This window comes from Halalkalibaculum sp. DA3122 (assembly GCF_043951865.1).
Lineage (GTDB): Bacteria > Bacteroidota > Rhodothermia > Balneolales > Balneolaceae > JAMQKA01.
The window spans coordinates 115,343-173,013 of record NZ_JBINJF010000006.1 but is presented as its reverse complement, the minus strand read 5'-3'; the positions used below and the strand labels follow the sequence as shown (position 1 = coordinate 173,013).

48 protein-coding genes (1 of these 48 cut by a window edge) are annotated in these 57,671 nt (G+C 50.3%); 15 read left to right on the top strand and 33 right to left on the bottom strand.

All coding sequences use genetic code 11. From position 1 onward, the window contains the following. From ACG2F4_RS06310 to ACG2F4_RS06265, 10 genes are all read right to left on the bottom strand, one after another. On the bottom strand, positions 1-1,284 hold the start of the coding sequence (locus ACG2F4_RS06310; protein WP_395259370.1) for a carboxypeptidase-like regulatory domain-containing protein. 1,359 nt of this gene lie to the left of the window's left edge; 1,284 of the gene's 2,643 nt are visible here — the first part of the coding sequence; it begins with the start codon at positions 1,282-1,284; its stop codon lies off the left edge, out of view. Positions 1,285-1,300: 16 nt separating this feature from the next. Next, positions 1,301-2,266, bottom strand: a complete 966-nt coding sequence (locus ACG2F4_RS06305; RefSeq protein WP_395259369.1) for a FecR family protein — start codon at positions 2,264-2,266, stop codon at positions 1,301-1,303. Positions 2,267-2,294: 28 nt separating this feature from the next. Further along, complete coding sequence (locus tag ACG2F4_RS06300; RefSeq protein ID WP_395259368.1) at positions 2,295-3,767, bottom strand: DUF5666 domain-containing protein; 1,473 nt, start codon at positions 3,765-3,767, stop codon at positions 2,295-2,297. Between the two features lie 95 nt (positions 3,768-3,862). Further along, entirely contained in the window at positions 3,863-4,453 is a 591-nt protein-coding gene (locus ACG2F4_RS06295; protein WP_395259367.1) for a sigma-70 family RNA polymerase sigma factor, read from the bottom strand. Positions 4,454-5,024: 571 nt separating this feature from the next. Next, a complete protein-coding gene (locus ACG2F4_RS06290; RefSeq protein ID WP_395259366.1) occupies positions 5,025-5,786 on the bottom strand; it encodes a hypothetical protein in 762 nt (253 codons plus the stop codon). Positions 5,787-6,928: 1,142 nt separating this feature from the next. After that, on the bottom strand, positions 6,929-7,381 hold the full coding sequence (locus ACG2F4_RS06285) for a DUF4168 domain-containing protein (RefSeq protein ID WP_395259365.1): 453 nt from the start codon (positions 7,379-7,381) through the stop codon (positions 6,929-6,931). Between the two features lie 605 nt (positions 7,382-7,986). Next, positions 7,987-8,355, bottom strand: a complete 369-nt coding sequence (locus ACG2F4_RS06280) for a DUF3127 domain-containing protein (RefSeq protein WP_395259364.1) — start codon at positions 8,353-8,355, stop codon at positions 7,987-7,989. A 100-nt stretch (positions 8,356-8,455) separates the two neighbouring features. Beyond that, positions 8,456-9,397 (bottom strand): SPFH domain-containing protein, encoded by a 942-nt coding sequence (locus tag ACG2F4_RS06275; protein ID WP_395259363.1) that lies wholly within the window; start codon positions 9,395-9,397, stop codon positions 8,456-8,458. After that, positions 9,394-10,332 (bottom strand): SPFH domain-containing protein, encoded by a 939-nt coding sequence (locus ACG2F4_RS06270; protein WP_395259362.1) that lies wholly within the window; start codon positions 10,330-10,332, stop codon positions 9,394-9,396. The genes ACG2F4_RS06275 and ACG2F4_RS06270 overlap by 4 nt, the downstream gene beginning before the upstream one ends. 160 nt (positions 10,333-10,492) lie before the next feature. Beyond that, a complete protein-coding gene (locus ACG2F4_RS06265) occupies positions 10,493-10,969 on the bottom strand; it encodes an NfeD family protein (RefSeq protein ID WP_395259361.1) in 477 nt (158 codons plus the stop codon). A gap of 209 nt (positions 10,970-11,178) precedes the next feature. Between ACG2F4_RS06265 and ACG2F4_RS06260 the strand changes: the two genes are divergently transcribed. From ACG2F4_RS06260 to ACG2F4_RS06250, 3 genes are all read left to right on the top strand, one after another. Beyond that, positions 11,179-11,538, top strand: a complete 360-nt coding sequence (locus ACG2F4_RS06260) for a response regulator (protein ID WP_395259360.1) — start codon at positions 11,179-11,181, stop codon at positions 11,536-11,538. A gap of 126 nt (positions 11,539-11,664) precedes the next feature. Then, the gene (locus tag ACG2F4_RS06255) at positions 11,665-12,255 is read left to right on the top strand and encodes an outer membrane protein (RefSeq protein ID WP_395259359.1); all 591 of its coding nucleotides are present in this window, start codon (positions 11,665-11,667) and stop codon (positions 12,253-12,255) included. Between the two features lie 381 nt (positions 12,256-12,636). Then, positions 12,637-13,587, top strand: a complete 951-nt coding sequence (locus ACG2F4_RS06250) for a hypothetical protein (protein WP_395259358.1) — start codon at positions 12,637-12,639, stop codon at positions 13,585-13,587. A 313-nt stretch (positions 13,588-13,900) separates the two neighbouring features. Here ACG2F4_RS06250 and ACG2F4_RS06245 read toward each other — a convergent pair whose 3' ends face one another. Beyond that, positions 13,901-14,536: a sugar transferase gene (locus ACG2F4_RS06245; RefSeq protein ID WP_395259357.1), complete on the bottom strand. Its 636-nt coding sequence runs from the start codon at positions 14,534-14,536 to the stop codon at positions 13,901-13,903. Between the two features lie 275 nt (positions 14,537-14,811). Then, complete coding sequence (locus tag ACG2F4_RS06240; protein ID WP_395259356.1) at positions 14,812-15,381, bottom strand: DUF502 domain-containing protein; 570 nt, start codon at positions 15,379-15,381, stop codon at positions 14,812-14,814. A 649-nt stretch (positions 15,382-16,030) separates the two neighbouring features. Here ACG2F4_RS06240 and alaS point away from each other — a divergent pair. The 5 genes from alaS to ACG2F4_RS06215 all read left to right on the top strand — a co-directional run bounded on the left by alaS (position 16,031) and on the right by ACG2F4_RS06215 (position 23,487). Then, on the top strand, positions 16,031-18,700 hold the full coding sequence (gene alaS, locus ACG2F4_RS06235) for an alanine--tRNA ligase (RefSeq protein ID WP_395259355.1): 2,670 nt from the start codon (positions 16,031-16,033) through the stop codon (positions 18,698-18,700). Positions 18,701-18,787: 87 nt separating this feature from the next. Beyond that, complete coding sequence (gene pdhA / locus ACG2F4_RS06230; RefSeq protein ID WP_395259354.1) at positions 18,788-19,888, top strand: pyruvate dehydrogenase (acetyl-transferring) E1 component subunit alpha; 1,101 nt, start codon at positions 18,788-18,790, stop codon at positions 19,886-19,888. 110 nt (positions 19,889-19,998) lie between these two features. Further along, entirely contained in the window at positions 19,999-20,982 is a 984-nt protein-coding gene (locus tag ACG2F4_RS06225) for a pyruvate dehydrogenase complex E1 component subunit beta (protein ID WP_395259353.1), read from the top strand. A gap of 111 nt (positions 20,983-21,093) precedes the next feature. Further along, positions 21,094-22,359, top strand: coding sequence for a pyruvate dehydrogenase complex dihydrolipoamide acetyltransferase (locus ACG2F4_RS06220; protein WP_395259352.1), 1,266 nt, complete (start codon positions 21,094-21,096; stop codon positions 22,357-22,359). A 711-nt stretch (positions 22,360-23,070) separates the two neighbouring features. Beyond that, a complete protein-coding gene (locus tag ACG2F4_RS06215) occupies positions 23,071-23,487 on the top strand; it encodes a hypothetical protein (protein ID WP_395259351.1) in 417 nt (138 codons plus the stop codon). 197 nt (positions 23,488-23,684) lie between these two features. Here the strand turns inward: ACG2F4_RS06215 and ACG2F4_RS06210 are convergent, their stop codons facing one another. The 12 genes from ACG2F4_RS06210 to ACG2F4_RS06155 form a co-directional block, all read right to left on the bottom strand. After that, positions 23,685-27,062, bottom strand: a complete 3,378-nt coding sequence (locus ACG2F4_RS06210; protein ID WP_395259350.1) for an SPOR domain-containing protein — start codon at positions 27,060-27,062, stop codon at positions 23,685-23,687. A gap of 47 nt (positions 27,063-27,109) precedes the next feature. Further along, complete coding sequence (locus tag ACG2F4_RS06205) at positions 27,110-27,970, bottom strand: hypothetical protein (protein WP_395259349.1); 861 nt, start codon at positions 27,968-27,970, stop codon at positions 27,110-27,112. Positions 27,971-28,084: 114 nt separating this feature from the next. Next, positions 28,085-28,666: a hypothetical protein gene (locus tag ACG2F4_RS06200; protein WP_395259348.1), complete on the bottom strand. Its 582-nt coding sequence runs from the start codon at positions 28,664-28,666 to the stop codon at positions 28,085-28,087. Positions 28,667-29,510: 844 nt separating this feature from the next. Then, positions 29,511-30,038: a hypothetical protein gene (locus ACG2F4_RS06195; protein WP_395259347.1), complete on the bottom strand. Its 528-nt coding sequence runs from the start codon at positions 30,036-30,038 to the stop codon at positions 29,511-29,513. An 8-nt stretch (positions 30,039-30,046) separates the two neighbouring features. Then, entirely contained in the window at positions 30,047-30,631 is a 585-nt protein-coding gene (locus ACG2F4_RS06190; protein ID WP_395259346.1) for a hypothetical protein, read from the bottom strand. Further along, positions 30,628-31,152 carry a hypothetical protein gene (locus tag ACG2F4_RS06185; protein ID WP_395259345.1) on the bottom strand — a complete coding sequence of 175 codons (525 nt, stop codon included), beginning with the start codon at positions 31,150-31,152 and terminating at the stop codon, positions 30,628-30,630. Before ACG2F4_RS06185 ends, ACG2F4_RS06190 begins: the two co-directional genes overlap by 4 nt. 761 nt (positions 31,153-31,913) lie before the next feature. Further along, positions 31,914-33,005: a hypothetical protein gene (locus ACG2F4_RS06180; protein ID WP_395259344.1), complete on the bottom strand. Its 1,092-nt coding sequence runs from the start codon at positions 33,003-33,005 to the stop codon at positions 31,914-31,916. Between the two features lie 24 nt (positions 33,006-33,029). Continuing rightward, complete coding sequence (locus ACG2F4_RS06175; protein WP_395259343.1) at positions 33,030-33,638, bottom strand: hypothetical protein; 609 nt, start codon at positions 33,636-33,638, stop codon at positions 33,030-33,032. Positions 33,639-33,656: 18 nt separating this feature from the next. After that, on the bottom strand, positions 33,657-34,190 hold the full coding sequence (locus tag ACG2F4_RS06170; protein WP_395259342.1) for a hypothetical protein: 534 nt from the start codon (positions 34,188-34,190) through the stop codon (positions 33,657-33,659). Between the two features lie 401 nt (positions 34,191-34,591). Continuing rightward, complete coding sequence (locus ACG2F4_RS06165; RefSeq protein WP_395259341.1) at positions 34,592-39,685, bottom strand: invasin domain 3-containing protein; 5,094 nt, start codon at positions 39,683-39,685, stop codon at positions 34,592-34,594. A gap of 30 nt (positions 39,686-39,715) precedes the next feature. Then, positions 39,716-40,282 (bottom strand): hypothetical protein, encoded by a 567-nt coding sequence (locus ACG2F4_RS06160; protein WP_395259340.1) that lies wholly within the window; start codon positions 40,280-40,282, stop codon positions 39,716-39,718. A 14-nt stretch (positions 40,283-40,296) separates the two neighbouring features. Continuing rightward, positions 40,297-41,193 carry a T9SS type A sorting domain-containing protein gene (locus ACG2F4_RS06155; protein WP_395259339.1) on the bottom strand — a complete coding sequence of 299 codons (897 nt, stop codon included), beginning with the start codon at positions 41,191-41,193 and terminating at the stop codon, positions 40,297-40,299. Positions 41,194-41,670: 477 nt separating this feature from the next. Between ACG2F4_RS06155 and rfbD the strand changes: the two genes are divergently transcribed. The 3 genes from rfbD to rfbB are packed head-to-tail and all read left to right on the top strand — an operon-like array spanning position 41,671 to position 44,110. After that, positions 41,671-42,549 (top strand): dTDP-4-dehydrorhamnose reductase, encoded by an 879-nt coding sequence (gene rfbD, locus ACG2F4_RS06150; RefSeq protein ID WP_395259338.1) that lies wholly within the window; start codon positions 41,671-41,673, stop codon positions 42,547-42,549. Positions 42,550-42,557: 8 nt separating this feature from the next. Next, positions 42,558-43,115 carry a dTDP-4-dehydrorhamnose 3,5-epimerase gene (gene rfbC, locus ACG2F4_RS06145; RefSeq protein ID WP_395259337.1) on the top strand — a complete coding sequence of 186 codons (558 nt, stop codon included), beginning with the start codon at positions 42,558-42,560 and terminating at the stop codon, positions 43,113-43,115. Further along, positions 43,112-44,110 carry a dTDP-glucose 4,6-dehydratase gene (rfbB, locus tag ACG2F4_RS06140; RefSeq protein ID WP_395259336.1) on the top strand — a complete coding sequence of 333 codons (999 nt, stop codon included), beginning with the start codon at positions 43,112-43,114 and terminating at the stop codon, positions 44,108-44,110. Before rfbC ends, rfbB begins: the two co-directional genes overlap by 4 nt. A gap of 151 nt (positions 44,111-44,261) precedes the next feature. Here rfbB and ACG2F4_RS06135 read toward each other — a convergent pair whose 3' ends face one another. Beyond that, a complete protein-coding gene (locus ACG2F4_RS06135; protein ID WP_395259335.1) occupies positions 44,262-44,591 on the bottom strand; it encodes a hypothetical protein in 330 nt (109 codons plus the stop codon). Between the two features lie 149 nt (positions 44,592-44,740). Then, entirely contained in the window at positions 44,741-45,334 is a 594-nt protein-coding gene (locus ACG2F4_RS06130; RefSeq protein WP_395259334.1) for a hypothetical protein, read from the bottom strand. Between the two features lie 204 nt (positions 45,335-45,538). Between ACG2F4_RS06130 and ACG2F4_RS06125 the strand changes: the two genes are divergently transcribed. The 4 genes from ACG2F4_RS06125 to ACG2F4_RS06110 all read left to right on the top strand — a co-directional run bounded on the left by ACG2F4_RS06125 (position 45,539) and on the right by ACG2F4_RS06110 (position 48,280). Next, positions 45,539-46,012, top strand: a complete 474-nt coding sequence (locus tag ACG2F4_RS06125; protein ID WP_395259333.1) for an EVE domain-containing protein — start codon at positions 45,539-45,541, stop codon at positions 46,010-46,012. Positions 46,013-46,126: 114 nt separating this feature from the next. Then, positions 46,127-47,344, top strand: a complete 1,218-nt coding sequence (locus tag ACG2F4_RS06120; protein WP_395259332.1) for a 2'-deoxycytidine 5'-triphosphate deaminase — start codon at positions 46,127-46,129, stop codon at positions 47,342-47,344. Beyond that, on the top strand, positions 47,337-47,552 hold the full coding sequence (locus ACG2F4_RS06115) for a hypothetical protein (protein WP_395259331.1): 216 nt from the start codon (positions 47,337-47,339) through the stop codon (positions 47,550-47,552). The genes ACG2F4_RS06120 and ACG2F4_RS06115 overlap by 8 nt, the downstream gene beginning before the upstream one ends. A 26-nt stretch (positions 47,553-47,578) precedes the next feature. Beyond that, entirely contained in the window at positions 47,579-48,280 is a 702-nt protein-coding gene (locus ACG2F4_RS06110; protein ID WP_395259330.1) for an RsmE family RNA methyltransferase, read from the top strand. Between the two features lie 754 nt (positions 48,281-49,034). Here the strand turns inward: ACG2F4_RS06110 and ACG2F4_RS06105 are convergent. From ACG2F4_RS06105 to ACG2F4_RS06075, 7 genes are all read right to left on the bottom strand, one after another. After that, entirely contained in the window at positions 49,035-50,927 is a 1,893-nt protein-coding gene (locus ACG2F4_RS06105) for a S41 family peptidase (RefSeq protein ID WP_395259329.1), read from the bottom strand. Positions 50,928-51,284: 357 nt separating this feature from the next. Next, positions 51,285-52,697, bottom strand: a complete 1,413-nt coding sequence (gene hslU / locus ACG2F4_RS06100; RefSeq protein WP_395259328.1) for an ATP-dependent protease ATPase subunit HslU — start codon at positions 52,695-52,697, stop codon at positions 51,285-51,287. A 10-nt stretch (positions 52,698-52,707) separates the two neighbouring features. Beyond that, entirely contained in the window at positions 52,708-53,256 is a 549-nt protein-coding gene (gene hslV / locus ACG2F4_RS06095; RefSeq protein WP_395259327.1) for an ATP-dependent protease subunit HslV, read from the bottom strand. 51 nt (positions 53,257-53,307) lie between these two features. Beyond that, entirely contained in the window at positions 53,308-55,092 is a 1,785-nt protein-coding gene (locus tag ACG2F4_RS06090) for an Rne/Rng family ribonuclease (protein WP_395259326.1), read from the bottom strand. Positions 55,093-55,571: 479 nt separating this feature from the next. Beyond that, positions 55,572-56,843 carry a UDP-N-acetylglucosamine 1-carboxyvinyltransferase gene (gene murA, locus ACG2F4_RS06085; protein WP_395259325.1) on the bottom strand — a complete coding sequence of 424 codons (1,272 nt, stop codon included), beginning with the start codon at positions 56,841-56,843 and terminating at the stop codon, positions 55,572-55,574. Next, on the bottom strand, positions 56,836-57,342 hold the full coding sequence (locus tag ACG2F4_RS06080; RefSeq protein WP_395259324.1) for an acetyl-CoA carboxylase biotin carboxyl carrier protein subunit: 507 nt from the start codon (positions 57,340-57,342) through the stop codon (positions 56,836-56,838). Before ACG2F4_RS06080 ends, murA begins: the two co-directional genes overlap by 8 nt. Beyond that, positions 57,339-57,614, bottom strand: a complete 276-nt coding sequence (locus tag ACG2F4_RS06075) for a hypothetical protein (RefSeq protein ID WP_395259323.1) — start codon at positions 57,612-57,614, stop codon at positions 57,339-57,341. Before ACG2F4_RS06075 ends, ACG2F4_RS06080 begins: the two co-directional genes overlap by 4 nt. Between the last annotated feature and the right edge of the window lie 57 nt (positions 57,615-57,671).

Genomic DNA, 57,671 nt, shown 5'->3' with positions numbered 1-57,671 from the left:
ATATCCGCTGAATATCAGACGGCTGCCGTCCTGATTTTCGACATACAGTTTGCCGTGCAGATCAAAGAAATGGGCGTCTGTCTTTCCGGGCTGAACAAGCCGGGTCTCGATGTTGACCAGGTTCTCATCCAATATCTCGCGGGATCGATTCACATTGAGTCCCCACTGTACCAGTTTCGAATTGTTGAGCCAGTCTACCGCATTCAGGTACGAACTGCGTCCCGAAACCATCCAGCTGCTGTTTCCCTTGCGCAGGGGGCCCTCCATTGTAAGCCTGTACGAGGTGTTGCTGGCCCCGACAGATGCTGAAAAGTTGTTGAGTGAGCCTGTCTGTGTAACCATTGAAAGGGTGCCGCCGGGTGGAGCCGGGTACTGGGCCGGGGCGATATCATAGTAAAATGCGCTGCGTTGCAGCACATCGGCGTTAAAGCTGTCCAACAGCCCGAAAAGGTGACTCTGATTAAACACTGTAAGACCGTCGATAAGCAGGTGGAAACCGTCGGCAGGGCTACCCCGTATGTGCATATCTCCGCTGAGGGCGGGGGAAAGGGAGGTGGAGGGGAGCACCTGGAGCGCCCGGATGGAGTTGGAGCTGCCCAGCGGACTGAAGGTACCGATATCAACCAGGCCGGATTCATTTTGATCCAGCTGCCCGTAATAGCTCGTACCGGTAACGACCAGCTCGTTACCGTCTATACGCTGGGGGTCCAGGCGAAAAGTGACCTCCTCAAGGGACCGGGCGGAGAGATCCAGCCGGACTGTTTCGGGGAGATATCCGACGTAGGAAGAAGTTAACTCCAGTTTGGATCCACCGGAGGGATAATTCAGCTGAAAACGCCCGCTGCTGTTGGCGCTTTTCCGCCGGGTTTGGCCCTCCTGCTGCCAGGTGATTGTGGCAAACGGCAGGCGCTCACCCGTCGCGGCATCCACTACCTGTCCGCTTATTGTGATGGACATGGACTCCTGTCCGGGCGCTGATGGTTCCTGCTTTATAATTATGACCTGGTTGTAGGCACTGTCTACCCTGATTTCCAGGTTGTGAGGCTGAAGTACCTGGCGGAGCTCTTCGAATGAAGGGGACGGCTTTGTGGAAAAATCAAGGTGAATGCCCGAAACCAGGGCTTCACGATACAGAAATCGAAATCCGGTCTCTTCCTGGATTTGCCGGAGAATTTCCGGAAGGGGACGTTGCCCGGAGGCAGACTGGGCGACTCCCTCCGCAAGGGTAAGAGAAAAATGAGTTGCCGTCAACAGGCAAAGAAACAGAACCCGCAATTGGATCATGTGATTGGTTCGATATCTACTCTCGGTTAGTTATAAAGGCGTAGGACCGTTCACCCGTCTGCCGGAATCGGCCGTCCAGTGTTTGTCCCAGGTACGCAAGGGTTTTTTCTCGATCTTCAAGGGAAAGCGACCCGCTGAGATACATCTCCGTCACATTTTGCGGGGCGGAGATGGTGATCCCGAAATGTTGTTCAATCTCGTCAAATATACGCTTGGCAGACCTGTTCTCAAAGACCAGCTCGTTGCGCAGCCAGTCAGTAAACTCTGATGCGGAGCCCTCAGTGAGCACGGGATTTGCCTGATACTGGTTCAATACGGCGGCTTGTCCTGGTTCAAGAACCAGGGCATCCGTTTTTGAGGACCCCTCAAAACGAACGGTTCCCTCTTCCAGGAATACCTGGGTACGGTTTCCCCAGCTGCTTACAGTAAACCTGGTGCCGAGCACATCTACGCGTCCTCTTCCAGCTGCAACGGCAAACGTGCGCGAGGGATCTGTGATGACTTCAAAATATCCTTCGCCCGAAAGTTGGTAAAGAAGCTGGTCGTCGGTCTCGGAGACAGAAAAGAGCCTGGAATGCGGACGAAGCGTAACTTCGGAACCGTCAGGAAGTTGCACGGTTTCAACTGCGGAGGCCGACTCCGCAACCAGTTGAGGTTCCTGTAAGAACTGTAAATACAGGATTCCTGACAGGGCAGCCACCAGGATCGCCGCGGCCGCGGCCCAGCGCACCGCCGGCATGGAGAATATGCGGGCAGCGGGAGCCGGACCGCTGCGGGTTGTTGCCTGGTGGATTCGATTCCAAAGAGTCTCGCTGTCAATCGGTTCCCGGGCCAGCGATCGATGTTGCCGCTTGCGGTAGGCCGCCAGTTCGCGAATGAGCGGATCATCCACTGATTCCAGCGACTGCCCGTGCTCCAGCAGATCTCCTATTTGACGGGCCAGCTCGAGATCCGGATCGTTATGTGATAGCTGATCGTCCATGATCTTTTATTGGGAGTTCAATTGGATGTTAATCGTCATTGTCGTCATCATCACTGTTCTCGTCCTCGGTTTCGAAAGAGATCTCGAGAGCACGAAGGTTGGCCTCACTCGTATCGGCGGGTACGACAGCTTCTCCTTCCGCTACCACTGCAACGCCCCGGGCCAGGGCGTCACTGACCTCCTGGAGTGAGCGGTAATCGCTGTCATCGTCAACAACGGTCTGGCTGTTAACCCTGACGATGACCTCTCCCGCGAGGGTTACGGTATTCAAGCCAAGGTTGACGGAGGTAACGCGGGCTTCAAATTCGTGACTGCCATCTTCACCGATGTCATCGCCATCATCTTCTCGTTCAAATTCGACTTCAGTGGCAAGAAAGCGGTTTCCTTCGCGGTATCCCTCTCCTTCGGCCCATACTTCAGTACCATTTTGCAGCGCATTCCGAACCTGGCGGAGGGAACGGTAGTCATCATCAAATTCAGTCTGGTCGTTGACAAAAACTTCACGTCCGCTGCGCAGGGTAAACGACCGGCGCTCCTCGTTCACCGAAGTTACACGTCCTTCAAATTCACGATCCACGTCCTTTACGTCGCCGTCATCCAGGTTTACATGGAATATCTTCAGGAAATTCTGGAAACGCAGCAGGGCCGTTCCATCCCCGTTCATCTCGATGGTGCCGGTGAGGGTCTGCGTATCTCCATTTCCATCGGTATTCTTTTCGATACTCATCTCCCAGGTCAGGGTCCCCGTCACTCCTTGCCGGAGTTCCCGGCCGGCCACCGCTTTGTCGATCTCGATATTCAGGAAGTTGATTTCAAGCTGGTATCCCCGTTCGGTAACGGGTCTACCAGCCCGTTCCGTTCTGAATGTTCCACTCCCGTTGTGGACCCCGTCGATCCGCAGGGTGGACGACGCCGAAGAGACGCCGCTGATGATCAATGTGTCGGTACGGAGAAAAGACGAGGTTTTGGAGGGGGTTTCTGTTGACCCCTGCCGGTAGCTGTTGAAGTCGATCGACTCAATGCGCTCTCGCTCCTGCCGGGGTAGCTCTACAAAATTTCCGTTGTTGTCTCTGAAAATATATTTGAGCGTATCGGTAACCGTCTTGCTGAACAGCGGCCGGTCAACCGATCGGGTGAATGATATTGTATGTATTCCGGTGGCAGCATCGTATGAATAGCTGTAATTCGACTCATTGCCCCGTCCGCTGTCGTCATTTTGGAGGGATGAGCCATTGGCTTTCGGTCTCGTTCCATCCGTCACAAATCCATCAGCAGACATGGTTGTCAGGGCATCGTTCAGGCTTAGCATCAAGCCGCTGTTGTCAGAGGAGAGTGATTCTCCCAAAATCTGGCTGGCCGCTTGCAGGTCTTCCTGGGTGACAGAGTCGTTAATTTCATCATCCAGTCCGTCGAGCGTGCAGCTTGCTGCGAACACCAGAAGAAGCACGAGCAGAACAGGGATGGTGTGATGAAGGCAGAAGTTTGATTTTGAAGTATTCATAATTGCATTGGTTAATCAGTCAGTAATTGATTCCGGATAAATATGGGTTTCTACCCGTAATACACGCGGTGGCGGGGGATACCCCCAACCCGGATTCATATATATTGTTGAAGCGCTTTCCTCATATCCCTGAGGGCCAATCCCATGTGATTTTCGATCGTTTTTACGCTCAGATCCAGTGCGTCAGCCACCTCTTTATAGGTCAGCTGTTGCATGAAGCAGAGTTCGAAGACCTGGCTGCGCCGTTCCGGCATGGCAGCGATTGCGGCGGAGATCGCTACATTCAGCTCCTTGGCTCGGGCCTCGTCTTCGGGGGTATGTTTGGTCTGTTTCGTGGGAATCGGTTGTGAGCCGTCAAATTTTTTGTGATCCCGCACATGGTTCAGCATCCGGGTGTATGAAATTTTAAACAGGTAGGCGCGCAGGGATTTTGCAGGATCGATGGTATCGCGATGTTCCCAGATATAGACAAACGCCTGCTGGATGAGATCCTTTGTGGTTGCTGAATCGATGTTTTTACTGCGCAGAAACCGGAACAGCGACTGGTGATGCGCCTCGTAAAACGATCTGAATGCATCGTGGTCGCCCTGCCTGATCCGGGCGGCCAGCCCAGCCTGGTCCAGCTCTTCTACCGGAGACGTGGCCAATGCAACCAGGATAAGCTGAATAAGAGCGGGATCTGCCATCTGCTATCGACTGATATTTTTGGTTTTAAAAGTTCTCCTTTACTGTCCGCAAGTTAAGTAAAAGAGGGCTTTGCAAAACCGTTATTTTGGCCAATATCGTCATTTTCGCGGATTCGAAACCCTCATTTTTGGGATATAAACTGCGGTTCCGCATCCGATTAGGGGTTGATCTTGACCAACACTCCTGGTTTTTCAAAGCCCTCTAACATGGTGTAGCCAGGCTTTGGATATAGCGGATTTTGTAAAACCATTATGTTTCGTAAACCCGGTTGGTTGCGCATTAAACGCTCCATTTATAGCCTGTAATTTTGTTTCGAATTTGTCCCGATGCCCGGCATTAAACCTGGAGGAGATCTCCTGCGAGAAGCCGGGTTGTACAAAATAAACAGGAGCCCTGACGAAGCGGGACTCCTGTCCGGGTTGGTATGCCGGAGTTGTCGATGATATTTCCTGGTGAAGTTACTGTGATGAGATTAATTCGTGCAGTAGTTAGGTGTGCATATTTTGCCTTCATGCCGAATTTAAAATACTTAGACGCAACTTGTACTTTGCGAACCTAATAACAACGACACTAGTCATCATCGTCATCGTCTTCATCCTGATCCTCATCATTGTCGTCGTCATCATCGATATCATCGTCGTCCTCTTCTTCACTTTCCGCTTCAAAGGATCGTTCAATATTGGCATCAATTTTCTCTCGGTTTGACGGATCCGTCGGATCCAGCGAGTTGCCGCTCTGTGAGTCTGCAAACCAGATGGCGGGATCAATACTGATGTTGACTGCAAAGGAGGCGCTGTTTTCGGTGATCTCCAGCGGGGGATTCAGTTCAAGTTCGATTTCAAAATCCTCTTCTGAGCGGTAGGTAAAAGCTTCACCGTTGTATACCCCTTTAATTACGATAGAGTACGTTCTGTCATTGTCATAAAAGTCGGGATCGTTTACTTCCTGTACGTCATCATCGTTTTCAATCTCCAGTTCAAACTCTTCGTACACTCCCTCGGGCACGGTTTTGGAAGTCAGCTGGAATTCACTGCCATCCAGCGGCAGGTTGACCACAAGGTCTTCGGCTTCAAAATCAAGCGTGTCACCAGCAATCGCACTTTCCAGTTCCAGCTCCTCTACCAAAAATTTTATTTCAGTGAGGGTGTCGACAGAAAGTGTTGTGGGTGATGTTGCGGATGTTACCTTCGCCTTGGGGGTCGGCTGAAGCTTCATGTTGACGGCCACTTCTTTTGGACCGTCGGCACTGGTGCCGCCAACGTCACAGCCGGTAACTATAAGTAATAAGCCGGCGGTTACTGTTAACAGGGCCAATAGTTTTGGAACGTTCATGGGTAAGTACCTCAACATTGGGTTTTGTGAAAGATTGCTCGGGATGAGTCCCATTTTCACTTGCAATACACACTAACCGGAGGGGTACCCCTAATGAAGTCTGATTTTTTTTCAGCCAGGCGGGAATGGGTCAAGCGGTGGGCTCTTTTTCATCTTCGCGGTTGGCGTCAATAGCCTCTAAGATCTTTTTATAAAGATCGCGAAACTGCTCTTTTTCCTCTTCGGATATCGTTTCTAATTCTTCTTCCATGATCGACTCTCTTTATGTTTAGATGTTATTGACAAATCGGTGCAGGATCTCCGACTGCGTTCCAAAAGTCTCCTGCAGGAAAACATGATGGAATTGTGGACCTGCTTGCCGGGGGTTTTGCCTGCCTGCTGTAGATAATATTCAATTTGCAGAAGTTGAAAGGTACGAAATCACAGGAGCTTTTATTGTTAAATAATTTTTAAATCCTTCTCGTTGTGAGTGAGCGCTTTTGTCTCACTGGGTTTGAGATTCTGCATAAGGATATTGTTAGCGAAAATGGAGTACTAATGTTCCCCTAAAGCTCAAAATTCCCGGGCTGCTTTTAACGGTCGTTCCATGTAAGAACGGAGTATATCCGTCTCCTCTTGTGGGGAGACGCTCAACTTCAGCCGTTCCTGAAGTTGAGCCAGGGGGCTGCAAATCGCTGAGCGGACTCTTCCAGCTTAGTTGAACACCTTCTCCCAGATTCCGCAAAAACACGGATTTTGGCACTATCCTTAAGGAGGGAGATTATCTTGATGTTTTTTGGTTATCCTGAATTACGCAATTTCTATAGATCGAGAAAGGGCCTGTTAATTTATGTGTTTATATGCACAGTTGTCCGGTGAAAAAATTGGGAAAAAGGCTGATAAAAACAGGTTAGAGCGCATAGCGATGCAACTGATTCGGCCCTGCCTTGAAAATATGTTTGCAGGAGTGATAAATTGACAGCGAGAACAACCATGAAGTCGATAAAAGGAACAAACACGCGGGATCGAGATCTGAAGGCAAATCACAAGTTAGAGATTGGATCAAGCAGGGGCAGTGTCTCCCTTGCGGGAGAAGGCGAAAAAAAAATAGCCTGCCCTAAAGGCAGGCTATTTAAATAATCGGCCTGAAAAGCGTTCTGTCCTTAGTTGCCTTGCGGCATTCCCGGTACGCCCTGGCCTTGACCTTGCATCCGCTCCTGCAGTTTTGATCGTATCTGCTTTTGCAGTTCGGGATCCTGCTGGACGGCCCTGTTGATTTCCTGGAATCGCTGCATCTCCATACCGGTCTCTTCTACGGCCGAGGCTATTTGATTTTGAATCTCTTTTTGGGCTTCCTGCATAGCTTCAGAAGCACTCTCGAACTTCTCTATATCTTCTTGGCTGGCTCCACTCTCTTCGGGCGACTCTCCCATCTGTGTCGATTTTGCGATCTGCTGATAGGTTTCAACGTCAAGCCCTTCTTCCTTGATAATTCCCACCATCTGCTGCTGCGCTTTCATCTGAATCTGCTGGGCATTCATGATGGCGTCCGCAAATGTACCCACTTCCTCATCAGAAAGATCAACCTCCGGAGCCTGCTGCTGCATTGCACCCATTGGGCCGGGTTGCTGCGATTGTTGCCCGGATTGCGGCTGCGATGATTCGGGCGGTGTCTGCTCGGGAGTATCATTTTGACATCCCAGGAGAGATATTGCCAGTACAATTGATGCTAAATATTTCGGAAAAATAGTCATTATTACCTTTATGAAGATTAAATTTAACGTATATCGTTATACATAATGAATCGACCAACGAGAGGTTGTGCGTATTATTCCCCACGGTATCGGGATATTTACTTTTTAATACCTCGTTGTAAAATCAAGCAAATATTTTCGGTTAAACTGAATTGGGTGGCCGGTCAACATTCTGATTATTCAACAGTGGCTTAAGATCGGGAGTCTGACTGTTGGTGTGCTCGTTTCTCCGCAATCCCAAACAGGTCCCGGATAATGGCGATATTTTCAGGGATCTTTGCAGAACCCACTATTTTGTTGAGAGGTGGTTGCACCACCGACTTTATTGACCTTGCAAACGGAAGTACAACTTCCTCAAAACGAGGAAATGAGGGTTTTGCAAAGTCATCTTTCAGTAAAAAGCTGCGGCAGTACCCCGGTTGAGTGCTGTTTTACAACAGGTTTACCACTCTCAGAAAGGATGTTTCCTAAAACGGGACATCGTCATCCAGGTTGTCCATGTCAATGGTGGGCTCCTGGTCATTAAAAGGTACATCATCCTCCGGAGGACCTCCTGGATTTCCACCTTGTCCCCGTTCAATTTTCCACGCTTTAACATCGGTATACCAGCGGCCGTTGTACTCGCGACTCTGGATATCGATATGTGCGGTGATCGTTTCGCCTTCCTGCACGTTAAACTGGTCGATATTGTCGCCCCACTGGGTGATACAAACTTTTTTGGGATACTGGTCCTGCGTTTCCAGGATGAACTCCTGCTTGCGCCAGGGACCATTTTTACTGGTTCCCGACTCCTCTTCCAACACTTGTACTACCTTGCCTTCAATCTGCAAATCCATAATAAATGATAATCTGAATATTCAATGTTCCATATTTGGTTCAGGATATGGATGCCTGGGATTTATATCAATAAAAAGTTGGAGTGTTGACCGGGAAAATTTACGCCTGCTCCCGGTCCGGTACGATCGAGATCTTATCCAGGGAAAGTCCCTTCATGACGGCATCATAATTGGTGATATCGGTCGGGATGATAACTTCATTTTCCTCATCCGAAAGCTTGGCCAGCTGGTCAATATATTTTTCGGCCAGCCGCATCTGCATTGCCTCCTTGCCTTTTTGCGTATTCAGGGCTTTGGCGATCGCTTCGATCGAAGTGGCCGTTGCCTCCGCCAGTTCTTCAATCTCCCGGGCCACCCCTTCCGCCTCGTTGATTCGCCGCTGCATTTCGCCCTCGGAGACGTTGATGACCTCCCGCTTCACGCCTTCGGCATCGTTGATGGATGATTCCATGACGCCTTCAGAATGGGCTATCGTGGCGCGTCGTTCTCTTTCGGCGGTCATCTGCCGCTCCATCGCCCGCTGGATCGTGCGGGGCGTTACAATATTTTTTATTTCGTAGCGGTGCACGCGGATGCCCCATGACTTTTCCATCTCGCTAAGCACTTCCACCACCTCTTTGTTGATCAGGGCGCGCTCTTCGAACGTGTCGTCGAGGTCCATCGTGCCGATGACCGAGCGGGTCGTGGTTTGCGCCAGTTGAACCGAGGCGAAACGGTAGTCGGTGACCCCGTAGCTGGCGTTGACCGGGTCGATGACGCTCAGGTAGATCACCCCGTCCACTTCCACCTTAACATTGTCTTTGGTGAAGCACTCCTGGGGTTCCACCTCGATCGTTTCCTCCCGCAGATCCTGCCGGTATTTCACCTGGTCCAGGAACGGAATGAGGGCGTGAAAACCGGGTCCCAGTGTCTTCTGGTACCGGCCGAGCCGTTCCACAATGTAGGCTTTTTGCGTGGGAACCAGTTGAATCGACTGGATAAATTTGTAGAGGATGTAAATTGCGAGTATTCCGAGTACTACTTTGCTGATCGTCTCTATCATTGCAGGTCTCCTGTTGATCTGGAATTGGGCTGGGTGTGGTCGCTCACTTTTTCTACGCCTTCAAAAAAGGTTTTAAGGTTGGCGGTTTCGGTGGGGAGCACCGAGATGTTGGCTCCTTCCATGACCTTGCCAAGCTGATCAATAAACTGTTCGGTCAGCCGCGTTTTAACGGCCAGCGGTCCGCCGGGCTGTTCAATCGCCTCGGCAATGCGGCCCAGGCCCTTGGCGGTGGCGTTGGCAATCAGTTCCATCTCCCGGGCTTTTCCCCTGGCCTCGTTGATCCGTTTCTGGCGGTTCGCCTCGGAGAGCAGGATCGCCGACTGCCGCTCGCCCTGCGACTCGTTGATGCGGGCATCACGGGTTCCGGTTGATTCCGTGATTTCGGCGCGCTTGTCGCGTTCGGCCTCCATCTGCTTTTCCAGGGTGTTGATGACGTCGCTGGAGGGACGAATATTTTTAATTTCGTACCGCATCACCTTGATGCCCCACGGATCGGAGGCCTTGTCGATCTCGCGGACAATATTTTCGTTCATCTGCTCGCGCTCCGAGAACGTCTCGTCCAGCGTAATCTTCCCGATTTCGCTCCGCATGGTGGTCTGTGCCAGGTTTACGGCCGCCGGGCGGTAATCGCTGATCCCGTAACTGGCTTTGTAGGAATCCATCACCTTGATGTACACCAGCCCGTCCACTTCCACCTCGATGTTGTCTTTGGTGATACAGGTTTGGCTGGGAACGTCGATCACCTGCTCGCGCATCTCCTGCCGGTAGGCGGGGCGATCCACAAAGGGGATCAGGAAGTGAAAGCCCGGCTTGAGCGTCTCATGGTATTTGCCGAGGCGTTCTTTGATGACCTCTTCCCGCATTTCCACCACCATAAAAACCTTGGTGACGATAAACACGCCGATGAGGATCAGAATCAATAAAAAAGTCCACATGGTATTTCCTCAATGATTTGTGATTTTAGTCAAAATGTAATTTGAACGGCTTAAAACCCTCTCGATGATGGTAAAAGCCGTAAAGTTACAGGTGAAAAAGGATATTTTTGTGTAAAATATTCGACGTACCTCCACAGGCTGGGCAAGTCCCGAAATGAGCCTACGACATATTCCCATCCTGGATCTCGTCAAGTGGTTCCACAATCCAGGTGACGTTGTCCCTGAACTTGATTCGCGCTTTCTGGCCTTTGTGTAGCTTTCCCTCCAGTGTTCGCGCCTGCCAGGAGATGCCCTGGTAGCGGATTCGCCCGGAGTTGTCATCGGGATTGACCGGCTCGACGACCTCCACCACTTCGTCGATCGCTTCAAAATCCTCGTCGGCCAGCTTGAATGAACTTTCTCCACCCCAGTATTTCTTCATTACCGGCCGCATCAGTAAAATTAACCCGATAGAGGACAGGAGCCATGCCAGTACTGCCGTGGTTGGTTCCGTTAAAAAGCCCAGCAGGCGAAGCCCGCCGACCAGTATCCCGCTCAATCCGAGAAAGAAAGAGACCCCGCCGGGAACCACCATCTCGATAACCATCAGGAGCACTCCCCCGATCATAAAAATCCAGGTCAGCAGTTCTCCATCCATATTGCGTTGGTTTTAAGGTTTAGTAAACTCTTAGAAAATGTTATAAAAAATAAATCAATAATCGACCCGAATTTTATTTTTCTATGGGGATCAGAAAGTGATTTCCTCCTACATTAAAAAATATTAATGCCTGGTGAGTGTAACAGGTGGTTTCGCCGGGACTCTTGTCCTGTTGAGTCAGCAAAATTGAAAAATCTGCAAAGAGAATCATGAAGAGGAATATACTTATTGTTGAGGACGAGATGATCATCGCCCTGATGCTTGAGAAGATGGTCCTGAAAAATGGCCACAATGTCGTAGCCAAAGTGACCACGGGGGAAGCGGCGGTAGAGGCCACCAAGCGGCACAAGCCCGATCTGATATTAATGGATATCCGGCTGGACGGGCAGATCGATGGGATAGATGCTATGCAGGCGATCAACAGTGAAAATCCAACGCCCGTTATTTTTGTGACCGGAAATTCGGATGAAATCTATAAAAACCGGATTAAACGGGTGAAATACCTGGATTTTCTTACAAAACCGGTCTCCTATCAGGAGTTGAGCAGGTCGCTTGATATGGCCTCATAGCAGGATTGTTTGCAGTAAATAGATCAACAAGCGATAGCAACAGTAGTTTTTATCGAGAGGAACATAAGGCGTTATATACCATTAAAGGTAGGTGTAAACGCCAATGTTCAAAAAAATATCGGAATAATGAAGAGACTGCTGTTGCCACTCTTTGTATTGTCATTTTTAACGGTGCCGTTATTAACCCAGGCTCAATCCACAAGTTCAGACAGGGCCGCTATTAAAAATACAATCGGCTTTGGGCCGCGCTTGGGATATTACAAGGCGGCTGACGCTGATCAAGGTAATTTGTACGGTGGAGTTCAAACACGCCTTCGCCTGGGACCCGTACTGGGCATTGAGGGGTCCGTAGAGTACCGGGCGGGTCAAACCTATGAGTTTGCGGGGCAACAACTCCAAACCAAGTTTGTTCCCGTAACCGGGTCATTGATGTTTTTCGCCCCGGTAAGCAAAAATTTTGCTCCCTATGGACTGGCGGGAATAGGAGCCTACTACACGATTTACGATGCCGAAGGCCCTTTAACGGATGAGAACGACAACGAGTTTAATTTCGGCTATCACCTGGGCTTGGGTCTCGAGTTGCCAATCAATTCCAATGCCGCCCTGAACGCCGATTACAGGCATATGTTTTTGAATCCGGATAAAAACGAACAGAACTTCGATGATGCCGATTTTAGTGGTAACGTATTTACTGTCGGACTGATGTTTTATCTCTGAGAGACCTTTGCAAAGCCTGATGCCTGGTGATCCTTATTTGGGATATAAAGCGGGAGTACAACTCTCCCCGAACGGTATTCATTGTTCATAAAAGCCCTCTTTTGAGCTAAAACCATTGAACTCGATCCGCTGGAAAACGCGGATCTCACCCGGCTTTGGTTTCTTAACGCACTGGCTGCGGTCACTGTACCGACAAAAATTTCTAAGGCCGGTAGACAACATCTTCTCGTACTTGTTTTACTACATTCCATAACCCGAGTTTACGTTAAAATTGATTTCCTGTCTCTTTTAAGCCCCGCTCTGCGGGGCTTTTTGTTTGTAAATAATTTTGTTTATTTATCGGGCATCAGCTTCTGAAAAGTTGAAGTTATCCAACTGATAGTGCCACATTTAAATGGAGAAATGATGCCCGAGATTAAACTTCCCGAAGTAGAACTAAATATTTACAGCCCACGCGATCCTGTAGAAGTTCCGGTGGTGGAAAACTGGATCTGCACCAAGGAGGCCAGTCCCAATTATGTACGCCACCTCACGTTTGACATCTCAGGAACCGAACTGGAGGGAAGGATACGCGTGGGCCAGTCGATCGGAATTTTACCTCCGGGAGAGGATGAAAACGGGCGCCCCCACAAGTTGAGGCTCTATTCGGTTTCTTCACCAACGGAGGGGGAGCGCGGGGAAGCACGGTTCGTATCAACCACGGTAAAACGAACAATCGAGGAGTGGGATGACAACAGCCTGTATCTGGGCATCTGCTCCAATTACCTGGCAGACCTTTCGCCCGGAGATACTGTTAAAATGACCGGCCCGAGTGGCCGCCGGTTTTTACTCCCTGAAAATGCCACCGATTTTAATTATATCTTTTTTGCGACCGGCACCGGTATCGCGCCTTTTCGTGGCATGGTGATGGAACTGCTGGATTCGGGCCTTGAGAATGATATTGTGCTGATATTCGGCTGCCCGTATCGTACGGACCTGCTGTATGCGGATTATTTTGAACCCCTCGACAACAAATACCCGAATTTTACCTATCTGCCCTACGTATCACGCGAAGATCGCCGGGCGGATGGCACCAAACGCTATGTGCAAACCTGCCTTTGGGATGATGCGGAGCTGCTGGATCCCATTCTTGAAGCAGAAAATACACTGCTGTATATCTGTGGACTCAAGGGAATGGAAGGGGGAATATACCGGGCGCTGGCCAAAAAAGAGCTGCACAGTTATCTGGATCTGAGAGAGGAGGTCATTGGAAAATCTCCGGACGAATGGGATGAAAATAACCTTAAGCGGCATGTCAAGCCGGGGCCGCGTACTTTTGTGGAAGTTTATTAGCCTGATTATTCTCCAACACTCGCATAGGTAGATATCTTATTTGACGTTGACTCAGGAGAAAAATTGCCCCCCAAGGCATCTCAATTGATGAATGTGAGGATTTCCCGGTACTACTTGGAACTCGCTTGCAAAGTTACGGAAGCTTTTTCCCTTTTGGATCAAGCCAAAATAAACACCCCATTCTGTTGGTCATAAATTGTCATTTTGGGCAGGGCCCAGGGTAGATGTATATAACCGTATAAAGTGCAACGTATTTAGAGGGATTAGCGGCAAACCGTGCAACTAATTGCCTTTTTAGTCTTGCTATATACGGTTACAGGGCCGGTTGGCTGTTGTGGGATTTTTGTCGTGGGCAGACTCGATCTTCGAAGCTGCCAAGCATTACGTAAAAATCTTTTTTCAAGGTGGGATACACCAGGTAGCGGAGCTCACACTGCAAGCTGTGGCTCAATACAGAGGGGTCTTGATCCAGATCCCAGGAACGCCCGTTTCTGACTGCTATAACACCCGGTTTTGTGGCAAATCGCTTGTAGAAATCGGTAAATTTTTTATTGAGCTTTTCACTCTTCTCCACCGGCAGGGGATTGGGACCTACCAAGGCCATGTCCCCATTCAAAATATTGATGTAATTCGGCAACTTGTATAAACCGGTGGCCTTCAAAAATTTTCCGATCGGTGTTTTTTGTGAGCTGCCCGGAGACCGCCGCACACGATAAAAAAAGCGTTTCAATTTGGATCCCCGGTACCCGATAAAATGATCTGTCACAAAAATGGGTCTCCCGGAAGTGAGTATAATCAATAACGAAAATATCGGCAGGGTCGCAGCAAAAAGAAGAAATCCCAAAAGCCCGGCCACGGTTTCAAAATATCGCTTGGGGCGCGATTCATTACCCGTCAATTCATGAAAAAAAAGGTCAATCGTCGGCCCTTTTTGATCTTTTTCCGACACAAAATCCAAACTTTTTTCCAAAAGAATTTTTTCTTCAATGGGCAGTTCGGAGTTTAGACGATGCCCGTTCGTCATAAGATTGTTAGGCAATAGTCCGTTTGCAGGCATGGTTCAACTTGGTTTATGAAGTAATAGCGATCGATAATATTAGTGAATATCGTAGATGATATAAGCGTAATTATTTTAGTATACAAGATCATGAAGTTTGTTCACTGTTACAATTAAATAAATATAAGTGAATTTTGAAAAGTATAAATTTTTTAAAAAACAGTAATTTATCTATTAATATCAGTCACTCCTGCTGAGATTATATACTTCATTATTTCGGTGGAATTCTTTTTTACCGGAGTTACCTTGCTTTGTTCCACAAAAAAGAAATTGCCTGAAAAGTTGTAGGAGTGTGGACAGTAGACGGCGACAGCATCGCTGAGTCCAAATTCAGTCAGATCCTCGCTGGTGATAAATCCCAACCGCTTAAGCCCGGTGTCATTGAGCTCAATAAGTACCGGCCGGTTGAATTTTTTCTTCTCCCCGACGAACGCCTCCGTCAGCTCTTTGATCGAGGTATAGATAATTTTGACAAGCGGCAGGCTGGCCAGGAACCGTTCAAAATAGTTGACCAGGGGACGCACAAAGGCGCGGGTGCAGACATAACCCAGCAGGGAAACCCCGAAAAATACGGTAAAAATGCCAAGTCCGGGGATGTCGACGTTGAAAGGCTCGAATATAAGCGTGTTGAGTGAGGCATTGGCCCACCGAACGAGCCCGTAGATAATATATATGGTGGCACCCACCGGGAAAACAAGTAACAAACCGCGAAAAAAGTTGTTGAATAGATTTTTCATGAGTAAAGAATGTTAATTTTAATGTTGGTTCTAATGCGTTTACCAGTTAACAGCTTGTTTTAGCCCGGCTTATTCACGAAATAGTAAAATACGAGGTTAACCCTATGATATTATATGATATATTGAAAGTCACCTGTCGCTCAAATTTGGCTGCAGCTAGTGCTACTTCGTTGCCCCGACAATGGCTTCTCAACGCAGCTCTGCAGGCCTGCTGGTGGCCAGGTGTCGTGCACAACCACTTTTTGGTGAGTAATCCGGTTAATCCACTTGGGTTGAATCCTCCTGCCCTCCATCTCCGGGGAAAACTCATCAAAAGAGGGTTTTGCACCCCCCTCAAGTTCTCGTTCTAAGGGAGTTGAACTCCCGTTAAAAGGGCACTAAGGTCGGTAGTACAACTACCTCCCAACAAAATGGCAGGTTCTGCAAAGGCCCCTAAAAATGGTTCTCTACTGCTTTGTGGGTGGCAATTCATCCAGGATTAAAAAGGCGTTAACTGTGCTGTACCTAAGATATGGTACGGCTCTGAGTTTTATGCCGGCTTTAAAAAATCGCTTGTTTTAAAAACAGTTGAATTGCCGGATGAGTAAAAGGTCATTTTTTACTATTTTCAGTCGCTCCGTAAAATCGCAAATAGTTGGAATATATTTACATGCCCGTTAAAAGTGCATCACAAATCAGAAATGAATTCTTCAAATTTTTCGAGGAGAAAGAGCATATTATTGTAGACAGTGCTCCGGTTGTTCCTCAGGATGATCCCACGCTGCTCTTCACCAATGCCGGGATGAACCAGTTTAAACCTATTTTCATGGGGGAGGAAGAGGGCTACAAAACGGGTGGAAAGGTGTGGAAACGGGCAGCGGATACCCAGCGCTGCATCCGGGTGAGTGGCAAGCACAACGACTTGGAAGAGGTGGGGCACGACACCTACCATCATACGCTGTTTGAGATGTTGGGCAACTGGTCGTTTGGCGACTATTTTAAGCGTGAGGCAATACGCTGGGCGTGGGAGCTGCTGGTGGATGAATGGGGGCTGGAGCCCGACCGCCTGTATGCAACCGTTTTTGAGGGCGATGATAAAGACGGTCTGCCAGTGGACCAGGAGTCTATTGAACTGTGGGAAGAGGAAACCTCAATTGATCCGGACCATATTCTCAAATTCGATAAGAAAGATAACTTCTGGGAGATGGGCGAAACGGGGCCTTGTGGACCCTGTTCCGAGGTGCACGTGGATATTCGTCCCGATGAGGAGCGACAAAAGAAAGATGGGACAGAGCTCGTAAACAGGGATGATCCCCGGGTTATGGAGATCTGGAACCTGGTTTTTATCCAGTTTAACCGGCAGCCGGACGGCTCGCTGGATAAACTGCCCGCCCGGCATGTGGATACGGGTATGGGCTTTGAACGGATAGTAGCTGTGCTGCAGGACAAGCGCTCCAACTACGATACCGACCTTTTTGGCCCGTTACTGGATAAGATCGGGAAACTGGCGGGGGTGACCTACGGCCGTGACCCGGAGATCGATATTGCCATGCGGGTTATCGCCGACCACATCCGGGCGGTATCGTTTGCCATCGCAGACGGGGCTTCTCCCGGCAACGACGGGCGTGGATATGTGGTACGCCGGATCCTGCGGCGCGCCATCCGCTACGGCTGGGATAAGCTGGACCTGAAGGAGCCGTTTTTTCACAAGCTGGTCCCTGTACTGGCGAACCAGTTCGAAGAGGTGTTCCCGGTGTTGATTAAACAGCAGGATTATGTTACCAATGTAATACGCGCGGAAGAAAACAGTTTTCTCAACACGCTGGGGCAGGGGATTGAGCTTTTTAATGAGATGATCGAAAACCGGGAGGTTTTGTCCGGGGAAGACGCCTTCAAGCTGCACGATACCTATGGTTTCCCCATCGACCTGACCGAACTTATGGCCCGCGAACGGGGCGTGGAAGTGGATAAGGAGGGCTTCAACAAACGAATGCAGGAACAGCAAAATCGCGCCCGTGCGGCCGGATCATTTAGTGCAGAGCAAGCCGAAAAAGGTGACTGGCAGCAGGTCATGGATACCGACGAATTTGAATTTGTGGGCTACGACCAGCTTTCAGCGGAGACCGGCATCGTGGCCTACCGGAAAGAGGGCGACCGCTGTGCACTTATTCTAAACAGAACGCCTTTTTATGCGGAAAGTGGCGGCCAGGTGGCCGATACCGGGATCATCAGCAGCGGAGAGGAGCACCTGCGCGTGCTGGATGTGCAGAAAGTACAGGATCGTTTCGTACATTACGTTGACTCGCTGCCCGAGAATCCGGAAGGAACCTGGGAGGCGCTGGTTGATCGCGAACGGCGCCGCGAAATTCGGAAACATCATACCGCCACGCACCTGGTGCACGCTGCGCTCCGCAAAGTGCTGGGTGCGCATGTGGCCCAAAAGGGCTCGCTGGTAGACCCGCAGCACCTGCGTTTCGACTTTTCGCACTATGAGCAGGTGACCCCTGATGAGCTTGAGGAGATCGAGAAACTGGTCAACGACAAGATACAGGAGAATATTCCACGCCAGGAGGAGCGGTCCGTACCCATCGAGGAGGCTAAAGAGCGGGGCGCAATGATGTTGTTTGGCGAAAAATATGGAGAACGGGTCCGTGTAATTACGTTTGATGAGGAATATTCGGTAGAACTCTGCGGGGGCACCCATGCCGAAGCTACCGGCGAACTCGGCTACCTCCGGTTCCTGGGTGAATCGTCTGCCGCGGCCGGCATACGCCGTATTGAGGCGGTGGTGGGACGCCGGGCCGACGACCTGCTCCGGGAGGAGAAAAAGCTTGTCCGCTCCATCCGAAACGAAATCGGGCAAAGCGAGCATCTCGTCAGGGATATCAGGTCGCTGATCGAAGAACGAAAAGCACTCGAAAAAGAGTTGGAACGGTTGAAGAAGCAGCAGAGCTCCGACAAGCTGGACCGGTTGATCCGTGATGCGGAGATTCTCCCCGGGGGTATCAAGCTGGTGACCGGGGAGATCGAGGGTGCGGATATGGATCTGCTCAAGCAGCTTGGATATGAGTCGCTCGAAAAAAGCAAACAATCGACGGTGACCGTTCTGGGGTCCAGAATTGAGGAAGAGGGCAAAGTCTACATCGCGGCGGCGGTGACCGAAGACCTGATCAGGGAAAAGAATTTGAAAGCGGGCGCCCTCGTCGGCGAGCTCGGCAAAATGCTGGGCGGCGGAGGCGGAGGCCAGCCAGGTATAGCCACTGCCGGGGGGCGGGACACCGAGAAATTGCCTCACGTTTTGCAAAATATTGAAAAAGTTATCAGCAGAAATATGGAATAGATTTTTATAGCGCTTTACGTCTGTAATCTTTCATTTTTTTAGGTATATTTTGGCTTCTAAGCACTAGTTAAAACCCCTGTTTATTTTATGGCAAAAGAAAAAAACAAAGAAATTACCTTCACACCATCGGGTACCGGTATTCGTACCAATGGACAAATTGTGCGAAGTACTGAACTCCCGTCTCCAACCCGAAAAAAACATAAGTCACTAGGCCTGTCTGAGCAGGATGTCGTCGATATGTTTGAGCAGATGTATCTGCAGCGCCGGTTTGAAGAGCGTGCCATGCAGATGTATCAAAAGGGGAAATTTGGAGGATTTTTGCATCTCTATATGGGGCAGGAGGCGGTTTCTACCGGAACGGTGTACGCCCTGAATGATGACGACGATATCATAACCGCTTACCGAGATCACGGCTGGGGATTGTGCCGGGGCGTCACCCCCAAAGAGGGCATGGCCGAACTTTATGGCAAGGTGACCGGCTGCTCCAAAGGCAAGGGCGGTTCAATGCATTTTGCCAACGTGGAGAATAATTTCTGGGGCGGCTACGGCATTGTCGGCGGCCACATCCCGATTGGCGGGGGCATCGCTTTTGCCAACAAGTATCGCGATACGGGGCGGGTTACCGCCTGCTTCCTGGGAGACGGCGCTGTTGACCAGGGCGTTCTACACGAAACGCTGAACATGAGCAAGCTTTGGGGACTGCCCTGCATCTATGCGGTGGAAAACAACGGCTATGCCATGGGAACCGCCGTACATCGCCACACCGTGGGCGAAATCCACGAGCGTTCCGAGGCTTATGGCATGAAAAGTGCGGTGATCAACGGAATGGATGTCTTTACGGTCTATGAAAAAATGAAAGAGATCGCTGCAGATATCCGCAAAAATTCCGAACCGTGGTTTGTGGAGATCCGCACCTACCGCTACCGGGGGCACTCAATGTCTGACCCGATGAAATACCGTACAAAGGAGGAGCTGAAAGAGTATGAGGAGCTGGATCCGATTGAACGGATCAAATCCTATTTACTGGACAATGAGCTTGCTGATCAGGACAAGATTGACGAAATCCAGGAGGATATTGAGCAGCGCGTTCTGGATGCGATCGATTTTGCCGAGGAAAGTGAGTTCCCTGACGAAGAGCATCTGTATAAAGATGTTTTTGTAGAAGATGACCATCCGTTCCACAAGTAATCGATTGCGGACATCGTTGGGTGGTGCGCGGCTCGCGAGCTTTTGCGCCGGGAGAAGCCGATCCCCCCAGACCTAACTAAGATATAACACTAAGAATCTAACGTTGAACAATGGCTGAATTACAATTCAGAGAAGCACTACGAGCTGCCATCGATGAAGAGATGGAGCAGGATGAAGATATTTTTGTAATGGGTGAAGAGGTCGCTGAATATGACGGCGCCTACAAGGTGACGGAAGGGCTGCTGGAGAAATACGGTTCCAAGCGGATGATTGACACGCCCATATCTGAGCTCGGTTTTGCGGGTATTGGTGTGGGGGCGGCGATGAATGGCCTTCGCCCCATTGTTGAGTTTATGACCTTCAACTTTGCGGTGCTGGCAGCTGACCAGATCATAAATCACGCTTCCAAAGTTCGGTATATGCTTGGGGGACAGGTCTCGGTTCCGATCGTGTTTCGCGGCCCCAACGCTTCTGCGGGACAGCTCAGCGCTACCCACTCGGTTGCCTATGATGCGATGTATGCCCATTTCCCGGGACTGAAAGTGATTTACACTTCTGAGCCCGCCGACGGAAAGGGACTGCTGAAATCAGCTATCCGGGATAACAATCCGGTGCTTTTTATGGAGTCGGAACAGATGTACGGACTCAAGGGCGAAGTGCCGGAAGATGATGACTTCACCATCCCGATCGGCAAGGCGAAAGTGAAACGCGAGGGAAGCGATGTGACCGTGGTGGCTCATGGGAAGATGTACCACGTAGCCAAACAGGCAGCCCAGCAGATGGAAAAAGAGGGAGTGGATGTGGAGATTATCGATCCCCGCACGGTAAAACCGCTGGATATTGAGACCATTGTAAAGTCGATCCAAAAAACGAACCGGTGTGTCATCGTGGATGAATCTCACCCTTTTGGAGGACTGGCGGCGGAAGTGGGTTACCTGATCCAGCGTGAGGCGTTTGACTACCTGGATGCCCCGGTGTTGCGGGTAACACTGCCGGACACCAGCGCACCCTTTGCCAAGAACCTGTTCGACATGTGGTTGCCGAGTGCCGACCAGGTTATCGATGCGATCAACACAGTAACATACCGCAAATAATTTTTCGGTTTATTTTCCAGGCAGGTGCCAGTCCAGGGATCTGGTAGTTGCTGCTTATCGTCTGCGATGTAAAACTAAACAAAACTATATAATCATTTAAGGTAAAACGATATGGCCATTAAAATTGAGATGCCCAAGCTTAGTGATACGATGGAAGAAGGCGTGATTGCTAAGTGGAATGTCCAGGAAGGGGATAACGTTGAATCCGGCGATATTATAGCTGAAGTGGAAACCGATAAAGCTACGATGGAGGTCGAGGTCTTTGATGCCGGAACAATCCTGAAAATTCTGGCCGATGAGGGAGATGCCGTTCCCCTTGGCGAAGCGATGGCTATTGTCGGGGAGGAAGGGGAAGATATTAGTGAACTCCTGGAGGGCATTGGTGACGGTGGGGGACCATCCGGAGATGTCTCCTCCGAATCGTCAAAAAAAGATAAGGCGTCTGCAGCTGAAGAAGAGGAGGAAAAGGAGTACGATCCATTGTTCAGCGACCTGGAGGAGGAGACTTCCTCGGGTAGTGGCAACGGGAGAATTAAGGCTTCCCCGCTGGCCCGGCGCATTGCCGAAGACAAAGGTATTGAGCTTTCCAACGTGCAGGGTTCAGGACCGGAAGGGCGAATTATCAAGCGCGATATTGAAGAGTATGAGCCGGCAGCTGCCCCGGCAGCAGCTCCCGCCCCTGCAGCCAGCCGGGAGGATGAGGAGATTCGGATCTCTCAAATGCGCAAAACTATTGCACGCCGCCTCTCCGAAAGCAAATTCACCAGTCCCCATTTTTATGAGACGATTGATATCGATGTTGATTCGCTCTTTGAAGCTCGTACCAGAGTTAACGAGGTGAGCGAGCAAAAAATCAGTTTCAACGATATTATTGTCAAAGCCTGCGCGCACGCGCTTCGCAAGCACCCGGATGTAAACAGCTCGTGGATGGAAGAATCCAACAAGATTGTCAAGCACGGGGATGTTCACGTAGCGGTGGCAGTAGCCATTGATGAGGGACTGATGACCCCGGTGATACGCCACACCGATCAGAAGGGACTGCAACAGATCGGGGCTGAAACGCGCGAACTGGCCGAGCTCGCCCGGGACAGAAAATTGCAGCCCGAACAGATGGAAGGCAGTACGTTTACAGTCAGCAACCTGGGGATGTTTGGGATTGAGGAGTTTACCGCTATTATCAACCCACCAAATGCCTGCATCCTTGCTGTGGGAGCGATTCGCGACGAAGCAGTGGTCAGGGATGGAGAGGTGGTCCCCGGCAAGCGGATGAAGGTGACGCTTTCCAGCGATCACCGCATTGTAGATGGTGCAAAGGCAGCCCAGTTTCTGAATACACTCCGCAACATGCTGGAAAATCCGCTCGCTATACTCTTGTAGACGAAATAGTAAATCCGACCTTCTAAATAAAAGCCCCTCACTGAGGGGCTTTTTTAGTTTTGGAGAGTCTAAACACGACCTGAGTTTCCTCAGAGGAAAGCCAATCCATTATTTCCACGCTGCTGGTTTGTCTAGACTGGGTATCCACAAAAAGTCACGGTAGGTTTGGTACCAGGGCCTTGTTCGAACACCCGGGGTGTTTTAGAAAGGGCATCGTTCTCTATCCCTCCACGCCTGCAGCGGAGTGGGGGGATTATGAATGAAGAAGGAAGGATTATGGATTTTAAAGGCGAGTTTGCATGAACGGGCTATAGCACCAATAACCAATCGGAAGATTTCTGTTTGACGAGGAGATAAAAAACATCTCCCGTGCTCTACCGGCCTTGAATGGGGCGCGGAAGCCGAGGCAAAATCCAGTACAGACGCGACATGTCCCGCCCCAACGAGTTGTAGAAAATAGCCTTTTTCTTATCTGTGCTTTCTAGTCAACTTTCGCCAAATAGACGAATATGCCGGTTTTAATTCCAATCCTAAAATCCTGTTGAAGACAGATTTATAGCTGATGGAAAATATAACTATTGTAAAAGACCGGTTTTAAGTGTGTAAACAGGTATTTATACTATTAGGAAAAACTAATTAACATTAAAATTTAATAATATTAAGAATTTTTAATATTATACTCCTGAACTGAAAAAGGGATCAGGAGCAAGGGTGATTAACAAGAATTACATACTGACTTTTCTTCTGCTTACGATGGTGACGATCTGGAGCCATGCCCAGAGTACCGCCCAGGCTACCATGCGTGTTTCTGTAAAGGTAGAGAGCAGCGTCAGTGCAACCTCGGAGAGCAAGCCCAACCTTATGTTTGCAGAGAACGGGGTACATGGGGAGATCGGGACAATCGCCCTGACGGGAATGGATCGAAAACAGGTGCATATCGAATCCGAAAAAGAATTGAAGTTGACCAACACGGAGGGAGACAGCGTAACGTTGTCAGTGGATATGGCCAACCAGGAAGATTCAGAACACGTTAATATCAGGTTCTCCGGAGCCGATCAGCAAAACGGGGATCGGGGATATCGCGGCATGTACAGTGGTACGCTTGTCACAACTATTGACTATTTTTAAAAAAGTAAGACAGGATTCTTCTATCCCGTATTTCCTTCCCATATAAAAAAGGATAGAAACTGATTAAAAGTTCTGGATCGGAGATCGAAACTATAAATTTCTATCCCATTTCATGATTTTGTTGTTATTAAAGCGCATTTATCTCTTCTGAAAACATAAGCTGCTAAATATTTTCGTTAGCGTCCGGTTGACAGCCGTTAGTTTTTGGGCTTTAGGATGACAGTCGGTGCTATATCAGGATTTAATTGTTTAAGAGCGGCCTGGATCTCGAGGGTTCGCCTCCAGCTTCCCAGGTTCTTGATGGTGATTGCGGTGCCCGGCGCGGAGCCTTTCTCAACGTCTCCACTGGGAATCTCTTCGGGAAAAACAAGGCCTGAATCCGGATCTTCATCTGTCTCGCTGATCCTTATCTCGTAGGCAAGCTCGGTTTCCCGGAGTATCAGGGAATCGGTTTGTATGGCAGAGGTGGTTCCGAACCGGTCGGTGTTTTGCAACTGCTCAATTTTCTGGGCGGGGTCTTCCATAGTTGGATCGATCAGCAGGTAGACCTTGAACAGCTCATCAGCCGGATTTTGATAATAATTGAGCTCATACTCCAGGGTATCATTAGTCTCGCTGATAAACTGCCGGGCCTCCTGTCTTGTGGTAAAAGTGGCCACCTGAACCGGAACGGACCCCTGCTTTTTATCCTGAATTACCAGTGCTGGATTATCGAAGATCGGGATTGCGCGCACTTTTGAAAGTAACTCCAGGGCAGCGTCCCAATCGGTAACGGGGGAAGAGCGCACAGCATTTAAATTTGTTTGGGGATTGAACCGGATGGAGAACGCTTGATTGAATTCGTTGCGGGCCCGCTCAGCGGCCTGGGCCGCATTTCGGTAGTACCGGTAGCTGCCAACCTGTACCACAAACTGGGTTTGGTCCGACTGCGCCCGGGGAGATTCAGGCATATTCGTTCTTAGCGTGTCTTTTTCCGGGGCGACGGTAAACAGCAGGTTTTCAATGAAATCGCCTTCGGGAAGGGCTTTGACTTCAATATTCATCGTATCGGGCTCGATGTCTCCTCCCAGGAATTCCAGCTGGTTTGGATCCACAAACAGGTGGTACTTGCCCGGGGGCACTTCGTAGGTATAGAAAGAGCCGTCAGAAAATGTGCGGATCTCTTCGGAGTGGGGGCGACGCGACCCGGCATCCCGGTAGTTTGATTGCAGGTACAACCGAACCCCGGAAAGCCCTTCCCGCGTGCTGTCACTTCCCTGCACCTGCAGTCGTTCCACCCGGCCGGAGATCACCCCGGAAAGGTAAAACGGTATCTCGATCGGCTTGTACTGGTTGGGATCGGTGATAATGGAAAAGTTTTCTACTTCGGGAACCAGCAGGGGATTGCTGAGTGCACTCTTGTTGATTTCGATGTCATACCGGTAGTAGGGCAGCAGCTGGGAGATGTAGTTGAGCCCATTTTTGACCGAGGTTCGTCCGCTGCTCCTGTTCAGCCGCACGGCCGGATCCCGGATCAGGTCATCCACCTCCTGCCGGTATTCCCCGTCGTTGTCGTTGTCAATAAACAGGCGCACGGCGGTGCCGGCCTGTCCCACTTGTTGCCGGTTGTTGAGGATTACCTGGTCGCCGTAACCGTCGTAGCCGACAGAGCCCCGAATATTTTGGGTCAGGGAATACTGCGAGCCGTTGGAAGTTGCAGAGGTGTTACTCCTCACGTTGTTTAAATCGATACTTACATTGAGTCCCACGGTGTTAAAATCTCCCAAAAAGTTGTGACCAAAAGAGAGCTGCAGGCGGCCGGTGCGTAACAGGTCGCGGGAGAGCTGGAATTCCATCTCCTCAAACTCCCGGATACCGGGCAGATAGCTTACCTGTCCCCGTATAAACATGCCGCGGATCAAGTGCGGGGTGTCGGGTCTGCGCCCCATGGAGTAGGTGTAGGAGTTGGTCAGCCGCGAAGATTGGGTGCTCACAAGAGCAAGCGCCCCTGACTGTTGATCCTGGTATCCCAAACGGATATTGAGCCTGCCCAGCCGTGTGCTGAGGTTGGCCCGGTAGCGCAGCAGGCTGGAGGAGGCATTTTGCTGGTAGGTGGAAGACCAGCGAATATTGAGCGGGACCGTCCCAAGGTTAAAAGGGGTAAACAGATTGATCCGCGCCTGGTGATCGCTGCCTCCCACATTGTAAAGCCGGCTGTCACCGGGATTGTAGTCGTAGGATAGACTCCAGCTGGCCCCGCTGCCGTACACCACGCTTGAGCTGAACCGGTAGAAATTTTCCGAATTGACATTGGCGCTGACCAGGTAGTTGGAGAAAAGCCGGGCATTGAGCGTGCCGGTAAAGGAGGGCACCGTGTTGTGAAATTGGGTCAGGTATTCGGTAGAGGCCCGGGCAGTCAGCCAGTTGCTGAGTCCGGCCGAAACCGAGGCGTCAGCCATGTATCCGCCGTTGGTGAACCCCAGGATCGGGTTTGTCAGTTCACCCGCGCTAACCGAGTAATCTACTTCTCCCTTCGGAATATAGTCAAATGGAACCTGCAGGCGGCTGTTGCGCTCTATTGCCTGTCCGGAAGGGGTATAGATGCGGATGGAATAACTGGTACTCCCGTAGGTAAGCGGCACCACAAAGCGATAATTGCCGCTTTCATCGGCTTCCTGGTAATCCACCAGACTGTTATTCAGGTAGAGCTCAACTTCCGACTGGGGCGTGGTGTTGCCGTCGATGGCGTAGCGGTCAAAAAGGCGGCGGGGCTCAACAGGTTTATTGGTGACCCGCACCCCGCGTATGGAGCGCTGGCCGAACCCCTCGGAGTTGGTCTGCCCGACAACCGCACTGCTGAAATAGCTGTTGTTTCGCTGAACGTAGCGCCACCGCAGGCCGCTGGTGGTAAATGACTGCTGCTGTTGTGAAAACGCCCCGAACAGGTTGCCCTGCAGGTCTCCGGCCAAAAGCTCGCCCCCGATCGCATTGCTGAAGGTAAACAGGGCAGAACCGCCACTGTAGACCGCAGAGAGGTTGTAATCCAGGAAGGCCCCGTCAACAACGTTGTGTTCGCGGTCGTAGCGCAGGGGATAGAAGGTTTGCTCGTAAAGCGGCTCGTCACGGTCCAGCTGCTGTCTGCGCTGTTCCCGCTCGTACTGGGCGACCACCGGCATGCGGTCCTCGGTCTCCAGGTCGAGGGTGAGATTGTTGAAATTTGTGGTAAAGGTGAGCCCGAAAAGCTCCTCGAAAACGGCAGGGGTTACAAAATAGTCGATGCCGGGAATGATAAAATCGTCGGCCCGCAGCTCCATTTCGGTATCCCCGGCGCGGGCCACCTGCTGCTGGAAGTTGAGCTCAAATTCAGTTTCCCCCAGGTAGCTCCCGGAAACCGTGAGCGTCCCCTGGTCAACCTGGTGTTGAATCTGTAACGCGTTGAAAAGCTCGCTGACCGGCAGGTAAAACTGGTCGTCTTTGTAATAGCTGGTAACGTAGACATTGACGATACCGCGATACCGAAAGGTTAGATAGACTTCGGTGGCCTCGGTATCACCCTGCTGGGCGTGAGACGGCGGCGCAAAGGCAAACAGCAGCATGATTGCCGTTGCCCAAACGGAGATATGTTTTATGGCCGCCCATGTTCTCACTCAATCGTTATTGTACGTTCAAAGGTGACCGGTTCTATTTGCAGCAAATTATCCTGGCTGATATCCCGGCGCTCGCTGCTCACACTCCCCGAAACAGTATAGGTGCCGGGGGAGAGATCGGAAATATCGAAACTGAACGTGCGGGTGATGGTGGTGTATACCGAATTGGTCGTGGAAGTCTCGAACACCGTTTCACCAGCCTCATTTTGCACCTGGACGCCGACCGACCCGATAAACGGGGCGTTGCCGGTCTGTTCCATGTGGACCGCTATTTCGCCGGTATTGGTACTGTCTGCCTGCGTGAAGTCGACCCCCGTTACCTCAACGCCGGTGGTGGCGTCACTGGTTCTGAAATGGGCCGAGATGACCTGGTTGACGACGAGGTTAATCTGGGCTCCGACCTGTCCTTCCTCCACCGACTCGATAGGGGGCGACACCGGGTTGGAAGAAACCTGCACGCGCGACCAGTACCCGCCGGGGTCCAGTCCCTGGGGCGGCTGGGTCACAAACCGCACGACCTGCCGCTGGTTGGGCTGAAGCGTAAAATTTTGAGGAAATACTTTCATCCAGGAGGCCAGCGATTTCTCCTGCGCCAGCAACGAATCCCGTACAATCTGCAGATCCCCGTCAACCGACGTGGGATAGCCGAACTCCGTGCTGATGGAGATCTCCTGGGCCTGCTGCCCCCCGTTGCTGATGGTCAATGAACCAAAGCGGTTCTGGCTGTCGAAAAACAGCGAGGTGGGCGCAATGCTGACCTGCGCCTGGACTTGTGTTGCGAAAAATAGCGTCGCGAAGAGAAGCGTCCCGAAAAATATTGTAGCCTGTTGTATAGGTTTTGATATGGTCTTTAACATAGCTTAATAGTTTTTAACCTGATAAATAAGGCCACAATATAGGTAAAGTTGGTTTTTATAAAAAAAGCTTCAGGTGATTGGGCACCTGAAGCTTTAAAAACTATTGAATGCATGTTAGCTACCAGTACTATAGTCTATATTAAGTGTAATAGTACCTGAATAAGTACCTTCAGGCAACTGTCCTCCTTCATTTTCAGAAAGGGTACCGCCAATTATAATTGTACTTTCTCCATCATTTGAATCTAATGTTAGATCAAAACTCGTAGTACTATTGGAGGTTGAAGCATTAATTCCTTTTAGAGTACCAGTTTGACCATTTGCATCTGTGTAATCATAGGAAGGGGTAAGTGTGATTGAAGTACCTGAGTTATCAAGGCTGACAGTTTCAGAAGTTTCAATAACTACTGTTTCGCCTGCCTGTCCCGAAATGCTAACTAATCCGACCTGCGCATCACCAGCATCGACAAGCCCGCCTGTAGTACCGTCAGTATTTACAGTTGGAGGGGTATTTTGGCCTTCAAAATCACTTGATATAATACCAAAATTCAGGTCACCATCTTGCACTTGTTCGGCACTTATATTTGTTGCAACTTCTGCATTTGCACTAATTGTAGCACTGGTTGTCTGCCCAAAGGCACTACCTGTTAATACCAGCACGAAAGCCAACGCGGGGATGAATGAGAGTAAACGTTTCATGATTTTTATGTATGTTTGTTACGGTTTAAAAAACTGTTGTTGTTGCTTGTTTCTGTCGTTAACCTAGCAAAAAGAAGCTGTTTGTAAAATTAAGATCGATTAATTAAGAATTCTTTAATATTGGGCTCTGGAGCCCGCAAGTGTACATTTATTAGGGGAAGAGCAAGTGGAATATTTTGCATTCTCGCACGCTTTTTGTCCTGTTTTCAACTCGCCCCAATGATACAGGTGGAGGTGGGATCAGGCAAGTTATAAAGCTTTAATGTAGCCCTTTTCCTTTTGGGTTTCTTCATTCGCTTTCCCTGTTCATTTTTTGGACGACCAAATAACGAACCCAAAAAGGTACCGGGGGAGGTTGGTTATCAGTTATTGGTCAAACAAATAACGAATAACCACTCTACAAATAACTAAACCGCGCCGCTGCTGCGCTTGTCCCGGGCGGCTTATAAATTCTGGGCCGGAAGGGAATGAAGGATTATGAATTGGGGATTATGGATTTCGAAGGAGAAAGTAGCATGAACGGGTTATAGCATCATTCCAAAACGGAAGATTTCTGTTTGACGAGGAGACAGGAAAAAAAATATAGATCGGCTTTTTCCGGCCTTGAATTGTGCGGGTGCCCCATTCACCGCCTGGATCTTTTATGTTCCTTTTGGATCAAGCCAAAAGGAACACCACTATTGGGGAAATACTCTTTTTCCACTCAAAGAAGTATCGGGACGGGCAAAGGTTAGCTCACACAGGGAATTGTCGCTTCAGGGAGGGACGAAATGAGACACTTCCATCAATTTGATAAGTAGTGAGGAGCATGTTATCAAAACCTCCCTGTTAGCCGAAAAACGCGTTAAATGTACTCCACATTAAGTACAATGTCATTGCCGTATACGCCATCCGGCACATTGCCCAGGTTAACGGAACCGTAGATAAAAATATAGAATATGCTCCAGGGTCCCGGTCCGGGTGTGGGTGCCACCGTGATACTGCTGGTCAGTTCCGGGAGAGGCTCGGAAGTTTGGTAATTTTGAGGTGAATATCCGTAGCGCGCCTGCAGGTCCAGTGGTACAGCTTCCTCCACCGCCGGGTTATCGTGGTGCAGCTCTTCCGGCATATCAATAGAGACCACCAGGTTTTGCAGCTCAAGCGCCCGAATGCTGAATATGCCCATATTTACCGCACCAAACGGTATTTCAACCCGCCCGCTGTTGGGCGAGAGCGTCCCAAAATGCAGCGGGCGCTCCGTAGTGGCGGTAAGCTCCGAGTCGACATCCAGCTCGAGATCGAGAAACTGGCTGTACCCGTTCTCTGCCGGCGCAGTCAACAGAAACGGCAGAAAGAGCAGCACGTAAACGTACGATTTATTATTACAATTCATAATAGACACTAGTTGTCATAACTGACATAGCTTATCTCTACATTGATTTCACTGCAATAAGTGCCGGCGGCCACGTCACCGACGTCGATGTTTCCAAACAGGTAGATATATGCTGTTTCCTCCACTTTCGACTGCTCAAAGGCGTTTGTGGGCGGAGGAGGAGGTGGACCGGGAGGCAGGCTTTTGCGTTCCAGGATGGGAAATTCGAAAATATACTCGTTGTTGGAAGATACCGGCAGAAATTTGGCTTCGGAGATCAGGCGGGAGCCACCGGTATTGTCGTATGCTGCTTTAAGTTGAAAATTCAGGTCAGACATCGGGTAGCTGCCGCATCCCCCGGTTGTAGTGATGTAGACGTAGGCATCGAGGTACTTGACGCCTGTGAGTTCCACGCGGGGAATATTGTTGCTGATATCCTTTTCATAAAAACCGCTCTCGGTAATGACCTGGCCAAAATGTAATCCCTCCTGGTTGGCTACTTGTACGTCGCTAAACTGGTAGGGACCATATTTGCCGAACTCGATCTCCTGGGCGTAACCACTCCATCCGGAGGCCAGCAGGAACGCAAGTATGGAGCAGAACCGCGCTGTCATATATACTCAATTTCAAGGGTGAACTCTCCCTGGTAGTTGCCGGGTGTGGCCGTTGAAATATCTACATTTCCCCCGATCCAGAGGAAAAATTTACCATCCTGGTTGAAACGGAACTCCCGGTTTTCGATATCAAGCAGTTCGGCCGAGCCCTGGTCTTCCTGCTGGTTTCCCGCCACACGGTAGTTAAACATGAGCGTTTCGGTTCCCTGCATCCGGGTAAGTTCACGGGAGGTGAGGTAGCTGATGCGAATATCGGAATTGGGGGTGCCGTAGGCCACCATCTTGCCTGCGTTTGCACTGGTGGTGGGATCGATCTGGATCACCTCGTTGATCGCTTCATCCCCGGAAAGCTGCATCGACCGGAGGGTCAGCAGCTCAACGGAACTGATGACGTTGGCAGACACATCGATGGAAACATCGTTCCCCTGCGCGTTAACTTTGCCGGCATGGAGACCCGCAAGCAATACGCTGAGCCCGATTATGTATATGAGATGTAACCGCTTCATTCCGGAGATGATCATATTAGGATTTTATTTTGGGATAACGAACTGGAAAATCAGGGATCTGTAAGGAGAATACCAGTTATAAATTTTTAATTAAGAGATTGTAATCGCTTTTCCTGCACGTTGCTAGTGTTATAACCACTAAATTTGTTACGTAGCCAAACAGTTATGTGGGAGTACTACATCCCCCAAACCCCCTTCAAAGGGGGAGTTTTTGCCTATTGTTACGCTACTTGCTTTATTATACTTTTTAAGTGGTGAGTACACCAGCAGATGATATTACTCTAATTACGGGTAGCAAAGTATTGAAATATTCAGCGGTTTTCCATGACAATTCCGGCCATCATCGGTTGTATCGTGGCTTTTTTTCTTTTTGTCCGTACAAAAAATGAACAGGGAAGGAGGGTTAGGAAGCTTCAATAAGAAAATAGTAGTAGTTTTTTTAAAACAGAGTTGTTCTTTTTGTCTTGATCCACAAGGGACTCAAGAATCAAGAAGTTATTAACCCGAATTATTCACGAAGTAGAACAAATTACGGCTTAAGCCAATGATATTATTATATCCAGCGATAGTATCCGGTAGCTCAAATTTGGGTATCCTCACAAATAGCTGCGAAATTTGGTCGTGTACTTCGTTGAAGTAAACATGACCTGCTCACTGTACACCTGTACTATTCCGCGGTCATGTTTCCTTCGCCTCGTGCACAACCAAATTTCCTGGCGAATAATCCGGGTTAAATCATGGGCGCGGAGATCCGGGAATATAGGGCAGGAGGAGGATTAAAGCTCCTCGTAGGTAGTCAGGCGTTTAAACTTGTTGGTTTGCACCAGGCGGGCCGCCGCCAGCTTGGCGTATTCCTCTCCCACGCAATCGTACTGTATAGTCAGGTTCCCGGAGATGTCGACGTCGATCTGCCCGCTGTAGTCGTCGGTATTTCCCACAAGTACGGAACCGTTGATGGTGGGGGTTCCTTTCCCGTCAAAGTTATAGGCGTTCTCGAAGATCACCAGCCCGTTGAATGTGACGTTACCGGCCATATCCAGGATGGCGCCGTCGCTGTCTTCATACTCCATTTCGGCGTCCGACCGAATTACCAGGATGCCGTACCCTTCCCCGATACCGCCGGAAAATTTGGCGTAATCTTCCACGAAAAACACGCCTGGCTCATTCTCGGTCCCCAGGTCGCCTTTGTAATTCCCACTGATAAAGCGGGTCCCGTCCAGGTGGCGGAGACGGGCGATAAGCGAATCGACCGGGGAGTAGGAGAGCGAGGGATCCGTAGCTATAGGCGGGTCCCCTGTTAGATTGGAACTCCCGGACGTCTGTCCCTCCACGTAGTCTGCCCGTTCATCCGTCATGGTGGCGATACCGGGTTTATCTTCGCAGCTGGAGCCGGAGGGGGCGTTTCCGTTAATTTGTGAACTTCCGCCCATGGTAAAGGAAAAGTTGGTGGTGGCGAAGGCGGTAGCGGCGGTAAATGTGGGGACAAAATCAAAGTTGGAGCGACGGTACAGGCTTATCACTTCACTTTCGTAGCCCCCGGAACGCGCTTTGGAATAGACGCGCACAATGGAGGTGTCGCGGTAGCCGTTGGAGCCCTGGATCACATCAAAATGCACCTGGGCAGTGTCACCGTCAATTTCAACCTGCCATTTGTTACTGCTGCCGTGGTTGCTGGCAAAGGAGGTATCCTTGTTCATCTCGTTCATCCCGATCTGGATGGCGGTGTGAGCCACATTCCGCGCCTGGATTACCTGCGCGTAATTTACGGTCGATTCGGTAATCGCTTTTGTCTGGGAATTGATCCCTATGGCCGAATATCCCAGGGCCACAAAGACCCCCGAACAGATAATCAACAGTGCTCTACCCATAATAAAACCTCAGTTTGATCTTGTTTATTCCTGTAAATTTATCGGTGAAAATCGTTTTTGCCATGTCGAGGTCATATACCGACCGCCGTCGCTGGTGTTGTTATATATCTTTTCCCCGCTCTGTACGATCAGCTCTATCTCAATCTGCCTGATGTCTTCCGGGTTTGCCACCGGCGTTGGCAGGGGAGTGGTGCTGCCGACCTCGTCGTAGTAGTGCAGCTGGAACTTCGTGACTCCGAGCGTAATGTCGGTTTTGTCGATGGTGACAGATCCCTGCACAATGTGGCGGGTCAAAACATAATCATTGGGATTGGAGGTGGAAGAAACTTCGCTGTTCCCAAACGTCCAGGTAACTTTTTCCGCATCGTTGCTGGCATCATTGTCGATGTTGGAGGCGAAGACAATTTTGTTGGACTCGGCGGTCGTAATGGGATTGTTAATCTTTCCCATCCAGTTATAGCCGATTTTTGAGAAGTCGTGGGAGATAACATCAGCGATCGAGTTGACGTGGGTTTTCAGGTTCCGGGCCATGGTCAGCTCACCGGTACTTTGGGAGACGCTGAAATTCATCATCAATATGGACAATAGGACCATGCCGGCGATGACGTAACTTGTGATAATTCCGAAGTTCATAACGGGAATACCTGCTTGTTAATCGGCATAATAATTTCTGATATAGGAAAATTCGTAATCAATCGGCTGGTCTGCACTGTTTTTGAGGAACTTGTTTTCCACCTTCAGGTAGATCCGCTTAAAATTGGTCCGGGTAGTGGTGGAGTCGAACGTGGCGGGATCGGCATAACGCACGCGTGCCGACAGCTCATAATCCACTCCTTCGATGGTGAAGGTATCTTTCCAGCCGTGGAAGTCGTCAAGGTCGTCAAAGGTCCTTCGGTCGGAGAGTGTTTCTCCCGTCTCATCTGAGCGCTTGGTGCCGAAATTGGAACTGCCCGTAAAGTCGTCGGGCGTCTGAATGGGAGGAATTCCATCCACGGTCATCTCGTCGAAAGCCACGCTGCGCGATTCTTCAATGATATTTTGCGCAACAGCGACGACCTCTTGTTCAAGCTCTCCTTCAACCTGCAATTGCGTGTTGCGGAGTATCATGCTGTTTGCGCTAAGCAGGATTACTGAAAAAACGACCATCGCCACAATGGTATATATTACTTCATCGTACCCAGCCATAACTGTAGATGTTTAAGAATGCAAGCCTTTGTATAAAATATAAGAAAATTTTAATGTTTTAAATATTTTCTTTTCACTGTTATCATTTTAGGGATAATAAAGCTCTATACGTAGTTAGATTTTATTAACCTAAAAATGTCCCCTCCCCCCTTGTTAATCAGAGGGGCCTTTGCAGAACCTGCTATTTTGTTGGGAGGTAGTTGTACTACCGACCTTTGTGACCTTTAAACGGGAGTACAACTCCCTTATAACGAGGAATTGAGGGTTTTGCAAAGCCCTCTCAGAGATTATTTAGAGTGGGTTTTTAGGTTCGTTTTTTGGTCATTCAAAAAATGAACAATAAAAAAACTTTAACCGGCAATTAAATGAGAATAATGCTCAATTCTTAAACCGGGTTCACCCTACTTAATGTAGGTTATCTTCTTGGTAAACTGCTTGTCGCCCGCCCGCATTACGCAGATATAGACACCGCTGGCCAGGCCCGCCGGGCGCCATTTTCGCTCGTGGAAGTTGGCGGGGAGGCTCTCGTCAACAATGGTTTTTACTTTGCGTCCCAGGATATCATATATGCTGATCTCCACATGGCCCTGCAGCGGGGTATCAAATTCGAGGGTCGTCTCCTCATGAAAGGGATTGGGATAGTTGGGATGAAGGGCATATTCCCCGGGCAGGTCCTGGGCATCGCTGCCGGGATCGATAGTCAGGGTAAAACGTGCGCTGCCGCTGTTTTCGGCTGTCTTGGCCTTACTGTTATTTGGGTTGTTTACCAGTGTAAAGTTGGAGGCAGTATTATTCAGCGGCTGCTTCTGTTTTGACAGCCTGTGGTCAAAACCGTAGAAACCGTTTTTCCTGAGATCAACTTCCTCTCCAGTTTCATGATCGGTCAAGATTAACGTCCAGGCGTCCGGTACGTTGCCGAATTCGGGCCACGACAGGGTATATTCGCCTTCAATGGGAGCTCCCTCGACAAACCCGCCCACGTGGATGGGGATCGATATTTTTTTGCCAAAGCTGCGGGCCAGGTTGTTGATCGACAGCTCGGTACCGTCTTCCAGCGTAAAAAAGAGCTCCAGGTAGGTCTGCGTGTCGAAGGGCAGCAGGCGGAACGCATCCCGGCGGTCTTTGCCGTTTTTACCATCAGGAGACAGGGTAATATGAGACGTTTTGCTCAGGCTGTCGGCCTGCAGCCTGAATTCGATGGACGCCGGTTGTTTGCCTGACTTTCGCAGGAACTCGCCCCCGGTGGTTTTGGAGGATTCGTTGACCGTAAGCTGGGGCGGGCCGTCGCCGTTGGCTTTTACCCAGAAAGCCTGGAAAGGCATTATAAGCCCGTCATCCAGGGCCGGGTCGCCGTCAATACCGTTATACTCCTGGTAGTCATTGGCGGCCGGGTCCCATACGTAAATTACATTGTCCATATTCTGCTTGGTCCAGTTGCCGTCGTCCCAGTCTATCGTAGCGGCATAGGGATTGCCCACCAGGTTCCAGCCGGTGTCCGCCTCGGCGGTGTAGGTGACGGGAAAGGTGAAAGAGGAGCCGGTCCCGTCATTTTCTGCCCCGCTTATGGAGAGGGTATCGGGCAGGGGATTGTTATAGCGGTCGTCGACATCGATGTCGCCAAAGAAGTAGACAAACAGGCCGCGCCCGGGCGTCAGCGAATTGCCGGCATCACCGGGTACTCTCCAGCGCTGGTTGTCGGTGCCCTCGTAGGTTTCATCATAATAAAGCACGCTGGGTTGCAGGGAATCTCCATTGGAATCGGTAAGGCCCAGCTCCGAGTTTTCATATCCCTGGGTGACAGTACTGTCCAGCAAGTCTTGGTACGTAGAGGCCAGCGGTGGGGCAATCATTCGCCAGCCCGGGGTTCCGCTTATCTCCCGCAGCATGCGGATGTTCGACAGGTTTCCGGATTTTACGGTGCTCACCAGGCTCGATCCTGAATCCAGCGTGAGCATGCCGTTGTCCAGGAAGAGCGTGTCGTTCACCACAACATCGTTGTGGAAGGTGACGCCCTCGCTGTTATTGATGATCAGGTTGCTGAAGTTGTCCAGCCCGGTTATATCCTGTGCCGTGGTTCCGTTGAATTCGACGGTGGTGTTGGAAATGTTGATCTGGGAGCCAGACGTGATATCGCTGCTTATTGTAAGATGTCCGCCGTTAAATACCAGCTCGCCGTCGATCTGCATCGTACCCTGGATGTCGATATTGGCGCCATCTTCGATCGTCAGGGTATTCCCCTCCGTTACCGTAAGCGAGGTAAGCGATTCCAGCGAACCGGTCAGCGTCATGTCGCGGTCGAAAGTAACATCTCCGGTGAGCGTATTGCCGCTAATCTCTCCTGCACCCGAACCAGTGAAGGTGACATTGCAGGTGGAAGAGGCGAAGGTCGCCACGGTCAGATCTCCTTTTACAATGACCGTCGACCGGTCGCAGATAAAGGTGCCGAGCCCGCTCATATCATTGTTGAGCGTCAGCGTATAATTTGGTTCAAGATTCACAGTTGCCTGGTTCTTGATGTCGAGAAAATCGATCGTGCTGTTTTGCTCAATAATGGGGTAGAAAGATTCATTTGCCGGCGTTGTGGGTATATCGATCACTTGGCCGGTTGTGGGTACGGAACCGATATTCCAGTTGTCAGCAATACCCCAGTCTCTTTTATCGGCCCGGTTGCCGCCCGATGTACTTTGCCAGGTGTTGAACTCTGTGATTACCACTTCCACCGTGTCAATATCGCTGGAGGGACTGCTGGTGGAACTGTTTAACGCCCCGATGACCCGGACGGTCTCTATGTTGGTGCCGGCGGTCAGGTTGCCGGTAAACAGCCCGTTTCCCTGGTAGGCCGTACTGCTCAACGATGCAGCGGACGAACTCTCAAACAGCAAGTTCACCTGGTTGCCGTCCTGGCTGGTCAGTTTATTGCCGTAGGCGTCTCTCAACTGGACCCTGATCGTCGTATGGTCGGTGCCGTTGTTTTCCAGGTACGGGAGGTCGGAAGTGACGGTAGAGGTTGCGAGATCGGCGGGAGCGGGATGTACGGTAAACTGGTTGCTTTCCCCCACCTCTGAAAACCCGGTACGGCGGGCCCTGAGTTTGAAATCGCCCGCGCTTGTGAGGGCGACCGTGTGGGAGGCGAGCTCTCCATCCGTGAATGAAGCTGTTGTACCGCTGCCGCTGGTAAAGGTGGCATCGGATGAAATTTCAACGGTTCCGTCAAACGACTCTACGGTGTTGTTGTTTGCGTCTTTGGCCGTAATACGAATGTCAAACGGACTGCCGGCGGTTTGATCGGAGAGCGTTCCCGAGTTACCGGCGGCGTCCTCGATACGAAAGGTGGCCAGCGGACCCGCGTTAAAGACAACCGTTTCCGAGATCCCGGTGGCGGTGGTTCCATTTACCTCCACCGTAAATGTAGCCGATCCGATGTCGGTGGGAGCCGTCAGTATCGCGGTATAGCTTCCATCTCCATTATCAGTCAGGGAGGAGAGGTTCCCGTCGCCGGAGTGAGAGATCGTTACATCGTCTCCCCCCGAAACCAGGGCGTTATCAAGGGAATCCCTCAGTTGAACGGTGACCAGGGTTGTATCGCTGCCGTTGGCCGTAAGCGATGACTTGTAAACAGATAGCTCGGTGGAGTCGGCAAAGGCCTGGTTTGGATTCAGGACAAACGCATTGCTGGTTCCGGATTCATTCCCGTCATTGTTGGTTGCTGTGATGGTGGTACTGCCGCCGCTCTGCAACAGCTTTACCTCGTAGGGGGGTGAGGGATCATAAACACCGTCCACAAAAGGTCCGACCTGGGTTGTATCGATGTCATCAGCAAACCTGCTTGAGGCGGTCAGGTTCACATATCCCGTAAAGTTGTTACGCCCCTCTTGGCCGTCCAGGGTGTCACCCACGCCGTCGACGGCCGCAATACCGATGCCAAACGGTTCTCCGGCTACCTGCGTAGCAATGTCTCCGCCTCCGCTTTGCCTGATCTCAAATCCCGCCAGACTCCCGGCATCCGCAATGGTAAAAGTGTTACTGTTTTCAGAGTCCGCCAGCCCGTCGCTGGTGGCTGTCAGGACGTAGGTCCCGTTCTGGTTGAGTCGAATATCGCTGAAGACCGCAATTCCGCTGGAGTTTGTCGCTACGCTGTTGATGCCGTTGATATTGCCGGGCCCAGAAGATTCAGGCGCCTTGACCAATGTAATGGTGGTGCCAGAATTGCTGACGCTGTTGCCGTAGGTGTCGAGTAGCTGCACTTCAGGTGCGGGATCCAGTGCGGTGTTTCGGGCCCCGTTGGGGGGCTGCACAACAAAAGTAAGGCTGTCTGCAGCGGCCGGATTTATGGTGATTGCGTTGGAGGTACTCCCGCTGAGCCCGCTGGCGGTGAATGACAAGTCGATGGTATTTGCCACCGTGTGATATAGATCGGTAAATGTGACGGTACCACCGCTTGCCGCTTGGGTGGTGGTTCCACGCAGCGTCCCGGTTCCGGAACTCCTACTGGCGGTCACACTGGTGAAATTATCAGAGCTCACCGTGTTGCCATATTGATCTTTAATCAGTAATACCGGCTGTGTGTCAAAGGCCGTTCCCGCAGTATTGGTGGCCGAGGGCTGGGTTTGAATTTCAAGCGTGCTCGGCTCGTCCGCCACGACCGATATGGTCCCGGAGCTGTTGCTCGCAAGTCCTCCTGCGCTGGCACTGATACCCGCAGAACCGACGAGTGTTGAGGAAAAAGTGGCGCTGCGGTTGTCCCCGGCCACCGACAACGGGTTGGCCGTAAGCCCGGTTTTATTGGTTAAGCTCCAGCTGTCGGCATCGACATTCTGGATAAAGTTGCCACCGTCATCGCGGGATATCGCATAGACGGTAATAGAATTTCCGGCGGTCAGGTTTTGGGCCGCAACCTCATCGCCTGAACCGTCGGCGGCAGTCTCTATAAACAGATCGGATGGAGTCCCGGCCACCATCTTCAGGCTCCCGTAGTTGGCATTTACATTGGAAACAGCCGCCCCCGATGCACTGATGCTACCCTGGTTGGGCAGTTCATCTGTTGCAGGCCTTACGGCAAACCCGGAAAAGGTGGCTTTGCCCGCTTTGTTGGGGGGCTGATCGCTGGTTTCGAGAACATTAAACGTGATGGTGGAAGCACTAATGCTTGCAAATTCAATTTCTAGCCCGGTACCCCTGCCGGAAAAACCGGTTGCCGCCTCAATATCGACAGAAGGAGTGGTGTTGGTATCCCATTCAAAGCCACCGGGCAGGACAAAGTGCAGTTGCCCGACGGAAATTTGTCCGGTTGAGGTTTCATCGATAATGATGTCGGTAAGTGAGGTATAGGATCCCTGATAGTCATCGGCTGAAATATTTTCTCCGCCGGTAGCCGGGGTGACATTTTGGGCTTGCATGATGGAAACTGAAAAGAGTATCAGGCCCCATGCCAGGAAAAAAGTGCGGACCTGTTGTATACGGTCCGTGTTGAAGGATATGGATTTCTTTTCTTTCAAGCCGCGTAAATGTAGATGATCTGTTGTTGATTACAGCAGGTTCAGGGAAGAGCACATTGTTACCCCAAAAAACTTATCCGGCCTCTGCCGCAAATAATTTACCTTGTGGAAGGTATACATTAACATGACAAGTAATCGATTAAAATTACTTAATGCCACCCCAATTTGTTGAGAATATATGCTTTGGTATGCTTGGGTCTCTATTTTCCTGTTCCTTTTTTGAATGATCAAAAAAGGAACAGGAAAAATCACCGCCTGAGAAATTTTTTTGGCGTTTCCTCCACCTCCGCTAAAACCATTGAACTCGATCCGCTGAAAAACGCGGATCTCAAACAACAATGGTTTCTTAACGCTCCGGCTCCGGGCACTCGGTTCCCACAAAAATTTATATAGGGCGGTTGGGGAATTAGGAATGAAAAATAATGAACTTGTCGGACCAAGGGCGGACGACAAAAAAACACTTGGCTTACCGTCCTTGAATGAGGGGCTGGAGCGGGTGCCCCATTCACCGCCTTGCCTTTTACGTTCCTTTTGTATCAAGACAAAAGGAACGCCCCGATTGGGAAAATGACCCTTTTTTTGTCGGGGCTTCTTCATCAGCCTTTCCCTCTTCATTTTATCAACGTAAGTTTTTTTGTAAATCGCTGGTCCGGCGTAGTCAACCGGTAAAAATAGACTCCACTTGGATAATCCGGGGCGTTCCAGCTTACAGAGTGAAGTCCCGCACTGCAGGATTGTTGATCGATAAGGATTGCGATGTTACGTCCCAGCATATCGAATATCTCGAGAGAAACCGTCGTTTGAATCGATGAACCATCAGTAACATTTACATCATAAAAAGTTATGGTATTGTTACCGGCATTTATCGTCTGGGTGTTTCCACCGTTAAAAGTTACAGTGCTTGTACCGGGATCAAAATTGCCCCCGTTCTGCACCGTCATGTCTCCTTTTAGTTCAATATGGGAATCACCGGCGTTCACGGATCCGCCGTTTGTGAATGAAGCGTTGCCCCCTACCGTCATCGAACCGTTGGTAAAATCAAAGCTGCCGCCGTTTTGCAGTGTTGCATCGCCGGTCACAAACACATTTCCGTCATCTACTGAAAGATTTCCGTTGTTTTGAAAGTTTGCATCCCCCTGTGCATTCAGGTTCCCATCCTGAACATTAACATTGCCGTCGCTTTGGGCGGTCAGCCCGGAATTCAGATTTACTGTGCCCGTCCCCATATTGAGTGTGCCGTTATCCCTGACCTGTGTATCTCCATTGAATGTGATAGTTCCCGTATCCAGGTTGATGACTCCTCCACTCCGAATATCCACATTGGCGTTAAACGTGGTGTTGCCGTCGTCCCCGTTGTAGGTACCATTAATTTCCGTCGTATTGTCAACCGTGGCGGTGGCATTTTCCGCATTGAAGGTATCGTTATTGGAGATGGTAAAATTGTCTTCCAGGTTGACTGTTCCGGATCCTGCATTGAAGGTCGTTTCCAGCGGACGTGGCGGATGCAATCATCAACACGAACGGGGCTAGAGTCACCAAGAGGGCTTTCAGGAAGTTCTCCATGACCACTCTATTTATTTGCGGGAACTAGTTTGATAGCTACAAAGGTTCTCCTGCCTGTAGCAGGTGACGGGCCAATATATTTATATAACCAGAGCTATACAGTTAAAATGTCTTTAGAAAGGCGAGGGAAAGAAGCTGAAAATTGAAATGATTAATCCCACAACGGGATCTTAGCCTGGATTTATAACCACAACTCTAAAAGAATGCTCGTGAGATAATGCAGGTTAGCGCATATTTTTCAATTGGATGCATTCGGCGGACAGAATGAAAAGTTCCAGAATAAAGGTTAACATGGACGGGGTTCTGACTGTTTTCAATTTTTTTGAAATGGTAGTGCTTAAATCTTCATTATTAATGCTAAAAATGATTTTAACAGTCAGATATGCCAATAATAGAAATTGTCAATATGATGGCTAGCTAGTATGAAAGGTATAATTTTTGGAGCCGGCGGACAGCTGGGCCGGGAGTGGATGGACCAGCTAAATCGCGGCAATGTCCCGCTGTTTGATTATTATAGCGGATTCGGGTCGGATCAACTGGATATAACGGATGACCGGGCCGTGGCCGAGATACTGGATGCCGAAATGCCGGACGTCGTCGTCAATTGCGCGGCCTACACCGATGTTGACCGGGCGGAAGACCATCGGAAGGTTGCCGTGCGGGTCAACGGTACGGCGGTCAAGTCGTTGGCCGGGCAGTGCGCGGAACGGGAGATCAAGCTGGTTCACTACTCCACCGACTACGTGTTTCCCGGGCGCAGCGAAGACCGCCGGCGTTTCCCGGAGGGATACCCCGAGGACCATGAGACATCGCCTGTAAACTGGTACGGGGCTACAAAACTGAAAGGGGAGCAGGGCGTGCGACAGGCGGGGTGCGAGCACCTGATTATCCGGGTTTCGTGGCTGTGCGGATTTTACGGCTCTAATTTTATAAAAACGATGCTGCAACTGGCGGATCAGCGCAGCCAGCTGGACGTGGTCGACGACCAGTGGGGCAGCCCGACCTTCACGGGACCGGTGGTACAGAACACCCTCAGTCTGTTGAGAAATCAGGAGCAGGGTGTATACCACATCACTTCCGGTGGACTGACCAGCTGGTATGAGCTGGCTTGTGAAATATTCAGAACTTCAGGTCACGACATTCAGGTAAATCCCGTAAGTTCAGATGCTTTTGAGACCAGGGCCAAAAGGCCTCGTTTCTCCAAACTGAGTACCCGCAAGGCCGCACAGGTGCCGGGAGTGATCATGCCCTCATGGAGAGAGGGACTGAAGAATTTGCTTAAAAAACTTAACGTTGAATAATACCGTATATGGAGTTTATTCCCACATCCATCCCCGAGGTGCTGCGCATTATACCAAAGGTGCACGAAGACGATCGCGGGTTTTTCCTGGAGACGTTTCGCAAAAAGTATTTTAGCGAACGGGAGATTGACGTGGAGTTCGTGCAGGACAACATGTCGGCTTCCGCCAGGGGAGTGATTCGGGGACTGCATTATCAGATTCAAAACCAACAGGCCAAGTTGCTGATGGTACCCAAAGGAAAAATACTGGATGTAGCCGTGGACCTTCGCCGGGGCTCTCCCTGGTTCGGGAAGCATGTTACGGCCGTGCTTTCGGAAGAAAACAAGCATCAGCTATTTATTCCCACCGGTTTTGCCCACGGCTATGCGGTTCTGGCCGACGAGACGCTGGTCTCATACAAATGTTCGGACTACTACAATCTGGAGGCAGAGCGTGGGCTGTACTGGAATGACCCCGCCCTGGATATTGACTGGCCGCTGACTGATCCTGTTGTTTCGGAAAAGGATCGGAATCAGCCCAGACTGAATGAAATTCCCACAGAAGACCTATTTACATACCAGTCATGAGAATTATTGTTACCGGCGGTGCCGGATTTATCGGATCGAACCTGATTTTATACCTGTATGAAAAGCATCCGGAATACCAGATCCTTAATCTTGACAAGCTTACCTACGCCTCGGATTTAAGTCGCCTGAAATCGATCAAGAATTCCAGCCGCTACCTCTTCAAAAAAGTGGATCTGGCAGACCGGGAGGCGGTGGCCGATATTGTCCGGAAGTTTGATCCACAGGGGGTATTTCACCTGGCGGCGGAATCGCATGTCGATAACTCCATTACCGGTCCCGAACCGTTTGTACAGTCAAATGTGGTCGGTACTTTTAACCTGCTGGAAGAGTGCAGGCAGCACTGGCAGGAGGGAGAGCGGTTACTGGATGAAAACCGGTTTCTGCACGTCTCCACCGATGAGGTGTACGGAACGCTTGGTGACGAGGGGGCCTTTTCGGAAGAGACACCATATGCGCCCAATTCTCCCTATTCGGCCACGAAGGCGGGGAGCGACTTCCTGGTGCGGGCTTATCACCATACCTACGAGATGAATGTGGTAACTACCAACTGCTCGAACAATTTCGGTCGATTTCAGCATGATGAAAAGCTGATTCCCACCGTTATACGGAGTGCAGTGGGGCACAAGGCGATTCCGGTCTACGGGAAAGGAGAAAATGTGCGCGACTGGCTGTATGTGGGCGATCACTGCCGGGCGCTGGATCTGGCTTTTCGGGAGGGGGCGGCCGGTGAGACGTACGCCATCGGCGGGGATAACGAGTGGAGAAATATTGACCTTGTGCACAGCATCTGCGACATCCTGAATACAGAAGTCGGGGAAGGTCCCGGCGGCAATTACAGGCAGTTGGTGGAGTTCGTCACCGATCGCCCCGGCCACGATTACCGGTATGCCATAGATGCAAGTAAAATTAAAAGTGAGCTGGGCTGGCAGCCCTCCGGCAACTTCAGGGAACAGTTGCGCGAGACTGTTCGCTGGTATGTGGAACGGTACCGGTGAGTCGGTTACAATTCCGTCCTTGCAATCTCTCGGTTTCTTTTAGCTGTAGTTGAATGCGTCCAGGCGAATCAATCCAACGCCGGCGATTCAATTTTTGACCACTCCAAAAATATCAGGGAAGGATGATTGAGATGGTCAACAGGAAAAGAAGCTATTTTCTTACAACCGAGGTGTCCCTTTTGGCTTGATCCAAAACGGACGGAAAAATCAAGGCGGTGAATGGGCCAAACGCTGCAGCCTGTGCAGGCGTGGATGTTGATGGTCCGTCACGCAAGTTGCCTGCTATCAAAGTCCTCACCGGTGCAACATCCACAATCGCCTGCTTCGGCCTCCGCGCTCCATTCAAGGCCGGGACCGCTAGGGTGTATATTTTGTAGCTCGCTCCCTCGTCAGACAGCATTTTTTCCGGTTTCGGAATAATTGCTTGACACGTTAATACGATCTCCCCTTCGAAATTCATCATTTCTAATTCTTCCTTCATAATTCCCCTCCTCCGCCGGCGATAGATGATGAAGAAGCCTTGATGTGAAACAGGAGACTATTTTCCCAACCGAGGTGTTTCTTTTATCTTGATACAGAAGGGACACCTCGACCAAAGAAAACTGGCACCCATGACCTTCTGAGGAACCCCTATATAACCTCGCGGTCCAGATCCCGGAAGATAACCTCCGTATGGAACTCGCCGTTTTCACCCATCGGGTCGATCGATTCCGGAAGGGTTCGGACAAATCCCTGCGTGTACGATTCCCCCACTCTTATGAGATGTTGAAACTCCTCCTTGACGGCTGAAATTTTTATCTCTACCGGTGTTAACATAAGCACGGGAAGCAGCTCGTGCAGACTTTTTTTCCAGATGGGGAAGAGGCACCGGTAGCCCATCTTTCCAAACGCCTCTGTTCTCCATTGCCGAATATCCTCCAGGCACCAGTCTCCAAATACCAGGTGATCAATTGGGATGTCCAGTCCTGCGAGCGCCTGCTTAATACGCTCAAGGTAAATTTCATTGGAAGGATCTTCTGGAAGGGGAACCGTAATTAATGGAAGATCCAGATGGCTGGCCTGGCGTTTTATTTTTTCAAGAGCTATCTGTTGGTGGGGCACAGTATCGGTTTTCTCATTATAGGTGGTTAGCAGCTGAATATTATTTTTTTCTCCATACTCCCGGGTATAAAATTTCAGGGCCAGGTATGAATCTTTGCCGCCGCTCCAAAATAGGATATCCATCGCTTGGAAAAAGTTGTGGTTAGAGTGTTTAAAGCTCAATTTTGTGCAAAACAGGGAAAGCGTAACTCAGCCCCCGAATATCGAAGATACCGGAGCCGGAGATGAATTTAAATCATATTCTGAATTCCGGTGTCTGAATTCCTATATTTCGATTCGTTTGATCAAAAGTAACCAGCATTAAAATTTGAACAGATTCTATCTACTATGAGTAAACGCAAGTATTGGCTGATGAAATCGGAACCGGATGCGTACAGTATTGACGACCTGGAACGAGACCAGGTGGAACCGTGGGATGGCATCAGGAACTACGAGGCACGCAACTACATGAGAGATGAGATGAGTATCGGGGACGGAGTCCTTTTTTACCACTCCAATGTGCGTCCCCCGGTAATTGTTGGGAGTATGGAGGTGGCCAGCGAGCCCTACCCGGATCCCACCCAGTTCGATCCCGATTCCAAATATTTTGATGAAAAGAGCAGCGAAGAAGATCCTACCTGGGAGCTTGTTGATGTGAAGTTTGTCCAGAAGTTTGAAAACCCCGTAACGCGAGATGCGCTCAAGGAGGAACCCGCCCTGGAAGATATGGTGCTGCTGAACCGCTTTCGCCTCTCAATTACGCCGGTAACCGAAGAGGAGTGGCTCAAAATTCACGAAATGGCCGGGGCCGAACCGAAATAAGGCTGTTGTCGAGCAATGCTGGTCTTGTTTTGGAGAGAGGTGTTCTCCGGCAGGGGGGAGACGGCAGACGAGAAACGAGAAATGGCAAATGAGAAACGACTGCACACAGATAGGATGACAAAAGAGATAGAGGAAGTTTTTTTACGGACTAAAGGTATACTGCCGGTCCAGAAACTGAGGACGCTGGCCAGGGCGGGCATGATTACCAGTCACAGGGACTACCCGCTGCAGGATGATCAATTTCAGCCAAATTCAATCGACCTGCGGCTGGGGGAGAAAGCCTATCGTGTTCGTTGCAGCTTTTTGCCTGAAGATGAGACGGTGGAGAGCAAAGTAGACAAACTCAAACAGTATGACTTTTCGATAGAGAACGGGGCGGTCCTTGAACCGAACTGCGTATATATCATACCGCTGCTTGAACAGCTGCACCTGCCCGGACATGTGCCGCCTCAGAAGACGCTGTTCGACGGAGAGGCGGCGGCCGATCCGATTAAAATTGTCTCTGATGAACACCTGACGGCCAAGGCGAACCCCAAGAGTACAACGGGTCGACTCGATATTTTTACCCGTGTTATCACCGATTATTCCCACCGGTTTGAAGAGATTCGATCCGGCTACAGCGGCAACCTGTATTTGGAGGTGGTACCCAAATCCTTCCCGATAAAAGTACGAACCGGGCAGCGTTTGAACCAGCTGCGCATCCGTCACGGCTACACGCTGCTTTCCGATCAGGATATACTGCGGACTCATCATTCCGACCCGCTGCTTTTTAATGAGGAGGGACACCCCGTCCCGATGGGCGAGATAAAGGTGAGCAATGGACTTTTTATGAGCGTAAACCTGCACGGGGAGGAGGGCGAAATTGTGGGCTATAAAGCGAAGAAACACCGCGACCTGATCGACCTTGAAAATATCAATCATTATGATGTAGATAATTTTTGGGAGCCAATTCACTACCACAAGAATGATCACCTGATCCTTGAACCGGAAGCGTTTTATATTTTTGCCTCCAAGGAACGGTGCCGTATTCCCACCCATCTCGCGGCCGAAATGATCGCCTATGATACCGGGTCGGGAGAGCTCCGAACGCACTACGCGGGTTTTTTTGACAGCGGTTTTGGGGGATCGGCAGAAGCAGGAGGAGCACGCGCAGTGCTTGAGGTGCGATCGCACGATGTGCCGTTTTTGATCGAAGATGGGCAGACATTCTGCAGCATGAAGTTTGAACCCAATACTGAGATCCCCGAATTTGTGTATGGAACAGAAATCGAAAGCAACTACCAGGGACAGGGACTAAAACTGGGCAAACATTTCAGGCAGGAGGATGAGTAAGTATACTGTTGAGAAGTGCATCTGTCACAAGCGAACATTCCAGGAAATAAAAGACTATGCCCGCCGCAAGGGGTATCAGGATGTGAAGTCGCTGCAGGCCGAAAAGTACTGCAGCTGCCAGTGCGGGTTTTGCATACCCTATATCGAAATGGTCCTGGAAACGGGGGAAACAGTATTTGAGCCGGGCGCATACCTGCGTAGAAACTAAAAAATGGCTACTCTAGCTACTGTGCAATGAATATTTTTTATGCTCCTCCCGATCAAATTGAGGGTGACCAAATAGAACTTACGCAACAGGAAGCCAGGCACGCCGCCAGGGTGTTGCGTTACCGTGAGGGGGATACCATTACCGTCGTGGATGGGGAGGGGGGATGGTATGAAGGCATTGTCCGCCGCATTCTGCGGAATACCGCGCTGATCGAGATTACGAACCGGAACCGCAGGGAACAACGGAACCCTTCGCTGGTGATGGCCATGGGAATTATCAAGAAGCGGGACCGCTTGGAGTTTGCCGTCGAGAAGGCGGTAGAACTCGGGGTCGGTGAGATCGTACTGTTCCGAAGTGAGCACACCGTCAAAGAAAATGTGCGGGTGGATCGCCTGCGATCTACCGCCGTATCCGCCATGAAACAGAGCCTGAGGGCCTGTTTGCCGTCCATATCTGTATATCCCTCTGTCAAAGAGGTGATCGGGAAATACAGCGACTCCTCCCCAATGCTGGTGGCGCGCGGTGCCAAGGATACCTCCCCGGGTGTTCCCGGTGAGTTTAAAAAGATGGAGAAGGAAATAGTCCTCTTTGTGGGACCGGAAGGTGGTTTTTCGCAGGAGGAGATCGCATTATTCAAAGCAAATGGGGCTCGGATAGTGTCCCTGGGCTCCCATCGCCTGCGCACGGAAACAGCGGTGGTAGCCTTGTTGAGCCAATTTTTGAGATGAAGAGCATACCGCAATTCTAATTTCAATTTGTACCCTTATCCGCAATGTTGGTTTGAACCGCGTGTGTGAGGAGTTAAATTTTTCCTGATTTTTTATACGGCTAAAATGAATTAAAAAATCACCGGCGGAGATTAGTTATTGGTCAACAAATAACCACTCCACAATTAATTAAACCACGCCGCTCCAAAACCATAGAACTTGATTCTAATACTGGTGCGAGGGGCCGCTCGTACTATCTAACCCGGATTTCTCACGAGTATGTTGGATAAAATCATGTAACTTCATAGATGGCAATAACTTACGCCATCTATTACTGCCCAATTATCACTACAGTTTGTAATAGGCTGCGAAATTGGCCTTTCAGCCGCGTTGAAGGACAAATCCCCGGCTCAACGTACCAACGTACGTCTGCGCGGCCATTTGCCCTTCGCCTTGCTGAAAAACCAATTTCTTGGCGAGAAATCCGGGCTAAACCTGGATCAACTAACCTGCATTGATGGGGTCTGTTCGTTCCGGCTCCGGGCACTCGGGTCCACAAAAATTTCTATAGGCGAGAGGGAAATCATGAATTTCGAAGGGGGCAGTCCGAAAACTTGTATTCCAGGCAGGATGTTTCCAGTACCTGTTGAAATGAAAGAGGCCTTTGCAAAATCGTTGCTTTGCAAAGGCCTCTGGTATACCAATCGATAAGCAGCCTGCTAAAATAAAGTTCCAATCATAGGAAAATTCGATGCAAGGTGGTCAGGAGCCGGGATCAGCTGTCATCCTTTCTTATTTTGGTATGATTTGCAGCATACTCCTCGAGTGCCTGCACCTCATCCCAAAGATTCATCGCTTTTTTAAGCACATCATCAAACACGTCGTTGATCACCGGGTAGTACGCCTTTAAACCCCACACCTGGCGCGCCAGTTCGGCCTTCATAAAGCCCCGCGGCATCCATGCAATTTTTTCAAAATGGCCCTCCGGTATATACAGGGAATCCGACCTGAAATCGGGCTCTTTGACTTCATCAGAAATTACCAGGTTGTTTTGGATCATTTTCTCCTTGAAGCTGTTGATGGTCTCGTCATCCCAGGTAAACTCCTTGCGAAATTTTTCGAAATCTCCTTCCCACTCCTGCCGGAACTGATCCCCGTTGTCATCCAGGTAGTTTCGCACAAAATCGAATCCTACCTGTTTTCGCCTCATAAAATTGACCACCGCGGCCGATTCAGTGGTATCTTCTTGCACAATATGGTCGGGTACAATTCCCCCGCCGCCGTATACGGTTCGACCGGCATCAGTGTTGAACTTGAGGGAATCGGGAACATCCGAGATAAACTCAACCGCATCCGTGTAGGCATCGTCCGCACGGTGGACTACTTCATAGGCGTACTGCTCGCGACCCTCACGCGAGTAGGGTTTCTGAATCAGGCGCCCGGAGGGAGTGTAGTAGCGGGATATGGTCACGCGGATGCTGCTGGAGTCTGCCAGTTCATACTGCTGCTGGACCAGTCCCTTACCAAACGTGCGCTGGCCTACAATCAGCCCGCGGTCATGATCCTGGATCGCTCCGCTGACAATCTCACTGGCGGAAGCCGAACCCTCATTGACCAAGACGATCAGCGGCTTTTCCTTGAAAAATCCATCCCGGCGCGAATTGTAGGAGCTGGTAAAACGGGTATGTCGACTTTTGGTTGATACCAGTTCTGTCCCTTTTGGAAAGAACTCTTCCGCCATGGCGATAGCCTGACCCAGATATCCGCCCGGGTTGCTTCTCAGGTCAAGAATCAATCGATTCATCCCTTTTTTGTCCAGTGATTTCATCGCCTCCAGGAACTCCTCGTGAGTAGTGGCGGCAAACCGGTTGATCTTGATGTAACCGGTCTGGTCATCGAGCATATACGAGGTGTCGACCGTATAAAGCGGTATGTCATCCCTGGTAATGGTAAATTCCAGCGGATCTTTAACGTGTGGTCTTTTAATCGTGACATCCACCTTGGTGCCTTTTTCGCCGCGAAGAGTTCGCAGTACATCCTCATTGCTGAACCCGATCGCACTTTCGCCGTCAATTTTGATGATCCGGTCACCAGACATAATTCCAAGCTTGTCACTTGGTCCCCCGGAAATGGCGGTGATTACGGTAATCGTGTCCTGGATGATGTTGAACTGAATGCCGACGCCCTGGAACTTGCCGGCAAAATTTTCCTGAACCTGTTCATTGGTCTCCGGTTCGATATAGACGGAGTGGGGATCCAGCGATTTGAACATCTGACGGAGAGCATCCTCGGTGCGGGCGCTCATATTTTCATTGGGACTGTTGTTGGCCAGGTAAAGGTAGGCATCCTCAAACCTCTGGAGTGATTCTCCCAGGTCATCAATATCCTCATCTGCCAGCATGGTGGTATCGAGCGGGGTCCCCTCAATTTTGAGGGTACTGTCGCTCAGGTTTTTAATAAGTCCCTTAATGCTGTTTCGATACAGTTTTTCGATATCCACTTTCTCAACATAGTTATCGACTATTCTACGCTGAGTCTGGATATATTTTTTTAGATTCTGTTGATGTGCGTCGTCGGGCTGAATAACGGAATCGACTCCCGCTGCCCAGAAAAGGGACAATAGGATTAAAATAGCCACATGGGGGGCGACGAATTTTTTAAAGGTCATAGTCGGATTACACTTAGGTTTTCTGAATTTTTCTAGCGCTTATAAGTCTCAACGGCTAACATTGAAAAATATTTAGCGGTTATACCCACTTAAAAATAAAAGCTATTTTACAGTAATATTAAATCTAAATAGTTGTGAAATCTACACTAAAACAACAGGTCTTGCAATATGTTAATTGACGACAGCCATGCTAAATTTAATAATCCAGGGCTGTGATGTTCATCAACAATACCGCATTGCCGACAGTCAACCGCATGTTTACTGCTTTATCCCGGGGACAACAACCTCGATGAAAACATGCGATCAGAAGCTGCAGTAGCTCTTTCCGGGGGCTCACTATCAAGGCAGCGGATTGGATTAAAGTATGTAGTGGCTGAGATCTTTATCCTTGACCAGGTCATCAAGCTGCTTGTTCACGTATTCCTTGTCGATCGTCAATTCCCCGGTGCCGATATCATCCGGAACCGCAAACAGGAGCTCGTCCAGCAGGGTGGATAATATGGTGTGGAGGCGCCGGGCTCCAATATTTTCGACCCGCTCGTTTACCTGCGCCGCTATGGAGGCGATCTCCCGTATTGCGTTGTCGGTAAATTCTATCTCAACTCCTTCTGCCCGCAACATCGCCTGGTACTGTTTGGTCAGCGCATTTTTGGGCTGTTTCAGGATATCGAAGAAATCATCTTCGGTAAGCGAGTTCAGTTCCACGCGAATCGGCATCCTTCCCTGCAATTCGGGAATCAGGTCAGACGGCTTGGAAACGTGGAACGCGCCCGACCCGATAAAGAGAATATGATCGGTCTTTATCATTCCATACTTGGTGGAGACGGAACTTCCCTCGATAATGGGAAGCAGATCGCGCTGCACCCCTTGTCGGCTCACATCCGGGCCGCCGCTCCCCTGTTTGCTGGAATCCTCTGCCACTTTGTCAATTTCATCAATAAAGACGATTCCCTGCGTTTGCACCCGCTCGAGCGCTTCCTGCACGGCTGCATCGTGGTCAATCAGTTTTTCGGCCTCTTCATCCAGCAGCAGTTCCCTGGCTTCCTCGACGGTAACCTTGCGTTTTTTCTTTTGGTCGCCCGTAAGGTTGCCGAGCATATCCTGCAGGTTGATGCCCATCTCTTCCATACTTCCCTGTGGACCAAAGACCTGCATCATCGGCTGGCGGTTGGAACGCACTTCGATCTCAATCTTGCGATCGTCCAGCTCACCGTTTTGCAGCTTTTTTCGAAATTTCTCGCGGGTCCGCTGGTTAAGCTCCTGGTCACTGGCGTTTTCCGGTTTAAAATCATCCTGTTCGGCGCTGAAGCCGGCCGAATTGTTCGAAGGTTTCTTTACCGGGGGAATAAGGATATCCAGTATACGGTCTTCCACCGCTTTTTCGGCTTTTTCCTGCACCCGCTCCTGCATCTCTGTCTTCACCATGTTGATGGCGATGTCGGTCAGGTCGCGAATCATCGATTCCACATCGCGGCCCACGTAGCCCACTTCCGTGAACTTGGAAGCCTCCACTTTTATAAAAGGTGCGTTTGCCAGCTTGGCCAGCCGCCGGGCGATTTCCGTTTTTCCAACGCCCGTGGGACCAATAAGGAGAATGTTGTTGGGAAGAATTTCATCTCGAATATCTGCTTCGGAATTCATCCGCCTCCACCGGTTTCGGAGGGCGATAGCCACCGACCGTTTGGCCTCGTTTTGTCCCACGATATATTTATTCAGTTCAGCAACTATTTGTCGCGGGGTTAGGTTTTTCTGTTCAACTACTTGCTTCATAACGCTCTGGTTAGTCTTCAATTTCGAGGATTGATAAATTGTGATTGGTGTAGATGCAGATATCAGCTGCTATGTGCAGTGATTTTTCAACGATCTGCCTGGCCGATAATTCTCCGGCATTTGCCTTCAGGGCACGCGCGGCAGCAAGCGCATACGACCCACCACTGCCGATAGCCAGTATCTTGTCGTCGGGCTCAATGATATCGCCCTGGCCGGAGATCAGCAGGGCTTTATCCTTGCTCATCACCACCAGCAAGGCTTCCAGTTTCCGCAGGAACTTGTCCTTCCGCCACTCCTTGGCCATCTCAACAGCCGATCTCTGCAGGTTCCCGTTATACTGCTGAATTTTTTCTTCAAATTTTTCAAAAAGCGTGAAGGCGTCGGCCGTGGAACCGGCGAAACCGGCCAATATTTGATCTTCATACAGGCGACGTACCTTGGTAACGGTCGCTTTCATAACGGTTTTGTCCATTGTTGCCTGGCCATCGCCGCCTATGGCCACTTCACCCTTGTGCATTACACCCAATACGGTGGTCGCTTTAAGTTCGGATATACTCATATTTTACTATTCTTCGGAATGCGTTTCGTTCTGTTAAAATTCAACGGTTGATCAGGAATCAGACTTGTAGTACTTCGATTTGGAATCGCCGCGTGCCTGCTCCCGGGCCCGCTGGCTTCCCGGACGGGGAGGCAGGCCGTTTCGCTTGCCCGATTTTTTTCCATCCTCCTTGTCGTAATAATCCAGGTTTTCGCGTTTGGGCTTGCCGGAATCCAGTTCATGAAGCTTGGCCTCCGAGCTTTCGATGAGATCGTCGATCGGCTCGTCCCGCATTACGGCATCCGTAATATCAATATCGGACCCCGCGAGCGTCACTTTGTATTCATTCAGAGAAATTGCGTCTTCCGCAATCAGGTTGATTTTTACGAAGTATTTAAACATCCATTTCCACCGGATGCTGAGCCATCCCTTGTCAAGATATGCTTTCAGGTAGGGGTTGATGTAGATGTCGACAGAATTGTAGGAGGTATTGGATTTGAATTTGCTCAACCAGGCATCTAGGTCGGCCACGATAGTGTTTTGGGTGACTACATTGCCGGACCCTCCACACATCGGGCACACCTTCGATACGGAATTAACCACGCTGGGGCGGATGCGCTGGCGGGTGATCTGCACCAGCCCGAAATCGCTCATGCCGATGACGTTGGTCTTGGCCTGGTCTTTTTTGAACTCCTTCTTCAGCTCATCATAAATTTTCTTTCGGTTTTTATCGCTTTTCAGATCAATGAAGTCTACGACAATGATTCCTCCGATATCGCGCAGGCGAAGCTGCTTGGCCACTTCGCGGGCAGCCTCCAGGTTGGTTTTAAGGGAGTTGTCCTCCTGCTTCTCCTTGGCGGCATAGGGTCCGGAATTTACATCCACCACGTACATCGCCTCGGTCTGTTCAAAGATCAGGTAGCCGCCGGAGGGCATTCGCACGCGGGGACTAAAGATCGAATCGACATCCTTGGCAATTTTCATGAAGTCAAAGATGTGCTCGCGACCCTTGTACAGCTCCACGTTGGGAAGCATTTGCGGGGCAATCTGGCTGACATACGATTTGAGCTCCTTGAACATCTCCGGGTCGTCGATAAGCACCCGGTCGTACTGCTTGGCAAACAGGTCGCGGATCAGGCTCTCGGTCATGTTCAGATCCTGGTACAGCAGGGCGGGGGGCTTGGCATCCTCGAGACGGCCAAGTATTTGTTCCCATTTTTTCAGCACATCCCGCATGTCATCTTCAATAGCCTTCTCATCCTGGCCGGTGGCCACCGTGCGAACAATCACGCCGAAACCGTCCGGCAGCATCGACCCGACAATCCCTTTCAGGCGCCGCCGCTCCTTGTAGTTGTTTATTTTTCGGGAAACGGCGATATATTCGCCCATAGGTATAAGCACGAGGAAACGCCCGGCAATTGTAATGTCGGTGGAAACGCGGGGACCTTTCGACCCGATCGGCTCCTTGACGATCTGTACCAGCAGGCGCTGCCCCGGATTCAGTATGCGGCCGGCCCACGTCTGTTTTTGGTAATTTGATATCTTGTCGAAGTTGATCTTGGAGAGCTCATCACGGACGTTCTTGCGGATAGCCTCCCGGCCGTTGAGCATCTGCACATACTCTTTGAGATGGTCGCCCGCATCAGAGAAGTGCAGAAAAGCATCTTTGGGCGTTCCCATGTCGATGAAAGCAGCCCGGATACCGCTCATCACCTTGTGCACCTCGGCAAGATATATATTGCCGACCGTACGTTTATTTTCTTCAGATTCTATAAAAAGCTGTGCAAGTTCTCCATTTTCCAGGAGGGCTATTCGGGTTTGCTTCCCCTTTGCGTGAATGATTATTTGGTTTTTCATTGAATTTAATCCTTTTCACGCGGTTGCTGTCCCCCAAGCATGCTGAGTCATAAATAAATTCGCTAAAAGTCATTGATCTAAAATTTTTGAAGATATCAAAATTCATTGCCCATAGCGGAGGTTCAGCAACCGCTGCATTATAATTTTTGTTAGTCGAGAGGCTGTTGTACAGGTAGCCACATTCAGAGGTGGGGGTCCAGTGCAGATTTACATTACATGCATCAGGAGAGTCAATACCTCTCATGTAAAATAATCTGTTTACAACTTGTAAAAGATTAGTAAGAAGTTTTTTAAAAACGGTTTTATCTAACACTAAAAACCTGCAATTAGAACCTTAAAATTGTAAAACTCTGAATACCTTTATCAATACCAATAACTAAATATTAATATACAGTTACTTTACTATTAATGTAAACGTAAAAACCTGCCTTTATCATAACAGGGGTTGAGTTTTATTCATTCCCCGTATCCGGACAGCGTTACTCCTCCTGTTCTGTCCTGGTGATGCTGGCTCCCACCGAGTTTAGTTTTTTTTCCAGCTGCTCATAGCCGCGGTCCAGGTGGTAAATGCGCAGGATGTCACTGGTGCCTTCGGCAACCATCCCCGCCAGCACCAGGCTGACGCTGGCCCGCAGGTCAGTGCTCATGACAGAAGCGCCTTCAAGCGGAGTACGTCCGTTTACGGTCACCGAGTTTTCATTTACTTCCAGGTCTGCTCCCAACCTGTTCAATTCGGGAACGTAGCTGAATCGGTCAAAATAGATGGTATCGGTGATCACGGAGCGGCCTGGGGCCTGGGTCATCATGGTTGCCCACTGGGCTTGCAGGTCGGTGGGGAATCCGGGGTAGACCTTCGTTTTTATTGAAATTGGATTCAGCTTCTGCGGTGCTTTTACATATATCTCGGTATCGTTGATGTCAACCCGGGCCCCGATCTTGCGGAACGAGCCTGGAAATGTTCCCAGGTCTGAAGGATCGGTATTGGTGATCGTCAGCTCCGACTCCGGATGCATTGCCGCGGCAATCATGTAGGTGCCGGTTTCAATACGGTCGGGGGCGTTGTCAACCTCCAGGCCCTGCAGCTTTTCCGTCTGCCGGATGGTCAGCCTGTCGGTTCCTATACCCTCGATGTTGGCTCCCATCCTGTTCAGGGTGTTGGCCAGCAGGGTGACATCCGGCTCGATGGCCGCATTTTCGATGGTAAACTCCTCAGCTTTTAAGACCGAGGCCAGCAGCAGGTTTACAGTGGCCCCGACGCTGCTCGGTTCCAGTTTGAAGGTGCCGCCGGGCAGCCTGTTTTTGGCTTTTCCCAGCACATATCCCTTGTCCAGTTCAATCTCGGCCCCCATCGCCTTCATCCCTTTCAGGTGCAGGTCTACAGGCCGGGGCCCCCACGCACATCCGCCGGGCAGCGATACTTTGGCTTCTCCAAACCGGCCCAGCAGCGCGCCGAGCATGTAGAAAGAGGCGCGCATCTTGCGTACCAGCTCATACGGGGCCTGCAGGTGATTGATGTGGGTCGGATCGATGTGGAGACGATTGTTCTCCTCGTCAAATTCGACATGGGCTCCGGTTACGCGAATCACATTGTTGAAGGTGTATATGTCGCGCAACCGCGGCACGTTGTTGATAGTTGTGGGTGAGTCAGCGAGGAGAGCCGCCGCCATCAGGGGGAGGGCGGCGTTTTTTGAACCGCTGATTGCGATGTTGCCACGCAGGGGGGTGGGTCCCTCAATTACAAATTTATCCACTAGCTTCTATTTCTAAAATTAATGCGTTTTTTTCGACGGAGTCACCGGCGTTCACGGCAACGGAGGTAACAATGCCATTAACAGGCGCTTTGAGCTCATTTTCCATTTTCATCGCCTCCAGGATCGCCACCGGGTCGCCGAGCTCCACTTTATCGCCTTCCGCGACCAGGAGCTCCAGGATTTTGCCGGGCATCGGGGCGTTGAGCTGTCCCTTGCCAATTTCGGCGGCGGTCTTGAACCCGAGGCGGTCCAGCAGCAGGTCCTGCTCGTCGCGAACAACGACCCGGCACCACTGGCCGTCCAGGGTGAACTCAACAGTATGGTGGTCCAGTTCTACATTATCGATTTTATACAATTTTGTTCCGACCCGCAGCAGGTATCGCCCGTTCTGTTGTTCAAAGGAAAACGTGTATTCCCGCTCGTCAACTGCCACCTGGTGTCGTTCAAAGTTGAACTCCAGTTCCCGGGTTTCATCGTCGATACTGGTTTCGTATCTCATTGGCGGGAGACTCTGATTGCGGCCAGGCCCTTTTTGGTTGCCCGAAAGGTGAAATCCTGCAGGTTGTCGGCATCATAAAAAGAGGTGAGGGCAATTTTATTGCCCCTTTTTTCATACGCTTCTACAAAACCAAAACTGATGAGATTGATAAGATCATCGCGCAATTCGCCGTACTGCAGGCCGGTTTCCTCGAGCACGGTATCAAAGCTCTCGGGGAAGACAAGCCGCCCCAAGACGTTGCGTTCGGATGTAGATACTTTTCGTTTGGGCATGGTCTGTATTGATTAATGAAACTCTAAAATAGGGGCGCTACCCCTTTATTACAACCG

Coding starts and splice junctions, on each gene's coding strand:
- ACG2F4_RS06080 (WP_395259324.1), bottom strand. CDS start 57,342: ATGAGATACGAAACCAGTATCGACGATGAAACCCGGGAACTGGAGTTC.
- ACG2F4_RS06200 (WP_395259348.1), bottom strand. CDS start 28,666: ATGAAACGTTTACTCTCATTCATCCCCGCGTTGGCTTTCGTGCTGGTA.
- ACG2F4_RS06290 (WP_395259366.1), bottom strand. CDS start 5,786: ATGAACGTTCCAAAACTATTGGCCCTGTTAACAGTAACCGCCGGCTTA.
- ACG2F4_RS06210 (WP_395259350.1), bottom strand. CDS start 27,062: ATGCTGCTGTTTGCCTTTGCGCCGCCGTCTCACGCCCAGCAGGGTGAT.
- ACG2F4_RS06275 (WP_395259363.1), bottom strand. CDS start 9,397: ATGATAGAGACGATCAGCAAAGTAGTACTCGGAATACTCGCAATTTAC.
- ACG2F4_RS06225 (WP_395259353.1), top strand. CDS start 19,999: ATGGCTGAATTACAATTCAGAGAAGCACTACGAGCTGCCATCGATGAA.
- ACG2F4_RS06175 (WP_395259343.1), bottom strand. CDS start 33,638: ATGAACTTCGGAATTATCACAAGTTACGTCATCGCCGGCATGGTCCTA.
- ACG2F4_RS06300 (WP_395259368.1), bottom strand. CDS start 3,767: ATGAATACTTCAAAATCAAACTTCTGCCTTCATCACACCATCCCTGTT.
- ACG2F4_RS06285 (WP_395259365.1), bottom strand. CDS start 7,381: ATGGGTGCAATGCAGCAGCAGGCTCCGGAGGTTGATCTTTCTGATGAG.
- ACG2F4_RS06160 (WP_395259340.1), bottom strand. CDS start 40,282: ATGAAGAAGCCCCGACAAAAAAAGGGTCATTTTCCCAATCGGGGCGTT.
- ACG2F4_RS06295 (WP_395259367.1), bottom strand. CDS start 4,453: ATGGCAGATCCCGCTCTTATTCAGCTTATCCTGGTTGCATTGGCCACG.
- ACG2F4_RS06090 (WP_395259326.1), bottom strand. CDS start 55,092: ATGAAAAACCAAATAATCATTCACGCAAAGGGGAAGCAAACCCGAATA.
- rfbD (WP_395259338.1), top strand. CDS start 41,671: ATGAAAGGTATAATTTTTGGAGCCGGCGGACAGCTGGGCCGGGAGTGG.
- ACG2F4_RS06105 (WP_395259329.1), bottom strand. CDS start 50,927: ATGACCTTTAAAAAATTCGTCGCCCCCCATGTGGCTATTTTAATCCTA.
- ACG2F4_RS06260 (WP_395259360.1), top strand. CDS start 11,179: ATGAAGAGGAATATACTTATTGTTGAGGACGAGATGATCATCGCCCTG.
- ACG2F4_RS06125 (WP_395259333.1), top strand. CDS start 45,539: ATGAGTAAACGCAAGTATTGGCTGATGAAATCGGAACCGGATGCGTAC.
- ACG2F4_RS06280 (WP_395259364.1), bottom strand. CDS start 8,355: ATGGATTTGCAGATTGAAGGCAAGGTAGTACAAGTGTTGGAAGAGGAG.
- alaS (WP_395259355.1), top strand. CDS start 16,031: ATGCCCGTTAAAAGTGCATCACAAATCAGAAATGAATTCTTCAAATTT.
- hslV (WP_395259327.1), bottom strand. CDS start 53,256: ATGAGTATATCCGAACTTAAAGCGACCACCGTATTGGGTGTAATGCAC.
- ACG2F4_RS06205 (WP_395259349.1), bottom strand. CDS start 27,970: ATGTTAAAGACCATATCAAAACCTATACAACAGGCTACAATATTTTTC.
- ACG2F4_RS06305 (WP_395259369.1), bottom strand. CDS start 2,266: ATGGACGATCAGCTATCACATAACGATCCGGATCTCGAGCTGGCCCGT.
- ACG2F4_RS06130 (WP_395259334.1), bottom strand. CDS start 45,334: ATGGATATCCTATTTTGGAGCGGCGGCAAAGATTCATACCTGGCCCTG.
- ACG2F4_RS06115 (WP_395259331.1), top strand. CDS start 47,337: ATGAGTAAGTATACTGTTGAGAAGTGCATCTGTCACAAGCGAACATTC.
- ACG2F4_RS06075 (WP_395259323.1), bottom strand. CDS start 57,614: ATGCCCAAACGAAAAGTATCTACATCCGAACGCAACGTCTTGGGGCGG.
- ACG2F4_RS06180 (WP_395259344.1), bottom strand. CDS start 33,005: ATGGGTAGAGCACTGTTGATTATCTGTTCGGGGGTCTTTGTGGCCCTG.
- ACG2F4_RS06110 (WP_395259330.1), top strand. CDS start 47,579: ATGAATATTTTTTATGCTCCTCCCGATCAAATTGAGGGTGACCAAATA.
- ACG2F4_RS06190 (WP_395259346.1), bottom strand. CDS start 30,631: ATGACAGCGCGGTTCTGCTCCATACTTGCGTTCCTGCTGGCCTCCGGA.
- rfbC (WP_395259337.1), top strand. CDS start 42,558: ATGGAGTTTATTCCCACATCCATCCCCGAGGTGCTGCGCATTATACCA.
- ACG2F4_RS06195 (WP_395259347.1), bottom strand. CDS start 30,038: ATGAATTGTAATAATAAATCGTACGTTTACGTGCTGCTCTTTCTGCCG.
- pdhA (WP_395259354.1), top strand. CDS start 18,788: ATGGCAAAAGAAAAAAACAAAGAAATTACCTTCACACCATCGGGTACC.
- ACG2F4_RS06255 (WP_395259359.1), top strand. CDS start 11,665: ATGAAGAGACTGCTGTTGCCACTCTTTGTATTGTCATTTTTAACGGTG.
- ACG2F4_RS06185 (WP_395259345.1), bottom strand. CDS start 31,152: ATGATCATCTCCGGAATGAAGCGGTTACATCTCATATACATAATCGGG.
- ACG2F4_RS06120 (WP_395259332.1), top strand. CDS start 46,127: ATGACAAAAGAGATAGAGGAAGTTTTTTTACGGACTAAAGGTATACTG.
- ACG2F4_RS06170 (WP_395259342.1), bottom strand. CDS start 34,190: ATGGCTGGGTACGATGAAGTAATATATACCATTGTGGCGATGGTCGTT.
- ACG2F4_RS06135 (WP_395259335.1), bottom strand. CDS start 44,591: ATGAAGGAAGAATTAGAAATGATGAATTTCGAAGGGGAGATCGTATTA.
- ACG2F4_RS06270 (WP_395259362.1), bottom strand. CDS start 10,332: ATGTGGACTTTTTTATTGATTCTGATCCTCATCGGCGTGTTTATCGTC.
- rfbB (WP_395259336.1), top strand. CDS start 43,112: ATGAGAATTATTGTTACCGGCGGTGCCGGATTTATCGGATCGAACCTG.
- ACG2F4_RS06220 (WP_395259352.1), top strand. CDS start 21,094: ATGGCCATTAAAATTGAGATGCCCAAGCTTAGTGATACGATGGAAGAA.
- hslU (WP_395259328.1), bottom strand. CDS start 52,697: ATGAAGCAAGTAGTTGAACAGAAAAACCTAACCCCGCGACAAATAGTT.
- ACG2F4_RS06265 (WP_395259361.1), bottom strand. CDS start 10,969: ATGGATGGAGAACTGCTGACCTGGATTTTTATGATCGGGGGAGTGCTC.
- ACG2F4_RS06240 (WP_395259356.1), bottom strand. CDS start 15,381: ATGAAAAATCTATTCAACAACTTTTTTCGCGGTTTGTTACTTGTTTTC.